Origin of the sequence: Vibrio sp. SCSIO 43140 (assembly GCF_023716585.1) — a bacterium.
GTDB lineage: Bacteria > Pseudomonadota > Gammaproteobacteria > Enterobacterales > Vibrionaceae > Vibrio > Vibrio maritimus_B.
Genome location: NZ_CP071850.1, coordinates 1667301 through 1724971, shown reverse-complemented (window position 1 = coordinate 1724971; position 57671 = coordinate 1667301). Strand labels below are relative to the sequence as shown.

44 protein-coding genes (1 of these 44 only partly in view) are annotated in these 57671 nt (G+C 44.2%); 22 read left to right on the top strand and 22 right to left on the bottom strand.

Annotation, left to right across the window (positions count from 1 at the left end; all coding sequences use genetic code 11):
• Nucleotides 1–1659: the end of a tandem-95 repeat protein gene (locus J4N45_RS08100; RefSeq protein WP_252014463.1), read on the top strand. 23685 nt of this gene lie to the left of the window's left edge; the window shows 1659 of its 25344 coding nt (coding positions 23686–25344); the start codon falls outside the window, past its left edge; the stop codon is at nt 1657–1659.
• A 354-nt stretch (nt 1660–2013) separates the two neighbouring features.
• Here the strand turns inward: J4N45_RS08100 and J4N45_RS08095 are convergent, their stop codons facing one another.
• Nucleotides 2014–3636, bottom strand: coding sequence for an ABC transporter substrate-binding protein (locus J4N45_RS08095; RefSeq protein WP_252014461.1), 1623 nt, complete (start codon nt 3634–3636; stop codon nt 2014–2016).
• Nucleotides 3637–3799: 163 nt separating this feature from the next.
• Here J4N45_RS08095 and mpaA point away from each other — a divergent pair, with 163 nt between their 5' ends.
• Nucleotides 3800–4543: a murein tripeptide amidase MpaA gene (mpaA, locus tag J4N45_RS08090; RefSeq protein WP_252014459.1), complete on the top strand. Its 744-nt coding sequence runs from the start codon at nt 3800–3802 to the stop codon at nt 4541–4543.
• A 499-nt stretch (nt 4544–5042) separates the two neighbouring features.
• A complete protein-coding gene (locus J4N45_RS08085; protein ID WP_042475725.1) occupies nt 5043–5294 on the top strand; it encodes a hypothetical protein in 252 nt (83 codons plus the stop codon).
• A gap of 82 nt (nt 5295–5376) precedes the next feature.
• On the opposite strand, the gene J4N45_RS08080 is transcribed toward J4N45_RS08085, so the two are convergent.
• Both J4N45_RS08080 and matP read right to left on the bottom strand, forming a co-directional pair.
• On the bottom strand, nt 5377–5688 hold the full coding sequence (locus J4N45_RS08080) for a DUF3634 family protein (RefSeq protein WP_042475722.1): 312 nt from the start codon (nt 5686–5688) through the stop codon (nt 5377–5379).
• Nucleotides 5689–5702: 14 nt separating this feature from the next.
• On the bottom strand, nt 5703–6152 hold the full coding sequence (gene matP, locus J4N45_RS08075) for a macrodomain Ter protein MatP (RefSeq protein ID WP_128650539.1): 450 nt from the start codon (nt 6150–6152) through the stop codon (nt 5703–5705).
• Between the two features lie 171 nt (nt 6153–6323).
• Here matP and J4N45_RS08070 point away from each other — a divergent pair, with 171 nt between their 5' ends.
• Both J4N45_RS08070 and fabA read left to right on the top strand, forming a co-directional pair.
• Entirely contained in the window at nt 6324–7961 is a 1638-nt protein-coding gene (locus J4N45_RS08070) for a S16 family serine protease (RefSeq protein ID WP_252014457.1), read from the top strand.
• Between the two features lie 71 nt (nt 7962–8032).
• Nucleotides 8033–8551: a bifunctional 3-hydroxydecanoyl-ACP dehydratase/trans-2-decenoyl-ACP isomerase gene (fabA, locus tag J4N45_RS08065; RefSeq protein ID WP_128650537.1), complete on the top strand. Its 519-nt coding sequence runs from the start codon at nt 8033–8035 to the stop codon at nt 8549–8551.
• Between the two features lie 126 nt (nt 8552–8677).
• On the opposite strand, the gene rmf is transcribed toward fabA, so the two are convergent.
• From rmf to msrC, 14 genes are all read right to left on the bottom strand, one after another.
• Nucleotides 8678–8851, bottom strand: a complete 174-nt coding sequence (gene rmf, locus J4N45_RS08060) for a ribosome modulation factor (protein WP_042475718.1) — start codon at nt 8849–8851, stop codon at nt 8678–8680.
• A gap of 164 nt (nt 8852–9015) precedes the next feature.
• A complete protein-coding gene (locus tag J4N45_RS08055) occupies nt 9016–10995 on the bottom strand; it encodes a DUF3466 family protein (RefSeq protein ID WP_252014456.1) in 1980 nt (659 codons plus the stop codon).
• A 5-nt stretch (nt 10996–11000) separates the two neighbouring features.
• Nucleotides 11001–12923, bottom strand: a complete 1923-nt coding sequence (locus J4N45_RS08050; protein ID WP_252014455.1) for an ABC transporter ATP-binding protein — start codon at nt 12921–12923, stop codon at nt 11001–11003.
• Nucleotides 12901–13152, bottom strand: a complete 252-nt coding sequence (locus J4N45_RS08045; protein ID WP_234493743.1) for a glutaredoxin family protein — start codon at nt 13150–13152, stop codon at nt 12901–12903. The genes J4N45_RS08050 and J4N45_RS08045 overlap by 23 nt, the downstream gene beginning before the upstream one ends.
• Nucleotides 13153–13161: 9 nt before the next feature.
• Nucleotides 13162–15285, bottom strand: a complete 2124-nt coding sequence (rlmKL, locus tag J4N45_RS08040) for a bifunctional 23S rRNA (guanine(2069)-N(7))-methyltransferase RlmK/23S rRNA (guanine(2445)-N(2))-methyltransferase RlmL (protein ID WP_252014454.1) — start codon at nt 15283–15285, stop codon at nt 13162–13164.
• A 566-nt stretch (nt 15286–15851) separates the two neighbouring features.
• Nucleotides 15852–16397, bottom strand: a complete 546-nt coding sequence (locus tag J4N45_RS08035) for a cell division protein ZapC (RefSeq protein WP_252014452.1) — start codon at nt 16395–16397, stop codon at nt 15852–15854.
• Between the two features lie 162 nt (nt 16398–16559).
• Nucleotides 16560–17570, bottom strand: a complete 1011-nt coding sequence (gene pyrD, locus J4N45_RS08030) for a quinone-dependent dihydroorotate dehydrogenase (RefSeq protein WP_252014451.1) — start codon at nt 17568–17570, stop codon at nt 16560–16562.
• Between the two features lie 210 nt (nt 17571–17780).
• Entirely contained in the window at nt 17781–22625 is a 4845-nt protein-coding gene (locus J4N45_RS08025) for an NAD-glutamate dehydrogenase (RefSeq protein ID WP_252014449.1), read from the bottom strand.
• A 157-nt stretch (nt 22626–22782) separates the two neighbouring features.
• The gene (locus J4N45_RS08020; protein ID WP_252014448.1) at nt 22783–23001 is read right to left on the bottom strand and encodes a DUF2835 domain-containing protein; all 219 of its coding nucleotides are present in this window, start codon (nt 22999–23001) and stop codon (nt 22783–22785) included.
• A gap of 96 nt (nt 23002–23097) precedes the next feature.
• Nucleotides 23098–25707, bottom strand: a complete 2610-nt coding sequence (gene pepN / locus J4N45_RS08015; RefSeq protein WP_252014447.1) for an aminopeptidase N — start codon at nt 25705–25707, stop codon at nt 23098–23100.
• Nucleotides 25708–25874: 167 nt separating this feature from the next.
• Entirely contained in the window at nt 25875–26537 is a 663-nt protein-coding gene (locus J4N45_RS08010; protein WP_042475699.1) for a hypothetical protein, read from the bottom strand.
• A 170-nt stretch (nt 26538–26707) separates the two neighbouring features.
• On the bottom strand, nt 26708–28711 hold the full coding sequence (gene prc / locus J4N45_RS08005) for a carboxy terminal-processing peptidase (protein WP_252014446.1): 2004 nt from the start codon (nt 28709–28711) through the stop codon (nt 26708–26710).
• Between the two features lie 17 nt (nt 28712–28728).
• Complete coding sequence (proQ, locus tag J4N45_RS08000; RefSeq protein ID WP_042475696.1) at nt 28729–29358, bottom strand: RNA chaperone ProQ; 630 nt, start codon at nt 29356–29358, stop codon at nt 28729–28731.
• 98 nt (nt 29359–29456) lie between these two features.
• The gene (gene msrC, locus J4N45_RS07995) at nt 29457–29930 is read right to left on the bottom strand and encodes a free L-methionine (R)-S-oxide reductase MsrC (RefSeq protein ID WP_042475693.1); all 474 of its coding nucleotides are present in this window, start codon (nt 29928–29930) and stop codon (nt 29457–29459) included.
• A gap of 81 nt (nt 29931–30011) precedes the next feature.
• Between msrC and J4N45_RS07990 the strand changes: the two genes are divergently transcribed.
• The 4 genes from J4N45_RS07990 to rsmF all read left to right on the top strand — a co-directional run bounded on the left by J4N45_RS07990 (nt 30012) and on the right by rsmF (nt 37302).
• Nucleotides 30012–31808, top strand: a complete 1797-nt coding sequence (locus J4N45_RS07990) for an ABC transporter ATP-binding protein (protein WP_252014445.1) — start codon at nt 30012–30014, stop codon at nt 31806–31808.
• 39 nt (nt 31809–31847) lie between these two features.
• On the top strand, nt 31848–33113 hold the full coding sequence (locus J4N45_RS07985) for a paraquat-inducible protein A (protein ID WP_252014443.1): 1266 nt from the start codon (nt 31848–31850) through the stop codon (nt 33111–33113).
• A complete protein-coding gene (locus J4N45_RS07980) occupies nt 33106–35742 on the top strand; it encodes a PqiB family protein (protein ID WP_252014441.1) in 2637 nt (878 codons plus the stop codon). Before J4N45_RS07985 ends, J4N45_RS07980 begins: the two co-directional genes overlap by 8 nt.
• A gap of 138 nt (nt 35743–35880) precedes the next feature.
• On the top strand, nt 35881–37302 hold the full coding sequence (gene rsmF / locus J4N45_RS07975; protein ID WP_252014439.1) for a 16S rRNA (cytosine(1407)-C(5))-methyltransferase RsmF: 1422 nt from the start codon (nt 35881–35883) through the stop codon (nt 37300–37302).
• 333 nt (nt 37303–37635) lie between these two features.
• Here rsmF and J4N45_RS07970 read toward each other — a convergent pair whose 3' ends face one another.
• On the bottom strand, nt 37636–38475 hold the full coding sequence (locus J4N45_RS07970; protein WP_252014436.1) for a CvfB family protein: 840 nt from the start codon (nt 38473–38475) through the stop codon (nt 37636–37638).
• 113 nt (nt 38476–38588) lie between these two features.
• On the opposite strand from J4N45_RS07970, the gene J4N45_RS07965 reads away from it, so the two are divergent.
• On the top strand, nt 38589–39938 hold the full coding sequence (locus J4N45_RS07965) for a hypothetical protein (protein ID WP_252014674.1): 1350 nt from the start codon (nt 38589–38591) through the stop codon (nt 39936–39938).
• Nucleotides 39939–39940: 2 nt separating this feature from the next.
• Here the strand turns inward: J4N45_RS07965 and J4N45_RS07960 are convergent, their stop codons facing one another.
• Entirely contained in the window at nt 39941–40414 is a 474-nt protein-coding gene (locus J4N45_RS07960; protein WP_042475684.1) for a PaaI family thioesterase, read from the bottom strand.
• A 164-nt stretch (nt 40415–40578) separates the two neighbouring features.
• On the opposite strand from J4N45_RS07960, the gene J4N45_RS07955 reads away from it, so the two are divergent.
• Nucleotides 40579–43881 carry a mechanosensitive ion channel domain-containing protein gene (locus J4N45_RS07955; RefSeq protein WP_252014434.1) on the top strand — a complete coding sequence of 1101 codons (3303 nt, stop codon included), beginning with the start codon at nt 40579–40581 and terminating at the stop codon, nt 43879–43881.
• Nucleotides 43882–43941: 60 nt separating this feature from the next.
• Here the strand turns inward: J4N45_RS07955 and J4N45_RS07950 are convergent, their stop codons facing one another.
• On the bottom strand, nt 43942–44838 hold the full coding sequence (locus J4N45_RS07950) for a putative PEP-binding protein (RefSeq protein WP_252014432.1): 897 nt from the start codon (nt 44836–44838) through the stop codon (nt 43942–43944).
• 260 nt (nt 44839–45098) lie between these two features.
• On the opposite strand from J4N45_RS07950, the gene J4N45_RS07945 reads away from it, so the two are divergent.
• Together J4N45_RS07945 and J4N45_RS07940 are read left to right on the top strand one after the other, a co-directional pair.
• Nucleotides 45099–46163, top strand: a complete 1065-nt coding sequence (locus tag J4N45_RS07945; RefSeq protein WP_252014429.1) for a 3-deoxy-7-phosphoheptulonate synthase — start codon at nt 45099–45101, stop codon at nt 46161–46163.
• A 1-nt stretch (nt 46164) separates the two neighbouring features.
• Nucleotides 46165–46647, top strand: coding sequence for a YajQ family cyclic di-GMP-binding protein (locus J4N45_RS07940; protein WP_042475681.1), 483 nt, complete (start codon nt 46165–46167; stop codon nt 46645–46647).
• Nucleotides 46648–46688: 41 nt separating this feature from the next.
• Here J4N45_RS07940 and J4N45_RS07935 read toward each other — a convergent pair whose 3' ends face one another.
• Nucleotides 46689–47627, bottom strand: a complete 939-nt coding sequence (locus J4N45_RS07935; RefSeq protein WP_252014427.1) for a precorrin-2 dehydrogenase/sirohydrochlorin ferrochelatase family protein — start codon at nt 47625–47627, stop codon at nt 46689–46691.
• 457 nt (nt 47628–48084) lie between these two features.
• Between J4N45_RS07935 and J4N45_RS07930 the strand changes: the two genes are divergently transcribed.
• The 6 genes from J4N45_RS07930 (at nt 48085) to J4N45_RS07905 (ending at nt 53601) form a co-directional block, all read left to right on the top strand.
• On the top strand, nt 48085–49113 hold the full coding sequence (locus J4N45_RS07930; protein WP_042475678.1) for an amino acid ABC transporter substrate-binding protein: 1029 nt from the start codon (nt 48085–48087) through the stop codon (nt 49111–49113).
• 68 nt (nt 49114–49181) lie between these two features.
• A complete protein-coding gene (locus J4N45_RS07925) occupies nt 49182–50384 on the top strand; it encodes an amino acid ABC transporter permease (RefSeq protein WP_252014426.1) in 1203 nt (400 codons plus the stop codon).
• Nucleotide 50385: 1 nt separating this feature from the next.
• A complete protein-coding gene (locus tag J4N45_RS07920; protein WP_128648632.1) occupies nt 50386–51483 on the top strand; it encodes an amino acid ABC transporter permease in 1098 nt (365 codons plus the stop codon).
• A gap of 21 nt (nt 51484–51504) precedes the next feature.
• Nucleotides 51505–52254 (top strand): amino acid ABC transporter ATP-binding protein, encoded by a 750-nt coding sequence (locus J4N45_RS07915; protein ID WP_042475673.1) that lies wholly within the window; start codon nt 51505–51507, stop codon nt 52252–52254.
• Nucleotides 52255–52468: 214 nt separating this feature from the next.
• Nucleotides 52469–53131 carry a Bax inhibitor-1/YccA family protein gene (locus tag J4N45_RS07910; RefSeq protein WP_112461762.1) on the top strand — a complete coding sequence of 221 codons (663 nt, stop codon included), beginning with the start codon at nt 52469–52471 and terminating at the stop codon, nt 53129–53131.
• 140 nt (nt 53132–53271) lie between these two features.
• Nucleotides 53272–53601, top strand: coding sequence for a TusE/DsrC/DsvC family sulfur relay protein (locus J4N45_RS07905; RefSeq protein ID WP_252014673.1), 330 nt, complete (start codon nt 53272–53274; stop codon nt 53599–53601).
• 4 nt (nt 53602–53605) lie between these two features.
• On the opposite strand, the gene yccX is transcribed toward J4N45_RS07905, so the two are convergent.
• The gene (gene yccX / locus J4N45_RS07900) at nt 53606–53881 is read right to left on the bottom strand and encodes an acylphosphatase (RefSeq protein ID WP_042475671.1); all 276 of its coding nucleotides are present in this window, start codon (nt 53879–53881) and stop codon (nt 53606–53608) included.
• Between the two features lie 149 nt (nt 53882–54030).
• Here yccX and J4N45_RS07895 point away from each other — a divergent pair, with 149 nt between their 5' ends.
• The 3 genes from J4N45_RS07895 (at nt 54031) to J4N45_RS07885 (ending at nt 57564) form a co-directional block, all read left to right on the top strand.
• Nucleotides 54031–55221, top strand: a complete 1191-nt coding sequence (locus J4N45_RS07895; protein WP_252014424.1) for a class I SAM-dependent methyltransferase — start codon at nt 54031–54033, stop codon at nt 55219–55221.
• Nucleotides 55222–55654: 433 nt separating this feature from the next.
• Nucleotides 55655–56938, top strand: a complete 1284-nt coding sequence (locus J4N45_RS07890; protein ID WP_252014672.1) for a TolC family outer membrane protein — start codon at nt 55655–55657, stop codon at nt 56936–56938.
• A 2-nt stretch (nt 56939–56940) separates the two neighbouring features.
• Nucleotides 56941–57564, top strand: coding sequence for an OmpA family protein (locus J4N45_RS07885; RefSeq protein WP_252014422.1), 624 nt, complete (start codon nt 56941–56943; stop codon nt 57562–57564).
• The last annotated feature ends 107 nt before the right edge of the window (nt 57565–57671 follow it).

Sequence of the window (57671 nt, the reverse complement as noted above, 5' to 3'; positions counted from 1 at the left end):
GGTTTCCCTGTCGGGTTTGGAGTAAGCGATGGTGAAAATACTGTCATTATCACAGAACCTGGACAAATGATCAGTATCACTAACTGGAACATAGATGATCTACAGTTAACACCACCTGAAGACTTCTCTGGAAACTTCTTCGTAACGGTTAGTGCAACCACGGTTGACTATGGTGATGAACCGTTGCCAGAACCAGAAGGTAGTGAAATTGCAGGCGACTTTGATACAACGCTAGGCGAACCAATTATCCTCACAGAAGAAGACTTGATTGGCATGGCACAAAACATCGACGCTAATGATGATGACGCTATCCAGATGGTTCACTTAGTGGATCCTAACCAAGGTTCGATGGTTGACAATGGTGACGGTACCTGGACCTTTAGTCCGGCCGATGGCTTTACAGGCGAAGTAGACTTTGCGTATGTCGTTGAACGTGATGGTATTCTTCATGATGAACAAAGCACTATTGGTGTTCATGAAAATGAAGGACAAATCACCGATGGACCGCAGATTGAATCAATCGCTTCTGCTAGTGTGGAGGAAAGTGAACCACTTAACTTCACCGACAGCGATATGCTTAGCACCTTGAGCTCCGACACTGGAGAAATGAGCATTGAATCCGTTACATTGCTTGAAGGTGAAGGGCTAATTGAATCTGACGGGCAGGGTGGTTATCAATTCACCCCGGCTGAAGGATACACTGGAAGTGCTCAAATCGGCTTTGTCGCGAGTGATGGTGAGAACAGTGTCGAAAGCCACTTCAATATCAATGTTGACGAGCAAGAACCTTCAACGGTTGAAGCGTTGAGTCAAGCGGATGATGGGTCGGTTAGCATCAGTGGCGAGCAAGTGCTCTCAAGTCTTGATGTAGCGGACGATGCAAGCTTATCTGATCTTAGTTATACAGGCGATGAAGGCGCACTAGTTCCTGCAGGAGACGACCAATGGACATTCTGGCCAGACTCTGAGTTTAGCGGTGATATCCCACTGGAAGCAACAGTTCAATCTGGTGGCGAAGAGCAAACTCTAACTACAACGATGAACGTTGAGACTGCACCTGAATCGACAGAAGCAACTCCTGAGCAAGCAACGGCTGAAACAGAAACTACGCAAGAATCTGTAGAAGCATCAGCAAGCGACGATTCAGCCACACAAGATGACGAAGCCGCTGATATGACAGCTGCACCAGGCGATGATGTGAGTCTATCAATTCCTGATGAGGTTGCCTCAGCTGAAGGTGTTGAACAGGTTGAACTATCGGGTATTCCAGATGGTGCATCTGTAAGTGGAGCGCTAGATAATGGCGATGGTACTTACACAGTATCTGGTGACTTGTCTCAGCCAGTCACAATGTCGCTAGGTGATTCGTTTGAAGGTGAAGCAGAGATCTCGTTCCAAGGTGTGGATGAACTTGATACTCCAATAGATGGCGCTTCGGCAACAACAACAATTGAAGTTGATGACCAATATGCGATGCAAACGAGTAGCCAAACTCCAGCAGATACGTCAGGTCTACAAGATGCAGGTGGCAGCGGCGATTGGACATCGGGAGACAACACAGATACTGGTGTTGACTTTACAGATGACTCCGGAAGCTTTGGTCACGATGATCAATCATCAGGAGGCAGTCAACACGACTTTGACGATAACAACTTCTAGTTAGTCGTTGATAAGAGCTAGAGTCATAAAGCCCATGTGAATTGTTGAAATGATCATGGGCTTTTTCTAATAGTCACAATTACTAATCTCTGATTAAGTAATGTGATTATTAGGTATTTTATGGTAAATCATGATTATCGTTAAATACGATTATAAAATAAGGGAATAGTGGCAAGGAGAACATAGATTTTAAGCTAACGCATATCCCATTTAACATAAGATAGATAATACGCACTAAAGGTATTAAATGTTAACAATCAAAGAACTAGATTTGAAACCGCCAAATCCGCAACCCACCAGACAAAAAAGCCAGCAAAATCGTGGCTGGCTTATTCCTTCAATTTTAGCTGTTTGTTATTCGGCTTTCATGAACAAATCTTTTGAATAGATTCGTCCTTCAACGTTATTCATTGGAAAGCCTCCAACAGTTGGCCTCACTAAACGCGCTTGCATGTAATAATAAATCGGTGCGATTGGCATATCTTCTGCCAACAAAGTTTCAGCTTGGTCATAGAACTTGGCGCGCTCCTCGTCACTGGTTGCTCCAAGCGCATTCACGATGATTTTATCGTACGCGTCGCTCTTGTAGAACGCTCGGTTGCCGGCGTTATCTGATGTCATTAGGCTCAAGAACGTTGATGCTTCATTATAGTCACCACACCATGATGTTCTTAACACATCAAAGTTGCCTTCACGACGCGCGACCAAATACGATTTCCATTCTTGATTCTCCAACTCGACTTTCGCTCCTAAGTTCTTACCAAGCATTGACGCTATTGCCACCGCAATAGCCTTATTGCTCTCACTAGTGTTATACAGCAGCTTAATATCTAATGGATTCTCTTCGCTGTAGCCTGCCTCAAACAGTAACTTTTTAGCTTCCTCATCACGTTGTTTCTGACTCATCGCACTGTAATTTGGTTGGCTTGCTTCAAATCCGGCAACGTATTTGTGTGCAAAAGTATATGCAGGTAGATTACCTACCTGAGTAACACCGTTTGTAATAACATCCCGCATGATAGTATAAGACACCGCTTTGCGAACACGCGGATCGTCAAATGGTGCCTCTGTCGTATTGAATGCATAGTAATACGTGCACAGCAATGGAACTACGGTGTAAGACTCTGGTTGCTCTTTCTTTAGCTTCGAAGCCATCGCTGTCGGCACATCAGAAGTAATATCCACTTCGCCCGTTGCAAAACGGTTCATTGCAGCCGTTTGGCTTTCAAATGGAATATAAGTGACTTGGTTTAATACGGTATTATCGTTATCCCAATATTGCTGGTTTCTAATAAGCTCAATCCGCTCATTAATAACCCAATTTTCTAATGTAAACGCGCCGTTTGATACCATATTGCCAGGTCGAGTCCACTTGTCTCCATATTCAGCTAGAGCCTCTTTGTGAACAGGCATCATGGATGAATGAGCAGTCATCGCAACAAAGTACGGAACCTGACTTTCTAGTTCATACTGTAAAGTATGATCATCAAGTGCCCTAACCCCAAGTGAATCTAGAGAAGCCTTCCCATCTATAATAGATTGAATATTCTTAATTTTAGTAAGTTTTAAATACCAACCATTCGCTGATGCAAAATTGGGGTCGGCAGCTCTTTTGATACTGTAGACGAAGTCATGAGCGGTAACCGGGTCTCCATTTGACCATTTCGCATCTTTTCTTAACTCGAACGTGAAAGTTTTGTTGTCTTCTGTACTCCAAGATTTTGCGACGCCTGGTATCACATTGCCGTCCTTATTTTGGATAACTAATCCTTCAAACAAGTCCCTGAGCACGTGCATCTCTGGGAGTCCTTCTGCATTTGCTGGATCTAAGGTTGCTACTTCTGCGTCGTTACCGCGTACCAGTTTCTGAATCTCGGCTAAACGTGCATTTTCCGGTACCACTGCAGCTGATACAGAGAACGCCGCTGAGACCATTGCTGTAAGTAGCGAGACTTTCCATGAAATATGATGCTTCATCCTAAACCGCCTGATTGGTATAAAGTAATAGATGCCCTACTGTATTCTTAACAAGCAAACACTCTTAAAGAATACGAGAGCTGTCAGATATTAATACTGTTTTAGTTATGGCATATATGCATCTAGAATGCCGTGAGGAACAACAAGAAGTTGAGAGTGAGCTATGAATAATGCTAATCAAAACAGGCCTATATTGCGTCCAAGACCCGAAAGAGCAGAGTTTCAACAGACACCCTCCACTTACGGGGATTCGGTCTTGGGGGCACCTCTACTTTACTTTGAAGGTTGTTCACCCGAGGAAGAGCGTGGCCTTGTCCTCGCTGGAACACATGGGGACGAAACAGCATCGACTGTCGCTTTATCTTGTGCATTACGTTCGCTTCCTTTCGAGTATCTTAAACACGATGTCATACTTTCCATGAACCCTGACGCTAACCAACTGGGAACTCGTGCCAATGCCAACCAAGTCGATCTTAATCGAGCGTTTCCCACTAAAACTTGGACCGATAAAGAGACTGTGTATAGATGGAGCTCTTCTGCGCGTGAGCGAGATGTAAAGGTAAAAACGGGAAACGCAGAGTCTTTGGAACCAGAAGTTGCTGCTCTAATTGAACTAATCGAAACCCGAAAGCCTCGCTTTATTGTGTCACTGCATGAACCCCTAGCCTGCGTCGACGACCCGGAGGACTCAAAACTTGGGAACTGGCTATCACAACAATTTTCGCTGCCGCTAGTGAAACAGATCGGGTATGAAACACCCGGTTCATTTGGGAGTTGGTGTAGCGAGAAGGAGTTACTTTGCATCACTCTTGAACTTCCCGCGATTTCTGCTGATGCCGCCATTGATAAATACCTCGGTGCGCTCATCGATTTATTAAGGCTAGACTACAACAACGCAATATATTAACGTCATTTATCGGGTTTAGATAAATATTACAATCGACTTAGCTCAGAGAGATTAATAAAAGCAACGCAATACATTCACAAAATTTCTCAGTTGGAATAATACGCTCCGTAACAATTAAAAAACTTGAAAGCACTACCCCTATGATTTTTCAAGCCTCACCCCAAAAGCATTCAGAGAAATCAACTAAAGCCTCACATTCCATTGACGCGCTGTATGACATGTAATTATCCATATCCTTGAACTTAGTTGTCACCCATAAGCGTATCATCTTTCAACTAAATAACTTTCACAAAACCAATAGGCAAAAAACCACCACGAGCAATATGGCACATACCAAAAAATTCACAGGGCAAATACTAAATTACTTTTATAAATTTTTATTGTGTTTATTTCATTTTTAACTTTACACGATAAAGAAAATATTCAATCCTTATTACAACGCAAAGACACGATGTCTTTTAATTAGTATTTAATTAAGCTTGTAGAAAAGGAGATTTCTATGACTCTACCAATTGAATGGTTCAAAAATAGTTACGTACGTGTGCAGAAGTGGGATGCGGAAGGACTTTCGTTGATTGAAGCAGAATCAGCACTGGAGACTTACTTAACGGATAACAACCCTATTTCTCTAGAAATGGCTGATTATATTGCTGAGAATTGGACATGTCGTCGTATTCAAATGCTAGACTCAGAATCCCGTAGAACACTAATGAAGATTTGGGATGAGCGGGAAATTGCCGCTAAAGCATAGTCATTTATTGATCACGCCTGCTTTAGTTATAGTGTATTAGATAATCTAAGAAAAGGGCATAAATGCCCTTTCTTTTTCTATGCTAACGGCTCTTTTTTCGACCTTTAGATTTGAAGCTTTGGTGAGGGAATATGTTTCTAATTCTTTGCTGTATGTTCTTCGAAATCGTTTTACTGAACTTGAGTTTCATCCCGCTTCGAGTCTGGTATACCTTCAACTCTCCGCTTGTTTTATCTCTTTCTACGATCTCTTTTAAATTGTGCTTAAACGTTGGCGGTAAGTGCCCTTTCGTATGGGTGATCTCACCTTGGTCCATCTTTACGACTAAAGATGGTCTATCTATGGCAACAAGCCAAAAGACTAATATGGCACCAACTAAAACGACATACAGCATCCTCAACCCCTATTTTAATCACCGAGTAACTTACTCAAGTCCTCTTTCAAACTACTAACCTTTTGCGTCGCCTTTTCACTTCTAGATGCTTCGCTCAGCAAGTATTCGATCGCTTCTGATAGTGTACATCCCAGATCATTAGCACGATGAGAAAGCTTTTCCCATACACGAAAATCCAAATCGATGGATTTCTTTTTGGTATGTACTTGTTCGGCATTGTAGTGACGCTTTCGCTTCGCTCGAATAGCTTGCTTTAGCTTGTTATCTAACTCAACCGACATGTGTTCATTGATCCAATCAAGGACCAGAGTAGGTTCATGCTCAAGTTGCTTAAGCTTCGATACGGCGTGTTCAATTTCGCTTGTATCTACATAACGAGTGATGTTCTCACCTTCACGCCACTTTTTTGTTAAATACTGCCACTTCCAACCACATTCTAAGTTTTCAAGTTGTTGGTATTTCATTGGTTTGCATCCCTACTCTGTTTACAGTGACAGCGTAACCCAAGTTACTAAACTTCTCAATAATAAAGGTTGTTTTATGAGATTTTGCTCGCTTTACGTCGGCTCGAAAAACTAACGTTACAGCCCTATTCATTGTATACTTCGTGCAAATCTAAATTAAGTAAAGACATAATGAATCAAGTCTCTTGGCAAGAAGTTTGCCCCCTGTACAACGATTTTAGCGATCTCCTAGACACTGCTTCCACTCTCCCTTCGATTGAGCCTATTGAGTTACAACCGCGTCTCAAAGCCGCGCTGTCTTACTTCGTTTCAGACAATTGCCCTTCGAAAGTGCTAGTGATTAAAGATGGAGATAGCTTAGCTTATCGACAACTGGTTAGCGATTCGATCGAAAAGCTTGGTCACAGTACAATTATTGGCGTTGAAGCGAACCCAGACCTACTTTTTGACCGCTATAAAAATGTGCAAGGTGAAAACCAAATTTCTAGGGGCCTTGTCTCACAAGCTAATAAAAGTGTTTTAGTATGTTCCGCTCAGAGCGCACTGGCAAACCTTGGTGTATGGACTAATCTGAAGGCTCTGCTGCAAGGTGCTAAGCTTGAGTGCCAAGCGGTTGACTCTGAGAATGTGTCGGTACAACCACCAACATTTTGCTCAGATTTCAAGCTGGTGATTATCGGTGATCGTGATCAACTTTCAGACTTAGACCTGATAGATAGCGATTACCGTTCTGGATTTATGCAGTACACCGAAGTCGAAAGCGATTTAAAAGTCACCCAAACGAGCGCAGAGCAATACCTGTCGTTCGTAAACTATGTGGTTCGTTCTTGTCTCGGGGAAAAGCAACTCGACCGTTCAGCTTATCTCAAACTCCTGCAAGCTGGTGCGCGTGAGACTGAAGATAAGCAGTACTGGCCACTATCACTTGATTGGCACAAAGCGTTGTTGTGCGAAGCTTCATCCTACAGTCATACTTCCGTGATATCTTGCGAGCATATCGAGTCAGCAATCGATGCAAAACGAAATCGTGAGTCGTACTTACCTGAGCGTGCTATCGATGACATTTTAGAAGGTCAAGTCGTTATCGAAACGCAAGGAAAACAAGTGGGTCAAGTCAATGGATTGACCGTCATTGATATTCCAGGCCACCCTATTTCTTATGGTGAGCCGGCACGTATTTCCTGTGTCGTTCACTTTGGCGATGGCGACATTTCAGACGTAGAACGCAAAGTAGACCTTGGTGGCAATATCCACGCAAAAGGCATGATGATCATGCAAGCATTTGTCTCATCTGAGCTCGATTTGGATGCACCTCTGCCTTACTCAGCATCAATCGTATTTGAGCAATCATACTGTGAAGTTGACGGAGACAGCGCCTCACTTGCTGAGCTTTGCTCTTTAGTTAGTGCCTTGTCAGGTTATCCGATCGACCAGCAAATCGCTGTAACCGGTGCGGTCGATCAGTTTGGGCGCGTCCAAGCCGTAGGTGGCCTCAATGAGAAAGTCGAAGGCTTTTACAACGTGTGTAGGCACCAAGGCCTCACTGGCAAACAAGGTGTCATTTTGCCCAAGACAAATGTACAGCACTTGGCATTGAACAAAGAGCTTGTTGAAAGCATCAAGAACGGAGAATTTCACATCTGGTCAGCGACACACGTTGATGAAGTCATCCCACTTTTACTTGGTAAACCTTTCAATAGTGAAAGTGAAGAAAGTGTGATCGGCAAGATTGCTGAACGTATTGAAAACTTTGAAAAACATGAGATGCCAGAATCAATTGTGACAAGGATTAAAAACTGGTTTGTCTAGTCGTGGTCGGACTTGTCTAGCGTACACCTGTTCACTAAGATGGCCTAACGAAAATTTGGAGTAATTATATAATGCAAAACAGACGTGATTCTTATAGCCGTGAAGACCTTCTAGCCTCTAGCCGCGGAGAACTATTCGGCGAGGGCTACCCTCAACTACCAGCACCTAACATGCTGATGATGGACCGTGTGACAAAAATGTCGGAAACTGAAGGTGACTTTGGCAAAGGTCTGATCGTTGCGGAACTCGATATTACTCCTGACCTATGGTTCTTCGATTGTCACTTCATCGGTGATCCAGTAATGCCAGGCTGTCTTGGCCTTGATGCAATGTGGCAACTTGTTGGCTTCTACCTAGGTTGGATTGGCGGTGAAGGCAAAGGTCGTGCACTAGGTGTTGGTGAGCTTAAGTTTACTGGTCAAGTACTACCCACGGCTAAGAAAGTAACGTACGAACTGCACATGAAGCGTGTGGTAAATCGTAAGCTGGTCATGGGTATTGCTGACGGTCGCGTACTAGTTGATGGTAAAGAAATCTACGTAGCAAAAGATTTGAAAGTCGGTCTGTTTAAAGACACTTCTGCTTTCTAAGATAGAATTTCAATAAGCGACTCTTCGGAGTCGTTTATTTTTAGTTAAGATTATTAGTTATAGTGCGTTAGGGGTTCATTAAAGGGTCTCTTTTGAGGCCCTTTGTTACTTCAATTTCGCTCCCGACTACTTGAAGAGTCCTGATTGTTTATCATCTCTCGCGTCACGCCAACCGCCAAGCCAATATGACTTTGCATCCATTTGTTGATAGGGACAGGCTTCCATCGATCGCCCATTCAATCCAGCTTTGTAACCCTGTGATTGAGCTCGTTCTAGACGATCACGCTTTTGTCTCTTCATAGTACGGTCCTCGCTATACAAAATCGGTTTCCCGACTTTCTATCATTAAAGATTTGTGGAGCTTTTGTGACTCCTCTTTAATAATTGCGCATTTTTCCGCTGATCTCAAGATACAAAAAATCCCAGATTCAGAACTGTGAACCTGGGATTCTCGTCACTTGTGACTACTTGTTACGACGTAACCCGAAGAATCCAAGAAGAATCAATGCCATCCAACCTAGGCTACCACCACTACGCTTGACTGGCGGAGCTTCAACAGCTCGTGTCTGGATTGAACGTTCCGCTTCATTTGCGATCGGGATCAACTTAACCGCTACGACACGCTCGCGTTTTTGACCATTACCGCAGTAAGAGTTATGGCTAGTCGTGTCATAACCACCTTCACATTTCAATGCGGACGCAACAATTATACCATCGTCATTTATATCAGCAGCATCTACGATTCGATACTGATTATTTCCATCGAGCTTGCCATCATTTGTAAGGTCATCAAGCAGCCATGGTCGATTTTGGAAAATTTCACGTCTCTCAACCATGTCCGGATCGCTTGAGTCAGCGACACTATATGGGTAGATAAAGCCACGTTGACGACGCTTCTTACCAAAATACTCGGTCGTTTGCTCCGCGTCCACGGCACCAACAATCTCGTTGAAGTTATTAATTGCGCCTGTCTCTCCGCCAACACCACGGAAGAAAATACCGCTATTCCCATTTAGCTCATCAAAATACTGCGCCGATCCAACGTTACCACTCGAATCAATCGAAGCCAAAAACATACGGTTTGGAGCTGCTCCATTTTCTCGCTTATCTCCCCGGCGCTTGGCCTCACCGATTATGACTAAGTTCTGGTTGATGTCTGTAGCAACTGAGTTACTGTAGACGAAGTCGTCACCATCTTTGATCGTAGCTCGGGGGATAACTCGCGAGGTCACTTTATCAATATTGCCAGCAGAAAAATCAGTATTCGGTGTAAATACAGTAGCTTGCATAAACAAGTTACTTCCATCGCGAGTAGTATTAAGTCCCACGAAAACCGGTTTCCCTGAAAATGCGGAGGCAGAAGAAACAGCTACACCACGTATGCTACCTTGACTTGCCTTTCTATCTATATTGGCGTCGGTGGTATTTTGCCAATCATAAAAGGTATCCGGTGATATCTCAGCACCAGAACTCGCTCCAGTAACCTTCCAAATAGTAGCGCGAGATGCAAACGCAAAATTTTGACAATCAGGATAAGCCGCAGGGTCCGCATTAATACTGGCATTATTTATACAATTAGAAACGGAACCACGATAGTTTTTATTTGAATCTGTATAATCAAACGGTGCGACAGAAGCGCTTCCGACTACGTAGTCGTCTCCACCAAACTCAAACGCATCGAATGCCATTGTTCGCCCCATTTTTTCGGTAATGTTACCGTCTTGCTTAGGCAGCAGGATAGCAGGAGTGTCACCATTTCCCCAAAAACCTCGGTGACGATATATGAGAGCAGTGTTTGAGCCGTTATTGTAATAGCCACTGCTGATATTCCCTAAAGCAACGTTACCTTCATCGACTCCATTGACTACTGCGTTACTAGAAGTTGATAGATAAGAAAATCCACTTGGTGAGTAATTAGAGGAAGAAGGCTGCCCTAAGGCGAATAATTGCGCATCCCTAAAGACTTGTGCGTTTGACCTATAACCGGTGGCCCCCCAAGCATCTCTTTCTCTACGTAGACCACCATGATCACTGAAACTATGCCATAACTTATCGGTCCAAGCAGGATCACATGTCTGATAGCCAAGTTCGTTGCGGCAGTAGTCTCTGTTTCTGTTCCAGTCTGTGTAGAAAAACGATGAGTCAAAGTTAAACGGAACTTCTTGTCGGTATGAATGCCCTTCGGATCCTGCTCTTGAATCACCATAGGTTACAGTTGTGTTAGAGGAACAATCCTCACCAAAACAACCTTTGTTGGTGCTAGTCTGAATCGACTTTTCAATAGCTGAGCCATAAAACTCAGTTATTTCAACACCATTAGCGAAACCCGCTTCATAACCGGCTGTTGGGCTTATCTCAACAACTTTATACAAAGCAGCGTGCCCTGAAGTCGCAGCAAGTACACTTGCTGCAATCAATGAAATTTTAAAATTATTACGACTCATCAAAACTAACTTTCCTGTTGCATTGCTTCTAGCTCTTCCCATCGCTCAAAAGCAACGTTTAGCTCCTGCTCTTTTGCAGACAAACTATCTAAAATGGGTTGTGTCTCATCCACAGGCTTGGCGAAAAACGCTGGGTCATTGACCGTTTCCTGTAGTTGTTCAATCTCTTGCTCCAGCTGTTCCAACAACGCTGGTAACGCCTCTAATTCCCTTTGTAGCTTATAGGACAGCTTCTTAGGCTTAGAGTTCACAGTAGTTGCTTTCTTATCTTGTTCAACTGGCTGTTTTTTATTCTCTTTTACTGGTTCATAGGCTTTACGTGCATCGAGCACCTGTTGCCTTTGCTGCTGAGCATCATGATACCCACCAACGAACTCTTCGATAACCCCATTTCCTTCAAAAATCCAGCTAGCCGTCACAGTATTATCAACAAATTGACGGTCGTGACTTACTAGAAGCAAGGTTCCTTGGTAGTTGCCTAAAAGTTCTTCTAGTAATTCTAGCGTTTCAATATCAAGATCGTTAGTTGGCTCATCGAGAACCAATAGGTTGTTCGGCTTAAGGAAGATTCTCGCTAGCAATAAACGGTTCTTTTCACCACCGGATAGAGCTTTCACTGGTGTACGAGCACGTTTGGGTGCAAATAAGAAATCTTGCAGATAACTAAGTGCGTGACGCTCTCGACCGCCTACCATGACTTCTTGCTTACCGTCAGCCAAGTTATCAATGACACTTTTCTCTGGGTCCAAAGCTTCACGGTATTGGTCAAAATACGCTACCTCTAGCTTAGTACCACACTTTAGCTTACCTGAGCTTGGTGTTAGTTGGTCTAGCAACAACTTGATGAGCGTACTCTTACCGCAACCATTAGGACCGATAAGAGCAATGCGATCTCCACGCTGAATGTTGAACGAGAAGTTATTGATGATGGTCTTACCTTCAATCTGATAACTAAGATCGGTAGCTTCAAACACGATCTTTCCTGAGCGGCTTGTATCATCAAGTTTAAGGTTGACTTTACCTTGCACTTCACGGCGCCCTTTACGTTCTTCTCTCAATTTCTTGAGTGCGCGAACTCGACCTTCGTTACGAGTACGGCGAGCTTTGATGCCCTGTCTGATCCAGACTTCTTCTTGGGCAAGCTTTTTGTCGAATTCCGCGTTTTGCATTTCTTCAACACGTAACACTTCTTCTTTCTCGACTAAATACTTCTCATAGTCACCCGGAAATGACACTAACTGGCCACGATCAAGATCTACGATACGTGTTGCCATTGAACGAATGAAAGCACGGTCGTGTGAAATAAAGATGATAGAACCGCGGAAATCCTTTAAGAACGTTTCCAACCATTCGATAGTCGTCACATCTAAATGGTTAGTTGGCTCATCAAGCAACAAAACATCAGGGTCACACACTAGTGCACGAGCTAACGCCGCTTTGCGTTGCCAGCCGCCAGAGAGGTCGGTTAACAATGTGTTTCCGTCAAGCTTGAGTGCACCGAGAATGTTCTTTATACGATCCTCAAAACGCCATGCACCCGACACCTCAAGGCTCTCTTGTACTTTTGCTAGACGATTGATATGGGATTCACTTGGGTCTTGTGCCACCAGCTCAAGTAACGTGTGATACTGCTTAAGTTGCTCTCCGACTTCAGCAAGACCTTCGGCAACATAGTCAGCAACCGTACCTGCTTGATCACGCGGTGGATCTTGCTCCAAACGCGAAACAACCACATCTTGAGTAATTTGCAGCTTGCCGTCATCCATGATGATGTCGCCAGCGAGCACCTTCATTAAGGTCGATTTGCCTGCACCGTTGCGTCCGACAAGACACACACGTTCATTTTCTTGCAAAGCAAAGTCGGTTTTATCGAGTAGCGGGTGATCGCCAAACGCTAGTTGCCCATTATGGATGGTAAGTAATGCCATTGACTGTTAACCATTGTTGAAGTTGAGAGAGATCGAAGGGCCAGTTGATTTCTGATTGATCAACTTTAATGACGGGAATAGTGACACCGTAACGAGAAAACAAAGCATCGTCGAAAGCGATATCAACGATACTAACCTTTTCTTCCAGCCCAACCTGTTGCAGGAGTTCAAGAGCCATCTCGCAGAGATGGCATCCTTCTGTGCTATATAAAATCAGTTCCTTTGCCATAGTCCATCTTTAGCTTTCGTGAGAGATAACCCAGCAGTTGTGAATATGCTTATTACGCGAGAAGTCCAGCGGTAGCGTTTTATCTGAGATGTTCTTAGCCGTTAATCCGATTTCTTCTAGCGCCGCCATATCCATCTTGAAATGACGTTTGTTATTAGAGAATACGATAGTGCCATTGGCACTCAATAATCGTTTGAGATCGCGCATTAACGTGACGTGGTCACGTTGAACATCGAAGGACTGCTCCATTCTCTTGGAGTTAGAGAACGTCGGTGGGTCAATAAAGATAAGGTCATAGCTGCCTGTTGCTTTAGCCAACCATTGTAAGCAATCTGCTTGAATATATTGATGCTGACGACCCACTTGGCCGTTAAGCTTCATATTATCTTTTGCCCACTCTAGGTAAGTGTTGGACATATCTACAGTCGTTGTAGATTTGGCACCACCAAGCGCCGCGTGCACTGTCGCAGAACCTGTATAAGCAAATAGGTTTAAGAAGTCCTTACCTTGTGCCATCTCGCCTAATTTACGACGAGTAATTTTATGATCCAGGAATAAACCAGTATCTAGGTAGTCATGAAGGTTTACGATTAACTGTGCACCATACTCGTTTACCGTCATAGTCGATGACTTTTGAGCAAGCTTATTGTACTGAGATGACCCTTTCTTCTTCTCGCGCACTTTAAGGACGACATTATTCGTATCGACCCCTGTTACTTTAATCGACGCACGAATAATATCCGTTAGACGTCGTTTGGCTGTCTCTTCCGGGATGCTCTTCGGTGCAGCGTACTCTTGAATAACTAATGAGTCTTGGTAAACGTCTACTGCAACGTTGTACTCCGGAAGATCGGCATCATAGATACGGTAACAATCAAGCCCTTCTTTCTTGGCCCATTTACCTATCTTAGCAATGTTCTTTTTCAAGCGATTTGAGAAATCTGGCGCAATAACTTGCAGATCATTGTTACCAGAAATCTGTTCCGCACTGCGTTGAGAAATAGAATAATTTTTCTGGTGACACTGTAACGCACCATTATTCAATTTGAACTGTTTGTCTGCACGCATACGCAGACAGCTAAGTAAATCGTCAGAACTTGAGAAAATAGATGCTTGGCAACCGCCAAATTCTGTTTTTAGCTGATTACCAAACTCAGTGTATAAAGCAATAAGCCCAGGTTCAGTACCCAATCGTTCACCGTAAGGTGGGTTACACACGATGACGCCTTCCGCAAACTCTACCGGTTTAGTTACTTTACTCGCATCGCCTAACTCAAACGTAATCAGGTCATCGACACCCGCTCGTTTCGCATTTTCTCTTGCTGTGCGAAGAACTTTAGGGTCATTATCAAAGCCCCAAAACCTGCTGTCAGTCTTTTTGACACCGCGTCGAGCTTGTACGTTCGCTTCTGATTTCACTTCAGCCCAAACTTCAGGTTCAAAGTCTTCAAGCGCTTCAAAGCACCAAGATTTACGCTTAACACCCGGCGCCATATTCGCAGCAAGCATAGCCGCTTCAATCAGTAGTGTGCCTGAGCCACACATAGGGTCGAGCATATTCTTACCTTGCTCCCACCCACTACGAGAAACGATAGCTGCAGCCAATGTTTCACGCAAAGGCGCACGTCCCGACTCCGTACGATAACCACGTTGATGAAGACCTGAGCCAACCATATCAAGGCCAATTAACGCTTTATCTCTGTGCAGCCTAACGTGAACTCGCACATCAGCACGATCTTTACTGATATTTGGTCGAGGCAAGCTCTTCTTAGTAAAGACGTCTACAACAGCGTCCTTCACTTTCATTGCGCCATATTGGCTATTGCGGATTTCTCGGTTAGTACCATTGAAATCAACAATGAACTTCTTCGAACTGTGGAACTGGTTCACCCAATTGATAGATGAAGCAGCCAGATAGAGATCCATATCATCTTGGCAAGTGAACTCCGACAGTACTTTCACAAAGCGAGAAGCGTATCGGCTCCATAAACAAGCGCGATAAATCTGCTCATTGCTCGCTTTAAATTTAACTCCTGCTTGAACTGGCTTTACAGAAGTTAAACCCATTTGCTCAAGCTCTTGAGCAAGAAGGTTTTCAAGACCGTTGGAAGTGACGGCAAGATATTGGTTCATAGTGTTCATCTAGCTGTGAAAAATGGTGTTGATTATACCTGACAATCCCTGTTGTCACTAAATAAACCTGCACAATCTTCGTCTCTACTTGTTTGTTCGAACAAGGTTTAACCGTCATAAACCTTCTACATCTTTCCAATCAATACATAAGCAGTAGCTAATTTAAATAACGTAAACTTGGGTACTATAGCGATAGTGAATACTTATTCGCTACATTTTTGGTATATACCAGTGAGCATTTTTAGTTGTAATTTACTTACAAAATGCAGTGAAAGGAGGAATTTTGGAGTGAATGCCCCCTTAATTTGGGGAACAAATACATCACTTTCTGGTGATAAAAAAAGCAAATTATTTGCACTGCAACAGAGATGTAGTAGCAAACATGTCAGTTAATGGGGTGACTATTGAGGATTGGGTTTGGCTATTGGAGATATTTGAGACAAAAAAAATCGGCCACAAGGACCGATAAATTCTACGAGAAATGGAAGTAAGAACTTCTTATTGTAATTGCTAAGCTGCCACTGCTTTTTCTTATAAGGCGCGTTATCGCGCTCTATGCCACGCTCTTAACCAACTAGAGCAATAGGCTGGTTTAATGCCATAAATTGATGTGCGCAGGCCATCCTGTCGTGCATAACCTTAATACTTTGACCAAACACCACTTCTTTGTTTGAAGACAAACTGAATGACTCTAGGTCTACCAACGCACACAAACTCGCACTTTCCCCTACTTCCAACACGATGAAGAAACCCTCAGAGTGTTGGTTGATTAAGCGAACTAGGTCACCCTCTTGAGGCTGGTACGTACCATTTTGATGGTCGAAGAACCAGCTCTTAGGCTGAACAGGCTTGTGGAAACGTTTTGCGGCTACACAATAGAGCGTAAGCTCTGCTTGTCTTGGTTCAGAAAGTCCCAATAGGCTTATTTGGTCTTTAAAGGTTTGAAACGCGGATGCGTCATCGACTGTGAAGTTGTTCTGACCCATCGCGCATTCAACAAGGAGTTTTCGGGAAAGATTGGTTTTAAAAACCATATCATCTCCCAAATCCAGCATAAGAGAGTTCTCACTCTCGTCCATATACCAGATCCATGTATCGCTGGGTTTAAGCATCGTTCCGTCTCTATATTTGAAGAATAATCAGACTGTTAGGTAAAACGCTTAATTACCTTTTTGGTCAGTTGTTACTAATTCTACAAACGAATAAACAAAAAAAAAGGGGAAAACTATTTCCCCCTTTCATGATTCAAACCTAGTCACTTTGACAGAATTTGCTTAAAGATTTTTGACGATGTCTTTTACAAGCTTAGGGCCGTGATAAATGAAGCCAGAGTAAACTTGAACTAACGACGCACCTGCCATGAGTTTCTCTTTTGCAGAAACAAAAGAGTCGATCCCACCTACGCCAATGATTGGAAGCTTACCATCAAGGTTTTTAGCAAGTAGACGAACAACTTCAGTACTACGAGACTGTACAGGTCGGCCGCTTAGGCCACCAGCTTCGTTTGCATGCTTCATACCTTCAACAACAGAACGATCCAGCGTCGTATTCGTCGCGATCACACCGTCGATCTTATTTTTGATCAATGAGTCACAAATCTGGCCGATCTCATCATCATTCAGATCCGGTGCGATCTTCAGTGCTAATGGCACATATTTACTATGTTTTTCAGCAAGTTCTGCTTGTTTCGCCTTCAGTTCAGCAAGGAGTTCATCCAGTGCTTCTCCGTACTGGAGTGAACGTAACCCTGGAGTGTTTGGCGAAGAGATATTTACAGCGATATATCCCGCATGCTCATACACCTTCTCCATACAGATAATATAATCTTCAGCACCCTTTTCAATCGGCGTATCTTTGTTCTTACCTATGTTGATACCGATAATGCCGTCAAAATTCGCTTTCTTTACATTTTCAACGAGATTATCTACACCGAGGTTGTTAAAGCCCATTCGGTTGATGATGCCCTCTGCTTCCACTAGACGGAATAGACGTGGTTTGTCGTTCCCTGGTTGAGGACGAGGTGTTACCGTACCAACTTCTACAAAACCGAAGCCCATCGCACCGAATGCTTCAATACACTCACCATTTTTATCAAGGCCAGCAGCCAAGCCAACAGGGTTCTTGAAGGTTAAACCCATACATTCTACAGGTCGATTAGGTAGCTGTTGGCGATAAGCGAGATCAAGTGGTGTGCCGGTGAAGCGTTTAAAGTTTTGAATAGCGAGATCGTGAGCCTTTTCGGCATCAAGTTGGAAAAAGCCAGTTCTGGCAAGACGGTAAAGCATTGTGCCTCCGATAGAAAACCCGTGTAAACGGGGTGGTATTATTTACTGATTCCCCCAAACATGCAACGAAGATTTTCGTTTATCTAACAAAACGCAAACGTTTTGCAGAATAATGCACCGATTCAGTGTTACGCCGTCACTAAAGTAGTCTTTTAAGATTAAAAAAACGCTCCGAAGAGCGCTTAATTGTTAACATTGTGCGGTAACAATCTAAAGATTATTTGCACAGTTCAGATTAAGTAGACTTAGCTCGCGAAGTGCAACTGAGAACTTAGCAAACTCATGGACATTACCCACCTTAAACTCGTTGAGAATATTTTCCCAACGTTGGAGGCTGTTTTCATTTGTCGCCATCCAGTTATCAAGTGACAGGATCACGTTTTCACTGTCTCCCCCACAACCACATTTCAGTACTTGTGCCGTCAACAAGCGTTGCTGCCAATCAAGATCTTCACGGAACGCTGCTCTCGCAAGTGCTTGCCAGTTGTTGTCTACCGCTTGACCGTTAATTTGGTTCAAGAACCAGTGAAGTGATAAGCGATCACCTAAGTGGAAGTAAAGTTTGGATGCTCTCTCGACATCAAAGCTTGCTTCGGTTGCAATCTCTGAGATGTCGACTGCAGAAAGTAGGCTTGATAGACGAGCAACGTAATTTGCTAAATCACTTTCAACACCTTGCCCTACCCAAATATCAGCTTGAGCGTTGTGTTCAGATACCTCTTCAGCAACCAAACACTTCTCTAGCGTTTGCTCTACCTTGATTACGTCATCACGGTAGCGAGCAACTAACTGCTCTACTGATTGTTTGCCAGGACGATTACGAAGAATCCAACGAGCTAGTCTACGAAGTGTTCGGCGAACAATGAACAACAACTCATACTGAGCTTCTGAGCTCGCCACATTATCAAGCTTTCTGATTTGCTCAAATGTGTAGGCAAAACCGTAAATCTCACGAGATGCCGCATAAGCATTAGCAATATCAACCACAGTTGCGCCGGTTTCTTCTTGCAAACGAGTCACAAAGTTACAACCCATCTCGTTAACCATCTGATTTGCAAGCATAGTAGAGATAATTTCTGCTCGCAGTGGATGGTTTGGCATACTTTCCATATAGTTACGGCGTAACTCAGATGGGAAGTATTGGGTGAGTTGTTGCTGATGATAAGGGTCATTCGCGATCTCATCCGAGACTAACTCTTCTTTCAGCACCATCTTACCGTATGCAACTAATACCGAAAGCTCCGGACGAGTCATGCCAATGCCTTGCTTTTCACGCTCAAGTAGATCTTCATCCGAAGGAATGTACTCGAGCGCGCGATCTAAGTGACCTGCTTTCTCTAAGGTGTGAATAAAGCGAATCTGTTCTTTGACCAAAGAGACACCTTGGAATTCGGTCACTGAAATTGACTCAGACTGACAGTAAGCGTCGTCCAATACAATCTCACCCACTTCGTCTTCCATGGACTCTAGGATCTGGTTGCGCTGTTTTACCGTCAGATCGCCATTAGAGACTAGACCATTAAGGAAGATCTTAATGTTTACTTCGTTATCAGAGCAATCTACACCACCTACGTTATCAACAAAGTCGGTATTTACCCGTCCACCAGCGAGCGCATATTCAATACGACCAAGCTGAGTCATACCCAGGTTACCGCCTTCACCAACAACTTTGGCTTTTAACTCACTACCATTGATTCGCAGCACATCATTGGCTCGGTCTCCAACATCTGTGTGTGTTTCAGAGCTCGATTTCACATACGTGCCGATACCACCGTTCCAAAGGAGATCGACTTCCATCGACAAAATCATCTTAATAAGATCATTTGGCGCCATTGATGCCTTTTTAGTGCCAAGCATCTTTTGGATCTCTGGAGTCAATGTGATCGATTTTGCTCGGCGTGCAAATACGCCACCGCCTTTAGAGATCAACTTAGGATCGTAATCTTCCCAACTTGAACGTGGAAGATCGAATAGACGTTTACGTTCCTCCCAGCTTTTCGCTGATGACTCTGGATTTGGATCAATGAAGATGTGCATATGGTTAAACGCAGCTTGAAGCCTAATATGCTTAGAAAGCAGCATACCGTTACCAAATACATCCCCTGCCATGTCACCTACACCGATTGCGGTGAAGTCTTCATTCTGACAGTCTATCCCCATCTCACGGAAGTGACGTTTAACTGATTCCCAGCCACCTTTGGCTGTAATTCCCATCGCCTTATGGTCATAACCGTTTGAGCCACCCGATGCGAATGCATCGCCAAGCCAGAAATTGTATTCGTCTGAAACTGAGTTTGCTAAATCAGAGAACGTTGCCGTCCCCTTATCTGCGGCAACCACCAAGTATGGATCATCTTCGTCATGTCTCACGACGCTCTTCGGCGGAATAACTTCCCCTTCGATAATGTTGTCAGAGACATCTAATAGCGCACGAATAAATTGCTTATAGCAACGTTGACCCTCTGCAAAGATCTCATCGCGACTCGATAGCTGAGGTTGACGCTTACAGACAAATCCACCCTTTGCTCCCACAGGAACGATAACGGTGTTTTTCACCTGCTGCGCTTTTACCAAACCCAAAATCTCGGTTCGGAAATCCTCTTGTCGATCCGACCAACGCAAACCACCACGCGCGACTTTACCGCCTCGTAGGTGGACACCCTCAATGTCCGGGGCATAGACAAAAATCTCAAACGCTGGAACAGGAGCTGGGATCTCTGGAATATTCTTAGGTTCAAGCTTTAATGATAACCATGGCTTATTGTCACCGGCTTTATCTTTCTGATAATAGTTGGTGCGAAGCGTCGCAGATATCATTTCCACGTAACGGCGAATGATACGGTCATCATCCAAGCTATCCACTTTATCCAGCTGCTTGTGAATCTTTTCAATGACACGTTGCTGTCCCTTCTTACTGCCTTTAAGAGACGGCATAAATCGCTGAGTAAACAACTCAACCAAATCTTTTGCAAGGTCTGGGTAGTGATTAAGCGTGTCTTCAATGTAGTGCTGGCTGAACGGAAAGCCAACTTGGCGCATATAGCGTGCATAAGCACGAAGGATAGACACCTCACGCCCTGTCAAACCTGAACCAAGTACCAGTCTGTTAAAGCCGTCGCTTTCTAGATCACCCGACCAAATCGCAGCGAACGCTTGTTGGAATCGATCGCGTGCTTCACGAAGATCCACAACCGTTTCACTCTTATGCAGCATCGCAAAATCAAGGATCCAATAGGTGCCGCCATCACTTTTAACGATCTCATATGGTGACTCACCGATAACTCTAAGGCCTAGGTTTTCCAACATAGGCATTACGTCAGATAAGTGAATAGGCTCATCACGATGATAGAGCTTTAGTTTCACCTCTTTGGAATCTGCAGCCGCTTCTTGAGGACGATAGAACAGCATTCCAAGCTTGTTGTCTTCATCCAATGCTTCAAGACGCTCAATGTCAGCAACCGCAGAAGTCGGCATCATGTCTTCTTTATAAGAACGTGGGAATGCTCTCGAGTAGACTTTAGAAAGTGGAAGACCTTTGCTCTCACCAAAGTTAGCCACAATGGCTTCAGATAGGCGGTCATCCCACGATGCTGATACTTCCATTAGGTTACGTTCAATCGCCTTCACATCTACATCCATGTTGTTATTGTCTACCCTCACAATGTAGTGAGTTCGTGCTAATGGGCTTTCTGAGAAATAGGTTGTAAATTCAACCTCTTGGTCAATGCCGAAGTAATTTTGAAGGATCCGTTGAGTATCTTTTCTAAGCTGAGTGTTATAACGATCTTTACTTACGTACACCATACAACTGAAGAAGCGACCGAACGGATCTTTTCGAATGAATAAACGGATCAAATCACGATCTTGCATTTGAACCACACCCATACCTACTTCAAGCAGTTCTTCTTCTTTCGCTTGAAGCAGTTCATCACGTGGGTAGTTTTCAAGGATGTTTCTTAACGCTTTGTAAGAATATGAACCGTCACGATAGCCGCTCGATGCCAATATACGCTCTACTTTCTCGCGGATCAGAGGAATCGTTGATACGCTTTGGTTGTACACTGCCGATGTGTACAGACCGGTAAATCGGTGCTCGCCGATCACCTTGCCCTTAGAGTCAAATTTCTTAATTCCAACATAATCGGTATACGCTGGACGGTGAATCCGACTCGCCTTGTTGCCCTTAGTCAGAATCAGTAGGAAAGGTTTCTTTGCTTCTAGACGAGCAGAGTCTGAGAATTCAGAAATTTTTACTGAGCGAACTCTTTCTTCTTTTGAAAACAGACCGAGTCCAGGCTCTTTGGTTGGTTTGAGAACCGAATCCCCCTCTTCACTGATTAGGTCGAACTCTTTATATCCCATGAAGGTAAAGTTGTGATCACCCAACCACTCTAGATAAGCAATAGTCTCATCGAAGCGATCGTCTTCCATCGGAAGCTTAGCTTTGTTTTTTACTAAGTCTTTTGTGATCTTTTTGAGCTTGTCGGACATTGCCTCCCACTCATTGACCACTAAACCCGTGTCTTCGAAGATGCTAACAAGCTCATTTTTAAGCTCGTTCATCTCTTCTTTCGCGCTCAGTCTGTCTACCTCAATATGGAAAACAGATTGAAGATGCCCTTTGCCTTCGTTAACAGAAGTAATCTGCCCTTGCTCGTTTCTTTCAAACTGAGTTGGACCATGAAGCATAATATGGCAGGTAAGATCGATTCGATTCAACGCCATTTTTACTGAGTCGACTAAGAACGGAGAATCAGGGACAGCAATCTCGACGATAGTATGTGTCGACTGCCAACCATGACGGCTCACCGTCGGGTTGAAGACTCGGACCGAAATTTCATCGTATCTCTTCTCATTTAAATGATGCCATAAGCTAACAACAGCACCATACAGGTCGGATTCATTTCTTTGCAGCAAATCGTCAGGGGAAACGTTGCTTAAAATATGTTTGGCAAGTTTAGTCACTAGAGGCTGATTGGCTCCTTCTACTTTGGATTCAATCAATTTATAAACTTTCTCCAGTAGAACCGGAACAACAGGTTCGCGCGTGGTCATAGTAACGCTCCACTTTTTTGTTTTTATGAGGGATGTAGGCTTGTCTTTATTGTAAAAGTTTTATTGAAAAAGGGTTAATGAAAAATGGAGGAAGTTTCAGGGAAATGTTTGATTGTGTGACTAATGCACTTATTCATATCACTAGATATGGGCCAAGTTACAGTGATTCTAACCGTAAAAACTTGTTGTTTTGGTCAGTTGTTAATCGAAAGCGCCCTTTTAAGCCTAATTGTGTTAAAAATGGGCGAAATCGTGTCGCAGGTAGCTGGATTCTTAGTCCCTGATCGGTATACACCAAAATACTGGATGTATGACCAGTATAGTGCGTGAGGTAATCGTTATAACTAATATTCAGGGAGAAATAGTACTGTTTCATTGAGTGATCGGTGCGTTTATGTACAGTGATTAGACAAGTAACTAGCAATAAGAAGAAACCCACTACTGTTGTTTTGTACAGTGGTGGGTTTTTACATTAAGACTCTAGCGCTTTAGTCACCTTTTCAAACAAGTCTTTGGCTAAGTTATCTAGTGCTTTTAGCTTTTCAAGCTCATGTTTGATAAGCGATTGGCGCTCGCTATCGTATTTTTTCAGTTTCAACAACGGATCGATTAAACGAGACGCAACCTGAGGGTTTGACTCATTAAGCTGAGTAAGAATTTCACCCGCAAACTCATAGCCTTTGCCTGATTTATCATGGAATTGGCGTGGGTTCATGTTGAGGAAGGAACCAATCAAACTTCTTGTTCGGTTTGGGTTACTCAAGCTAAATGCTTTATGCGACATACACGCTTTCACATTCTCCAATGCGTTCACTGACGGGTTACTACCTTGTAGCGCGAACCATTTGTCCATGACCAAACCATCATGGCTCCATTTTTCACTGTAATCAGCCATAATCTCTTCACGAACAGCAAGAGATGCGCTGTTTGCCGCACTCATTGCTGCCATTGTATCGGTCATGTTGTTCGCTGATTCATACTGCTCTTTTACAAGATGCGCATGAGCTTCGACATTGGCTAGGTATTGCAGACACAAGTTTCTTAATGAACGTTTACCAATAGCATCATGCTCAATCGTATATTCTACTTGTGCTAATGTATGGTAAAGCGCCGACAGTTCATCTTGCAAAGCATCGGCAAGTCCAAGTTTGATCCCTTTCAGCACATCACATACGGCATCTACATCTACGGTTTCATACCAACCAGCCACTTCATTAAAGCTTGGCAATGACAGTGCTTCTGCAATGAATGCAGGCTCAAGCTCTTTGTTTAACAGCACACCGCGGAAGGCATCAACAACCAAATCAGGTAGCTCAACCTTCAAACCCTTTTGTACCGCTTCAACATTCGACTTGATGTATTTCGCAAGAAGCATTTGTCCAGCATCCCACTTGGCAAAATCATTGCGCGCGTGGACCATCAAAAATGCCAGCTGCTCATCACTGTATTCGAAGTTCAAACGAACAGGTGCAGAGAACTCGCGAAGCATAGATGGAACTGGCTTGCTTTCGACGTTTTCAAACACAAAGCTCTGCTCAGATTTCGTTACATTCAATACATTTGAAGACGGCTTACCGTTACGGCGTAACTCGATAACTTTTCCTTGCTCGTCATACAGTTCCACGTCAAATGGAATGTGTAACGCCTGCTTTTCAGTTTGATCTTGAGTCGATGGTGTTTGTTGTTTGACCGTCAGCGTGTATGTCTTATTGGCTTCGTCATAATTGTCGGTAACGGTCAGACTCGGTGTGCCGGACTGGCTGTACCAAAGTCTGAACTGTTTAAGATCAATAGCAGAAGCATCTTCCATTGCTGCGACAAAATCTTCACACGTCGCAGCGGTACCATCGTGACGCTCAAAGTATAACTTCATGCCCGCTTGGAACTTATCTTCGCCAAGTAGCGTGTGCATCATGCGGATGACTTCGCTGCCCTTTTCGTACACTGTGAGCGTGTAGAAGTTATTCATTTCGATAACTTTCTCTGGGCGAATCGGGTGAGACATAGGGCTCGCATCTTCTGCAAACTGAGGACCACGGATAATTCGCACGTTGTTAATACGATTAACTGAACGTGAACCTAAATCAGACGAGAACTCTTGATCACGGAAAACCGTCAAGCCTTCTTTCAAACTTAACTGGAACCAGTCGCGACAAGTCACGCGGTTACCGGTCCAGTTATGAAAATATTCGTGGCCAATTACCGCTTCAATACCAAGATAATCAGTGTCGGTTGCAGTTTGATCATTCGCGAGAACAAACTTAGAGTTAAAGACGTTCAGCCCTTTGTTTTCCATCGCACCCATGTTGAAGAAATCAACGGCCACGATCATGTAGATATCGAGGTCATACTCCAGACCAAAGCGCTCTTCATCCCACTTCATTGAGTTAATCAAAGAAACCATTGCATGGTTCGCACGATCTAGATTGCCTTTATCGACAAAAATTTCCAATGCGACATTGCGTCCAGAGCGCGTAGTGTAACTATCGCGAAGCACATCAAAATCACCAGCAACGAGAGCAAACAGATAGGATGGTTTTGGGTGTGGATCTTCCCAAGACACAAAATGCTTACCGTCCTCTAACTCTCCTTCGTCAACTTTATTACCGTTGCTTAGTAAGAATGGAAAGCTCGCTTTGTCGGCAATAACTTTAGTTGTGTACTTTGCCAGAACATCAGGTCGGTCAAGAAAGTACGTGATACGACGAAAACCTTCTGCTTCACATTGTGTGCAGTACGCGCCATCTGAAATATACAGACCTTCCAATGCCGTGTTCGTTGAAGGGGAAATAATGTTTTCGATTTTCAGTTCGCATTCTGATGGAAGGTTGTGAATCTCAAGACCGGTTTCGGTCTGTGTATAGTCCGTCCAACCTTCTCCATTGATTGTGATCTGAACGAGTTCAATGCCTTCACCATCCAAAGAGATAGTGGTTTCACTACCTTGTTGCTTAACCTGAGAAATGGCCGTAACACGAGTCTTCGTCTCATGAAGATCGAAAGTTAGGTTTACATCTGTAATAGTGTGCGAAGGTGATTGATAATCACTTCGGTATTTGGCTTTAGGTGCTGACTCCGTCATCCTTTAGTCCTTGTCTTTATTATTGTTAGCAGAATATACCTGCAACTATAGTCGGGTATACGCTGAATCGATAATGATTATAACCTTATGGGACAAAGGATTGCAGAGAATGACATAAAAAAAGCGCCAACTTGGGTTGGCGCTCAAAGCTTTGATGTAGTATTTGCCTAGCGGATTCGGTTCAGTACCGCGAACATGTCGCCATCTTCGACCTCTAGAGTCAGTTCATCTTTATCAAGCGTGTAGGTCGCATCATGTTCGCCATCTTGATAGAGCAACACAATATGATCGTCTTCGGTGTAGTAAACACCGCTATGGATCGCTTCTTCACCTTCACTGGAACTCACACGAAAAGTAAACACGAAGTCTGGTTGGAGAATTAAATCCATGCGCGCTATTTCTTGAGCGTGTTTGTCATCACCAGACACACTCACTGACGACCAAATACCTGCGAGCGCGTTGGGCAACGCTTTTGTAAATACGACACCATTGAGATTGAGCATATTGTGATTTCCACTATATGCATAAACCTGGGGTTCATCAGAGTTTAAACCTAGGATGATGGTATCGTCATTAGCGGTGAACAAACCCTCCCAATGCTCGATACTGTAGTCTTGTTTCTGTATGTCGATACTAAAAGAATAGTTAGATTGCAGCGTCAGTTTTATCGCGAGAAAAGCGTCCGGAGCTTCACCTGGACTTGGGTTGACTAAGTACCAATCACCAAGCAGAAACGGCTGATCAAACTGGGTTAAATCATTATTGTCTTTGCGCGTTTCCGACATCACTCCAAACGAAAAAACACATAGAATTAGCGTTATCCATCTCATATGTATCCCCCTCACAATTACTTAAAGCTTAGGTGGGTTAATACGAGATTGCGAAATATTTTGATCTAAATCACGGTTTTTAATTTTAAGTATCAGAATTGAGGCAGGTTTCATCAGAATGAAAAAAACGAGCGTTGCCGCTCGTTTTTTCTTAGTTGCATCGAAAAATATTAACCTTTCGAGTTGACCATATCCACTGTGATGGCAACCGCTTCATCTAAGTAAGCGTCCGGCACTTCATAGTCTTTCGGGATATCATCCAAAGCCTCAAATGGTTCTTCGCCCGCCGCCTTTTGACGCTGATTCACGCGATCAAGTCGACGAGTATCATTATCATCACTTTCCTGCTTACGAGCAGCTTCGCTCAGTGATAATGTCTTATCGTCTTTTTCAGCTTTGTACTTGGCGATGTCTTCAGCAATGAAGCCGAATTCCATATCCGTCGCAATGCGTTTTTCATGTGCTTCTGTCAACTTGGCAATGAGCTCATCGTTACGTTGTAACACAGAGTACTTCGCTTTATCGATGCTATCCCATGGCAACGCGTTGTCTTCAACACTCTCACCTGTTTCAGCAGGATCGACCGCCGTTGGGAATGCAATATCAGGTACTACACCCTTGTTCTGAGTACTGCCACCGTCAATACGATAAAACTTCTGAATCGTATATTGAACGTAGCCCAACTCTTTATCAAACAAGTCATAGATATGATTCAAAGAGCGGTGCTGCTGAACGGTACCTTTACCAAATGAGTTTTCACCAAGAACAATAGCACGACCATAATCTTGCATCGCTGCGGCAAAAATCTCAGAGGCAGACGCACTGTATCGGTTAACCAACACAGTCAATGGACCTTGATAGCTGATCTTACCGTCAGTATCACTGTTCACATTAACTCGACCGTAGCTGTCACGAACTTGTACAACGGGTCCGCTTTCAATAAAGAGGCCAGACATTGCGGTTGCTTCTGTTAATGCACCACCACCATTGTTGCGAAGATCGACGATAATACCATCAACGCCTTTCTGTTTTAGCTCAGTAATGAGTTTATCCGTATCCTTAGAAAGACCGACATAGAAACTTGGTACCTCAAGTACACCAATCTTCTTACCGTCTTTTTCAAAGACTTCAGATTTCACAGCACGATCTTCGAGTCTGATCTTATCGCGAACAATCTCAACCACTGTGGCTTTCGCATCTTTACCGTCCGGCAAGATTTGAAGCTTAACTTTGGTACCTTTTGGCCCTTTTATAAGCTGGACAACATCATCAAGGCGCCAACCAATAACGTCGACAATATCTTCGCCATCTTGACCAACACCGATGATCTTATCGCCTTCGCCAAGCTGTTTGCTCTTAGATGCCGGTCCGCCAGCAACTAATGAACGAATAACGGTGTAGTCGTCAGTCAATTGCAGCACAGCACCTATTCCCTCTAGCGAGAGGTTCATTTCTGATTGGAATTGTTCTGCTGATCGAGGTGATAAATAGCTGGTATGCGGATCCACTTCTCGAGCGAAAGCGTTCATATAAATTTGAAACGCGTCTTCGTTGTGAGACTGGGTGAGACGTTTGATAGCGTTATTGTAACGCTTGCCAAGTGTCTCTTTAATTTCATCCCAGTCTTTGCCCGTAAGCTTAAGGTTCAAAGCATCGTATTTAACGCGTTTGCGCCAAAGCTCGTCAAGCTCCGCCTCGTCTTTCGGCCATGCGGCATCAGAACGATCAAGCGTTATGGCCTCATCCACATCGAATTTCATCTCTTTGTCTAGCAACGACAACGCATAAGCAAAACGATCGTAACGCTTTTGCATAGAGAGGTTGTAAACATCAAACGCGATTTGGTTGTTGCCCGCTTTTAGTTGGTCATCGAGTTTTGTTGACCAAGCATCGAACTTATCAATGTCTGCTTGCGTGAAAATATTGCGATTGTAGTCGAGCATCTCCAAGTAGCGCGTGAATATCGCTTTTGAAAACTCATCGTCTAAGGTGAAATGTTTATAGTGAGAACGAGTGAATCGAGAGGTCACACGCTTGCTGGCAGTCTCATGCTGGACTTCAGGAGCCAAAGTAGGAATTTCTGACTTTTCATACTTTGCTTCGAGGGCGTGAGCCGAAGAAGCTGCTAGCCAGAGGCTAGCAGCAATTACAGATACTTTTGAACGGCACTTCATGCGTAGGAATTTCTCCTTTATGCGCGCAGGTGCTCCGCTTTAACAACCATTTGTAGGCCATTTACTAGCTGAACGCGCACATCTTCCTTATTGATTTCAACAATGGTCGCAGCCATGTTCCCTTTGCCCATGTTTACGTTTACTTGCTTACCGATGATCATTTCATCTGCATTCAAAGCGCGCGTCTCAACTGGCTTATTTACTTTCGTTGTTTTCTTTGTAGTCTGTGGCTTACGTGCACCTTGAGGCTTCTTAGCCTTAGGTTTCGCTTTGCCCTCTTCACGAGCTTTTTGAGCTTGTTCTTTACGGCGCTCAGCAACTTTTGCTTTGCTTTCTGCCAGTGTCGCTTTTGCGTGTTCTACGTGTTCTTCTTCTAGTACACCACAATCGTTGCCATCTAGGTCAACACGTACTGCACCAGGTTTAACGCCGTGTAGGTAACGCCAAGAAGAAGTGTATTGTCTTAACGCTGCACGTAGCTGAGTCTTGCTAACTTTCTCGTCATCTTTTAGACGTTCAGCAAGATCTTGAAAGATACCAATTTTAAGTGGTTTCGCTTCACCTTCTACAGTAAAGCATTTAGGGAAACATTCAGCAATATACGCGATAATTTCTTTGCTGTTCTTCAACTTCTCAGTGTTTTCCATGTGGGTTCCTGGTTAATGCGGTTATCCGCGAAGCATTAAGAAAAATATTCTTGGTATTATAGTGACCTGCAATAGAAAAACCACAGGCAAATGTGATTTTAGACCACGTTTGTATGGGAATTGAGCAGCTTTTCCACGGATTCCATGAACTTTGTTAGGCCAGTTTCATCAATTTCGCTGAAACGACCGACACTTGGACTATCGATGTCTAAAACACCAGCAATCTCACCATTAATGGAAAAAGGAATCACAATCTCAGAATTACTCGCTGCATCGCACGCAATATGACCTTCAAAGGCATGAACATCGTATACACGTTGTACCGTATTCGTCGCGGCAGCAGTGCCACAAACACCACGACCTACTGGGATACGCACACAAGCTGGTTTACCTTGAAATGGACCAAGAACCAACTCGCCTTGTTTCATCAAATAAAAACCAGCCCAGTTGAGGTCTTCTAACTCCATGAAAAGAAGTGCACTAATATTAGATAGGTTAGCGATCAAATCAGTTTCGGATTCAATGAGTGCGACAGCTTGCTTGGTTAAGCGCTCATAGTTCTCTAAATTCATGATATTTCCATTAATAACTTTAAAATTCTAACAATACACGTACAATGCCAGCCAATCGTAATAGGAATTATTCTCACAAGCATGACGTATAGTAAAGACACTATTAGCCGTTCCTGGTTGATAACACAAGTAAAAAATCACAAGTCTCGGTTGATCGTTGCCAACATCATCGCAATCATCGCAACACTAATCAGCGTCCCTATCCCACTATTAATGCCGGTGATGGTAGATGAAGTGTTGCTAAACCAACCCGCTGGTGGTCTCAAAGCAATGAACACCATCATGTTTGACAGTTGGCAAACACCGATTGGTTATATCGCGATGACTCTGCTTCTCGTGGTCCTGATGAGAACCTTTAGTCAAGGCCTTAATATCCTGCAAGGGCGACAGTTTACTCTCGTTTCTAAAACAATTACCTATCAAATTCGATGCAAAATGATCGACAAGCTTGGTCGTATCAGTATTCAGCAATATGAAACACGCGGTAGTGGAGGAATCAATGCCCACCTAATTACCGACATTGAAACCATTGATCAGTTTGTGGGCTCTACGCTTAGCAAGTTTATTATCAGCTTTCTTACCGTTTTGGGGACTGCCGTCGTTTTACTATGGATCGACTGGCGTTTGGGGTTATTCATTTTATTGGTCAACCCCATCGTCGTCTACTTTTCCAAAAAGCTTGGTGGCATGGTCAAACACCTAAAGAAAAGAGAGAACCAAGCTTTTGAAAAGTTCCAAAACCGATTGGTCGAGACTCTAGATGGCATTTATCAGCTTCGCGCCGCTAACCGTGAAAGAGATTTTCTGGCACAACTTAAAGAGCAAGCCAATGAAGTGCGAACCAATGCTGACAAGTACGCTTGGCAGTCCGAAGCTGCAGGACGTCTCTCCTTCTTACTTTTTCTAATCGGGTTTGAACTCTTTCGTGCCATCGCAATGGTGATGGTTTTATTCAGTGATCTCACCATTGGACAGATATTCGCAGTGTTTGGTTACCTTTGGTTCATGCTCGGTCCGGTTCAAGAACTGCTGAGCATTCAGTTTTCTTGGTACAGTGCCAAAGCCGCCCTAGGTCGCATCAACACCCTACTCGATTTAGAGGAAGAGCCTCAGGTCGTGAGCAAAACCAACCCGTTTAGCATTAACAAGCAAGTTGATGTCGCTATTGAAGATGTCGTTTTCTCCTATGACTCTGACAAAGATGTATTGAACAAACTGAACCTAGAAATACCTGCTGGTAAGAAAGTTGCGCTCGTGGGCGCTAGCGGTGGCGGCAAGTCTACACTCATCCAGTTACTTATTGGCGTGTATAAACAACGTGATGGCATTATCAAATTCAATGGAGTTGACACTAATGACATAGGTTTTGACATTATTAGAGATAAAATTGCCGTTGTTTTACAGCAACCTATACTCTTTAATGACAGCTTAAGGCATAATTTGACCCTTGGAAAAGAGTATGATGACTTCTCTATTTGGAATGCACTGAAAGTCGCTCAGTTACAAGATGTGACTGACAAGCTCGTTGATGGTCTAGAAACGCAAATCGGTAAGAACGGCATTCGATTGTCTGGCGGCCAAAGGCAGCGCCTTGCAATCGCTCGTATGATTCTAAGCGATCCACAGTTTGTGATCCTAGATGAAGCGACATCGGCATTAGATACAGCAACCGAGGCTGCGCTTCACACCGCACTTGGTGAGTTTCTTAAAGGCAGAACCACGCTCATTGTCGCGCATCGCCTTTCTGCGGTAAAACAAGCTGACCTTATCTACGTGCTCGAAGATGGACAAGTAACACAATCAGGAACCCATATTGAACTGGTCGAGAAAGAAGGACTGTACCAAACGCTTTACGGTACGGTGCAATCTGCAAGTTAGTTTTGTGACAATATCACTGAGTACCGAGAGGTCTCAGTGATGAAGGCTTGCGCTCATTCTTCGCCATCATCGCTAGTTCGTCTTTGTGAAAACTGCGAACTGCCCGTCGATCGTGTTAAGTTACTACCTGGTCAGACAGCAAATTGCCCTCGCTGCGGCACTACTCTTTACCGCAGCGATAATGCATCTCTTAATGGCAACCTCGCTCTCGCAATTACCTGCTTGCTGCTCTTCATTCCTTCCCATTATTTTGACTTCATTACCATTCGCTTAGTTGGAGTCATGATCGAAGGTACCCTAATAGAAGGCGTACGAGCCTTAATAAAAGAGGGGTATCCCGGACTCGCACTGCTAACACTGTTTTGTCACACCATTGCACCGCTGGCAATGTGCGTCGCCATTCTCACCGCTCACCTCTCGGTGAAGCGAAGATGGTTCTATCCTCTCAAAGGATCGCTTTGGATACTGGAGCATAGCAAGCACTGGGTGATGTTAGACGTATTCCTTATCAGTGTTGCAATATCTTGCTTCAAGCTACAAGACTACTCGGATATTTTTGTTGGTAACGCGCTGTACAGCCTTGTGATTCTGCAAGTTATCACTATTTTGCTTATCAGCCGCGTGAGTACTCGACGCTATTGGGAGCTTTGGCGTCCAGAAAACAGCCTCTCTATTACTGACAAACACATACACTGCCACAGCTGTCATCTATCACAACAAGAAGCCGCTCAGTGCATTCGCTGCGAAAGTCCTCTGCATCATAGGAAGCCCAACTCGATGCAAAAAACCTGGGCGCTACTCATTGCAGCAACCATCGCTATCTTCCCAGCGAACTTAATTCCAATTTCGATATTGATAACCAATGGTCAGTTGCTAGAAGACACCATATTTTCCGGGGTTGCGTCGCTGATTAACAACGACATGCTCGGTATCGCTATTATTATATTTGTTGCCAGTATCGTTGTCCCTGTGGCAAAGATACTGGGATTAGCCTATCTACTAATCTGTATTCAATTCAACATGGTAAGAAACCATCGTCATGCTTTAATGATATATCGAGCCATTAAGTGGATAGGAAAATGGTCAATGACCGACTTGTTTGTTATTTCAATCATGTTGACTTTAGTTGACCGTGGCCAGATCTTGAACTTTACACCAGGATTTGGCGCCGTAGCATTTGGCATTGTCGTGGTATTAACCATGTTAGCTGCCGAATCAATCGATCCGAGGTTGTTGTGGGATAAGCACGCATCACTACAACAAGCAGAATCAGCAAAACCAGTGAGTAGTAGCATTAATGAGTAATGACAATCAGCCACAACCCTCTTATGCACCAGAGATAAAAAAATCCAGGCGAATCTCGCCGCTCTGGATCCTGCCTATATTAACCATCGCACTTGCTGGTTGGTTGCTCGCAAAGGCTGTTCATGATGCTGGACAGCGCGTTCAAATTTATTTCTCTGATGCTCAGGGCCTTATCGCTGGCAGAACGACAATCAGATACCAAGGACTCGAAGTTGGTATGGTTCGAGATATCAACTTGTCTGATGACCTGTCCAATATCTACGTCGACGCAGATATTTACCCAGAAGCGGCAAAACTGCTCGGCGAAGACACCAAGTTCTGGTTAGTTAAACCCTCAGCCTCTCTGTCTGGAATTTCTGGTCTTGATGCGCTGGTCTCGGGTAACTATATCGCCATTCATCCAGCGTCCAAGTCCAGCAGTTCTAGCACCAAATTCAATGCGTTAGCCTCAGTCCCCACTGAACTTGCTATCAATGATGGCCTAACTGTCACCTTACGTGCAAAAGACCTTGGCGGTATTTCCGTTGGCTCTAAGATTGTTTACAAGAAAATCCCTATTGGTGAAGTCTATAACTTCAAATTGGATGAAGATGCAGAGACCGTCGTGATTCAAGCTTCGATTCAAGAAGAGTTTCGACACATCATTACCAATAAAAGCCGCTTTTGGAATGTGAGTGGCATTGGTGCGAGCGTTGGCTTCCAAGGTGTCGATATACGGCTTGAAAGTCTGGCTGCTATTTTGGCAGGCGCGATTGCTGTAGATTCCCCGGATGGTGGCGCACCCGTCGAAGATGGTTCGGATTTCACGCTCTACAAAGATCTCAAAACAGCGGGTCGAGGCATTCCCGTTAAGATTACCTTGCCTGATAACAGTAACTTAAAGGCCAACGGTTCCCCAATTGTGTATCGAGGCCTCGAAATTGGTCGTATCAACAACCTCGCGCTTAACGATGAACGAGATTCTATCGTCGCATCGGCTTCTATTGAACCGGCTTTCAGTGACATGCTCACTCAAGGTACGTTGTTCCTATTGGAAGAAGCAAAGGTATCCCTCTCCGGTGTTGAGAACCTATCTAACTTGATTACAGGTAACTTCCTTACTTTAGTACCAGGCAATGGCCCACAAACTCGTGAATTTGTCGCTATCCAACAAGAAGAACTAGACCGAGTTCAAGCAAAATCGGTTTCATTACGTCTATTAGCAAACAATTCATTTGGCTTAGAACCCGGCGTCAACGTACTTTATCGAGGGATCCCTGTGGGTAGCGTGTTAAGTGTCGAACTGGTTGACGATCAAGTCGCAATGGACATCGCTATTGACGTTGAATATAAAAACCTTATTCGTTCCCAAAATCGTTTCTTTGTGACCGGTAGTGCTACTGCAGAACTCACTGAAGCAGGCCTCAACGTCACTGTTCCACCGGCTAAACAGCTTTTAACTGGCTCGATTAGTTTTGTTAGTGAAGGTAAGGCGACGGAACGTGCCGAGTTCCCTCTTTTCCAAACAAAAGCACTGGCAGAGCTTGCACAGCACAACCAGTCTGGCGCAATGACATTACGATTGTTCGCCAACGAACTTCCTCCCGTAAAAGAAGGTAGTCCACTGCTTTATCGAAACATGCAAGTCGGCAGTGTTTCTAACTACGAACTCACTGATGGCGGGGTTTACATCAATGTCACTATCGACAACAAATACAAATATCTCGTCACTAATCAGACCGTATTTTGGAACCGCTCAGGTGTAGAAGTGGAAGCGTCTCTTTCCGGCGTCAGTGTGAAGGCCGCGCCGCTGAAAACCCTCATTGATGGTGGTATCGCCTTTGACAGTCTGCCTGGGATTGAAAACAAAACAGGTAAAAACTGGAAGCTATACGAAGACTTCGGCTCCGCCCGAAAATTCGGACAATCCATCACCCTTTATTCAACGACAGCAGACCAAGAAGTTTCTAAAGGGATGCCAATCAAGTATCAAGGTGTGAAAGTAGGCGAAGTTATGCTGACACTGCCAGACTTCGACAAACAACGAGTTGAAATTGTTGCTCGAATTCTTCCTGAGTATGTCAAACAGTTGACGAATAACGGTGCCTACTTCTGGATTGTAAAGCCAAAAATTGGACTCAATGGTGTTAAAAACCTTAATGCTCTGGTCTCTCAATATATTGCCGTGGAGCCTGGTGTAGGTAAAGCTACTAAAGCGTTTGAGCTGCATGATTTTGCCAAAGTAGATAACGGTGTTGAGTTTATTCTACAAAGCGAAAACCGTGGCTCCATTAAGCCAGGCACACCGATTCTGTATCGTGATATTGAAGTCGGCAGTGTCACTATGGTCGAACTGGGTCCTTTTGCAGATCGCGTTATCTCAACTATCGAAATCGATCCTGATTATGCCTACCTTGTCAGAGCAAACAGTGTGTTCTGGAATGTTTCTGGTGTTAACGTACAGTTTGGCCTTTCTGGTGCGAACATCAAAGCAGGTACGGTCGATAGCCTAATTCGAGGCGGTATTACCTTCTCTACACCAGAAGGCTCACAGCTGCAACCTAAGGCAGAGGAGGGACAAACCTTCTACCTTAATAAAGAAGCAGATGCTAGTTGGACGCAATGGCGAACCGCAATCCCAGCGCCCTAACCTAATTTCTAAAACGCGATTCAATAGCCCGCTCTGCGGGCTATTTTTTTATAGCAACACCTAAGCAGCTTTGTTTCATTACCAATGAGGTGCGTATATAATTCAACGCAATCCACAAACGCATAAATAGGCTTCACTTTGCATTCTAACGTCTACCTTCCCGAAGATTTCCTTAGCCACGTCGAAACTTTTCTTCCTGAGAATCTGTCAATGACAGATTTTGTCGAAGCTTGTCGTAAGCCACTACGCAAAAGCATTCGTGTCAACACACTGAAGACGACCGTTGATGCCTTTAAAATCAATGCGCAAAAGAAAGGCTGGACACTTAATCCAATTCCTTGGTGCCAAGAAGGATTCTGGATTGAGGCTGATGAATCCGAGGTACCGCTAGGTAACACCGCAGAACACATGGCGGGTTTATTTTATATTCAAGAAGCGAGTTCTATGTTGCCACCGAGCGCACTCTACGCAGGTGAAGATAACGATTATGAAGCTGTGTTAGATATGGCCGCAGCACCGGGCTCTAAGACCACTCAATTAGCAGCGCTAATGGAGAACTCAGGTGTTTTGGTTGCAAACGAATTTGCAGCAAGCCGAGTGAAAGTGTTACACGCTAATATTGAACGTTGCGGCGTTCGAAACGCAGCCCTTAGTAATTACGACGCTCGTGTTTTTGGCGGCTGGCTACCTGAACAGTTTGATGCGATTTTGCTTGATGCACCATGCTCAGGTGAAGGTACGGTTAGGAAAGATCCTGATGCGATGAAGAACTGGAGTCTCAACTCGACCGCTGAAATCGCCGCTACCCAAAAAGACCTCATTGAAAGCGCCTTCCACGCACTAAAAGTCGGTGGCCACCTTGTTTATTCAACCTGCGCGTTGAGCCCTGAAGAGAATCAGCAGGTCGCTGAGTATCTACTAGAGGCATTTGGTGATGCCGTACAAGTACAAAGCTTACAGAACCTTTTTGAAGGTGCGGAGAAAGCAACGACGCCAGAAGGCTATTTACACGTTTTCCCCCAAACTTATGATAGCGAAGGCTTTTTCATTGCCAAGTTTACCAAGCTCGCTCCAGTGACCGCACCTACTGTTAAGAAAAAGCTCGGTAAATTTCCTTTTAGTAAACTCACCAACAAGGAATCAGGTGACGTTGTCACTAATCTTAAGCAATCATTTTCGATCGAACTCCCCTCAGACGGCGTGTTATGGAAGCGTGATAATGATATTTGGCTGTTCCCTAGGGCCTTAGAGCCAATGCTTGGTGAGTTTCGTTTCTCTCGCATGGGCATCAAAATTGCTGAGCAACATAAGAAAGGCTACAAATGGCAACATCAAGTGGCGACAGCGCTCGCCAACAACAATACGGACACCATAGCACTTGAAACTGCAGATGCTCGAGAGTGGTTTATGGGACGCGATGTGAGACCAGAGGGTCTATCTGGCAAGGGAGAAGTGCTCGTCAGCTACAACGGGTTTATTATTGGGCTGGGTAAATGGGTAGGAAACCGAGTTAAAAATGGCCTGCCAAGAGAGCTTGTACGCGACAAAAACCTGTTTTAACCCAAATAGATAGCGAATTGGGCTAGTAAAAACTGCACCCAACATCGCTTTTTTGCTGTTCTGTACTACACTTTAAAGGTTATCGAGACATAGGCAATTCAGCAATATCCGTTTAAATGGCGAACATTAATGGTTGTTCGCAAAAGGTGTGAAGCTTGATTTTCTCCAACAAGCTTGTTTAAAACAGTTAGCGTAGGCTCTCCATGAGCCATTCCCCTAGGCCCAAATCAGGATCAGTTTTGGGCCTCTTTTTGTACCTGACATTTATGTCTGAGTTTTCTGTGTCAAAGCTTTCCTCTAACATGAGTACGTGCTTTGACTAAGAGAAATCTTCTATTCGGACTTTAGGTGAATACCGTCTTTCTCGATGGAGATTTTGCCTTGCTTGTAAAGACCACCAATACTCTTCTTGAACGTCCCTTTGCTGGTTTTGAAAGCGGCAAAAATCGCTTCAGGCGTAGACTTATCGCTCAACGGCAAAAAGCCCCCTTTCTTCTCAAGCAAGCTCAAGATCTTTTCACTCAAATCATCCATCTTAGCAACGCCTACTTTTTGCAATGACAGATCAATCTTGCCATCTTCACGAATCTGCTTGATGAAGCCTTTGAGTTTTTTACCTACGAATAGCTTACCGATCACATCTGATGGGAAAATCATGCCCCAATGCTGACCATTCACAATAGCCTTGTAACCTAGGTCACTACGCTCTGCGATAAGCAGGTCTACTTGCTCATTTCTTTGATAGCGAGCTGGCGTTTTATCAAGCAGCTTGTTGAATTTTGTGGTACCAACGATTCGACCAGAGGCTTTATCTGTGTAGACATACACTAAGATTGTCTTGCCTTCAGATAGACGACCTCGCTGCTCACTAAACGGTATAAGCAGGTCTTTTTCTTTAATGCCCCAATTAGCAAAGGCGCCGACACTGTTGACGCCTTCCACCTTCATCAAACCCCACTCGCCTACTTGTGCAATAGGAGTATCCGTCGTGGCCACAACCTGGTTATCAGCATCGAAATAAATAAACACATCAACCTTGTCACCAATCGCCACACCTTCAGGCGCATGCTTTTTGGAAAGTAAGATAGAGCCATAGTCCTCTCCGTCCAAGAACCAGCCAAAGTCTGCTTCTTTAATTACTTCCAATTGGTTAGTACGACCTATGTTAATCATGTTTTTTATCTCTAATGTAGTAGTTGGCGCGATTATACCTAACTCCCTTTAAGATGCTAGTTTACCTTGGTTCTGATATGCTTAGAGCAATCTCAGCACACGGAGAGAGTTGGTTGATCACCGTAGACAAACAAGATGCCATTACCTTAAAAATAGCGCATGTAATGGCCAATACTAAAAAACTCGACTTGGACGTATTCTTATTTATTCCTAATGAACTAGGAATGAAGTCTCATCTCATTTCCGAGTCAGATTTCTATCACGAGTCTATTTCGCAAAAACGCGCTTACTATAGTAACGAAACACTACTTCCATTGGTCCACTCTCGTCTCGCCAAACGAGGCAGGCTCTCAAATACTCAGTACCGAGTCAGCTTAAGTCTTTTCGCGTATCAATATGTGATAGCACTAGACAAAGCAGTAGCAACATTCAAAGAGACAGCGCAAGACGAAATCACCGCTGATGAGGTCGACGAGGTTATTGAACTTGCTCTAGACATACTTCGTAAGATGCGCCGCTCGGTACCTTACGACGACAGCCTAAAGCGTCACTATGCAAATATCGATAACTATCTTTCTTGGTACACCGGACAGAAGCTTCTCGAGTTAGTTGTGTATATTCCAAATAGCAAAACATACACCCCTCTTAAAGAACGTTTGATTACCATTGTGGAAAAGGAGCAAGCACATCGTAATCTAAACAATTACAACTCCGATAAGGTTAAGAGTGACCCGACGCGACTAGCGAACAAGATGCGACTTTTGCGCCGCTTGATTGAACACCCTATTGTACTTCAATCAAAATCTACCAGTATGGGTAACAACACCAAGCGTATGATCAAAGGATCCGCAACGGGCTTGGTGATGCTATTCGTTACCTCAGCGGTTATTCTCGCTCGTGACTATCTTGGCGAAATCACGGCGTCGTTTATCCTGGTGTTATCTGTCATTTATGCGCTTAGAGAAGTATTTAAAGACGACCTACGTGACATCATGTGGCGCTGGATACAAAGGGGAAAGCCTAAATGGCGTCGCCGATTTATCGATGCCACGACCAAAAAAGAGGTCGGCAAGAAAATTGAGTGGCTTGACTACAGCTCATTTGACCAACTGCCAGACCGCATTAAGAGCATCCGTAAAAAACGATCTGTCCAGCGCGAAGAAGAAGTATTGCACTATCGTGCACATACTGAGATGGCGACATCTCGATTTACCAGTGGATACGAGCAAACACGCGAAATACTGAACATTAATTTTCGTGCTTTGACTCGATTGATGGATAAATCCAGCAACCGAATCTATAAGCTTCAAGAGGGACAAGTCGTTAAAGAATCACTCGAAAAACGACACCTTTTGAACCTAATTGTGAAAGAAAACAATCAGGGTGAAGAGCCGACCTACTATCGATGGAAGATAGTCCTCAATCGCTCCAAGATAGTCGATATTGAAAGAATACCGGTCTAGCACTACCTAGCTTTTAACGATAACACGAGCGAGAACTCAGCCATGGGTTCATCGCCGTGTAAACTTGGACACGTAGCAATAATGCGGACAGGTTGGTTGACTCGCTCACCTGAACGCAGCGTTTCATCCAGCATGTCATCAATCAATTGGCCATCTTTGCAGATAAAATGGACGTCCGCTTCTGGGCGTTTAAGAAACTTCCCTTCCACCTCTTTGAAAGCGAGAGAAACACGCTTGCCGCGTTGCTGTGCTTTACTCATGGCCATAAATCCACCCGCTACATCAGCACCCACCGCTAAAACGCCAAAGTACATACTGTTAAGGTGGTTCTTAGTTCTGCGTTTCAATGGAATTCTCAGCTCTACTTCATTTTCATCAAGCTTGAGTAGTTTTGGACGGCAGAGCCAAATCAAAGGCACCTTAAAAAAACCAAACGTTCCTAGATAAAAATTCGCCTTTTGTAATGCGCTAAACATGTCAGATTCCTTTAAAAACTCCTCTGACCAGTAAGCCAAAGAACGTCCCTTTTGTCAAAATATTGTTACAAAAACGTATCTTTCTTTGATCGGAGCCACAAAGAATACAGGCGAGTTTTCTATTCTTAATTACACTTTGACTAGCAACAAAGTGAGAGTAACGCATGCAACAAGCACTAAACTTCCCAAGCTTAAAAGCATCACTGCACCAACTACGCAGCTATTTTTATTCATTTCTATTAGGAAGCGTTTTGGCACTGGTTTCCCCTTTCTCGTCTGCTGGGCAGTTGCCTGCGCCTTCTGAAATAGAGAATAAGATTACCCAACTTTCAAACTCGGTACCCGTCGACCAACCACTCATAGATAAATATCAGGTGCTTTTAGACATAACAAATCAGTTTTCAACACTCAACGAAGACAAAACAAAGTACCAAGACACCATTACACGCTACCCCTTGCTCAAAGAGAAACTCTTAGAGAGCATTGTGGATGTTGAAACTCTGAAGGTCTTTCAAGTTGGAAAATCGAGCGACTACAACGACCTATCGCAAGAGATGTCAGCTCTGCAGGCCTCCGTAGCTCAGTGGCAAGCCGCTAATCAGACTGGCAAAGAATTAACCGAGAAGCTCACCTCCGAGAAAACTGATTTGCCCAAACAGCTAGCAGAGATTGATCAACAGCTCGAGCAAACAACGCTTCAATCCGTCGAAGCACTCTCCGAAATAGAGAGTTGGCTGCTTCTCGCCTCACAGCAAAAGCTAACACTAGAGCGTCAATTGCTGGATACTCAACTGCAAAGCTTGGATGAGCGTACCGAGTTGCACCGACTAGAACAGCAACTCATCACAAGAAAACTACAGATTGCTGCTCCTTTGATGATCACACTACAAAATCAGCTCACACAACAAGAACAAGCTAGCGTCAGATTGCTCATCAATAAAGCTCGAATCTTAAGCTCAGAAGCCACCAACTCCGATCCTATTCAAGAAAAGCTCTCCGACTCACTTCGTACGCTCGCAATTGAGCTTGAAAAAGTACTGGTAGAAATAGACCGTGCACGAATAGAGTCTCAACGAATATCAGCAGAAAGACGCAGCTTGTCAGATGACCAAGACGTGATAAAAGCTAATTTGAGTTGGCTTCGAGAGAGCACAGCATTTGGTGCCTCCATTCGAGCTCAACTTCAGCGCCTACCGATCAACATTGGTGGGGAGGCTACGTCCGATGAAATTGCTAACGCCCATATTAGGAAATACGAGTTGAGCCAAGATGAAGCGGATATTGCGGTAAATAATGCGTTGCTCGCGACACAAAGCAGTTTGGAGGAAAAATCTTCGTTGCAAATGGTAAAAGAGCAACTCGTCAAACAGTTGTCTGTAGAATATGACAAACTAATAACTGAATTGACCACATTGCAGTCTGAGCGCAGTCAATACGAGATTGAGGTGAACGAGGCTCGAAACTTTCTACAAGAACAACAGCTTTGGACTAGAAGCAATGTGCCTCTCTGGCAGAGCTTACAACATTGGAATAAATCGACGTGGTTTGGATTACATACTCCACTAAGCTCAATTTTGGACAACGTGTCCGAAAGACAAAAAATAACCTTTTCAGCGTTATTGCTCATTTATACCTTGTTATTGGTTTTTGTTAATAGCAGATTGGTTGTTAAAGCTCGCAGTCTGAGGCATGAATATAAAAAGCATTTTGGCCACCCATTAAGAGACAAGTTTCGCTTTACCCTAAAACTGCTTGGAATGGCAGTCCTAAGAGCTTCTTGTCTGCCATTGTGGTTCGGATTAACGACGTACGGTATTTATCTTCTCTGGCCAATCCAAACTTCGAGTGAACCCAAAGACATTATCATGGCAAGCTCAGCGGCACTATTTGCGCTTGAATTCATCTACGCATTAAGTTTTAAGCATGGCGTTTTATCACTGCATTTAAATTGGCCAGAGCATATCGCAGGTTTCCTTCACACAGAGAGTAAAAAGTTAAGGTGGCCACTCGCGCTCCTGTTACTGCTTATGTTCTGCTCTGAGTTGGTCTCAGGCACTGAAGAAGCAGAGTTTTCAAGATTACTCTTTTTAACGCTCATCGCCGCGACATCAACCGTTTTCTACTCTTTGCTTCGAAGCGACAGTCTTCCAAAAGTACTCCCTAGCGCCTTTCACACCGGTGTTGGTTTATTCTTGTTACGCGTCCTCATTCTCGGCTCTTTTGTCGCGATTGCTGTCATGGCCATTTTAGGCATGTATGTTGCCTCATGGATGTTGCTGATTTATCAACAAGCTACGATTCTTGTGGCTTTATTAGCCCTTATTACCTTTCAGCTTGGAGAACGTTGGCTAAAACTAGAGCATATCCAACTCACCTATCAAAGATTACTCATGCGTCGAGAAGAGCTCATCGCTCAACAGAAAGAAGCAGATGAAAACAGAGAGTTTGATGAACTAAGAGAGACTCTCCCCGAAGTTGAAGAACAAAGCATCGACAGCAGTGAGGTGAGCGAACAATCCTTAACGCTACTGCGTAGCTTCTCAGTCCTTGGATTGCTCCTTGCTTTTTTAGCACTTTGGTCCAACGCATTAGAGACCACTAGCTTTCTCGAAAGCATTGTCATTTGGGAGGTCAATGAAACGACTGAATCTGGAACACGTTTGGTGGGCGTTACGCTGCAGTCTATCGTCTACGCCCTCATCACAATCGTCGTAACTGTCATCGCGGTGAAGAACTTGCCTGGCATTCTCGAACTGCTCGTACTCAGACGCCTTACCTTATCTCCGGGAACAGGTTACGCCGTCACAACCATTCTCCGATATTTAATACTTATGGCAGGGACAATGAGTGCTTTTACCATCCTCGGCTTTCAGTGGTCAAAACTTCAGTGGCTCGTCGCGGCCTTTGGGGTTGGTCTTGGGTTTGGCTTACAAGAGATATTTGCAAACTTCATATCAGGGTTGATATTACTTTTTGAGCGCCCAATTCGAATTGGCGATATCGTCACTATCAACCAACTGTCAGGGACAGTGAGTAAAATTCAAACCAGAGCGACGACGATTATTGACTGGGACAACAAAGAGATTGTCGTACCCAACAAAGCGTTTATCACAGAGAAACTGATTAACTGGTCATTAACCGATCCAATAACACGTATCGTCATACCTATAGGCGTGGCATACGGTTCTGATATTGAGAAAGTCGAATCTATCCTGTACGAGATTGCGACAAGCCACCCTTTAGTCCTAGAGGAACCGTCCCCGTCGGTGTTCTTTCTTGCTTTTGGTGCGAGTAGTTTAGATTTTGAACTCAGGGTATACATAACGGCGATAGACCATCGACTGTCTACAATTCATATCATTAACAAAGATATAGATAGACGCTTTAAAGAAAATGGCATAGAAATCGCCTTTCCTCAGATGGACTTGCATATCAGAGACATGCCTTCGAGTAGTGAAGACAACTAGAAAGGCTTGCCCCATGAATTGGAAGCAAGCCTTTGTTACGGCGTCACATAAAGCTTAAGTTTAACTAACCGGAAAAACCGTCACGCCACTCTCATCTTGAAGTAGCTCAGCAAGTAGAGGCAATTCTGCCAAGTTATCCAGCAGCACTGCAGCTGGCTTGTTTACATCTTTACATGCGTTTACGGCTTGCTTTACTAGCGCTAACACAGCTTCATTTTGTGGGTCATACAAATGCGCCAGTTCTTCGTGCATGAGATCTACGCCCAAAGTTAGCTGAGTTAAGCTCTCAAGCTTGATAATAAGTCCATCAAAGTAATGAAGTAAACGCTCTGAAAGCAGCACGGCTGAAGGTGTATCACACGCAAACATCACTTTGAGCCCATTCAAACCACGTGGTAGTCCGCGTTCGGCTAAACGATCAATGATTTTAGCAGCATCACTCAGTGCTCGAACACATGGGACTACAATCTCAACGTTGTAGCCCTCGCTGCGCAGCGCCTTAATTACTTCACACTCCAAAGCAAAGCTCCCTTGATAAGCTTCGGAAGTAAGACGCGAGACACCTCTTAATCCCAGTTGAGGATTAATTTCATCACTCTCAACCTTGCCACCAAGTAATGCACTCATTTCGTAACTGGTCGCGTCATTTAACTCAACGGAAATAACCGTGTGTTCCTGAGTAACCGCTGCTTTGATTTCATTGACTAAAGTAAAGACAAAGAATTCGTCGCTCGATTGCTCACCTAGCAGTGCTTGAATCGCGTCTTTTTCAACAGCGTCAAGCTCTTGCTCAGACGCTGGAAACCCTGGGTGAAAAAACACCTTTTCCATGATGAGCTCTGAAATACACACATAAAGTGATGACGACGATGCTTGTTCTGAAAAACTAGGCAACACATTTCCGACATTCAGGCCCGATACGGCTTTCGTTTGATCTGATTGTTGTTGATGATTCATTGCTGCTCCGTGCTCTAATAATTGCTTCTTCAGGCAAAATACCGACTCCCTACATGGAATACAAGAGCATCAGAGCATTTTCTGATTATTCCGCTTGCTTCAGTAGTTTACCATCGACAAATGATGCAATTTTAGTCAGTAATCTGGTGTTCAAATAAGTGAAATGGCAAATGATTGCGTTGCGGCTATATTAGTGGTTTATTCTACTGGCTATTTCCGTTATCTTAACCGCTTCGAAATTATTTGCAGGCTGCACCATCATGCCATTAAAGACCGATGAACTAAGAACACAGGCATTAGGTCCAATGCCGACTCCATCAGAACTGAGTGCTAATCACCCTATTACTGATGACGTAGCAGAGCGCATTGCTCATTCTCGCCGACAAATCGAAAGCATTCTTACGGGAGACGATGACCGTCTACTGTGTATCGTAGGACCATGCTCGGTACACGACACCGACGCAGCGCTGGACTACGCTAAACGTCTCGCAGACATTCAAGAGCAGTATAAAGATCAGCTGTTTATCGTAATGCGCACTTACTTTGAAAAGCCACGTACGGTCGTAGGTTGGAAAGGCCTCATTACCGACCCTAACCTAGACGGTTCGTACGCGTTAGAGGCTGGACTAAACAAAGCACGTGGTCTGCTCCTTGATATCAACAAGCTTGGTCTTGCGACAGCAACTGAGTTTCTCGATATGATCACTGGTCAATACATTGCTGACCTGATTACTTGGGGCGCGATTGGTGCGCGTACTACTGAGTCTCAGATTCACCGTGAAATGGCTTCAGCGCTGTCATGCCCTGTCGGCTTTAAAAACGGTACCAACGGTAGCGTGAAAATTGCTATTGATGCAGTTCGCGCGTCGCAAGCTTCTCACTACTTTTACTCGCCGGATAAGCACGGCCGTATGACGGTTTATCGCACTAGTGGTAACCCTTATGGTCACGTAATCCTTCGAGGTGGTGATACTGGGCCTAACTTCGATGAAGTTTCTATTGATGCAGCATGCGAGCAACTAGCTTCATTCGACCTACCAACAAGATTGGTCGTCGATTTTAGCCACGCTAACTGCCAAAAACAGCATCGTAAGCAGATTGATGTAGCAAAAGAGATCGCTCGTCAAATTATCGCTGGTTCACACAAAGTGTCCGGCATCATGGCAGAGAGTTTTATCGAAGAAGGTAATCAGAGCATGGAGGATATCCATAACCTGACCTACGGTAAATCGATCACGGACCCTTGTTTGAGCTGGAATGATACGGTTCACATGCTCGACATTCTTGCTGACGCCGTTAAACAACGCAACGAAAAGGAAAGCTAACATGCCATCATTTGATATCGTTTCTGAAATCGATACGGTTGAACTTCGCAATGCAGTAGACAACGCTAACCGTGAAATCTCAACACGTTTCGACTTCCGTAATGTTGAGGCTACTTTCACACTAAACGATGAAACTGTGAAGCTATCGTGCGAAGGTGACTTCCAGCTTAAGCAAATGCGTGACATTCTGCGTGGCAATTTGACTAAACGCGGTGTTGATGTGAATGCGATGGAATCTCAAACTCCAGAGCAATCTGGCAAGCTTTGGAACCAAACGGTTTTGTTTAAGCAAGGCATTGAAACACCCATTGCCAAGAAAATCGTTAAGCTCGTCAAAGACTCTAAGATCAAAGTTCAAGTTTCTATCCAGGGTGACAAAGTTCGCGTAACTGGCAAGAAACGCGACGACCTACAAGCGACAATGCAACTGGTTAAGAATGGCGAACTTGGTCAGCCATTCCAGTTCAACAACTTCAGAGATTAACCTCTCAAGTTTGGAGCAAAATAAAAGGGCGATTCGCCCTTTTATTTTATCTTAGCTAACTCAATCACTTCGTCGCCTTCTTTCAAAAGCTTGTAGGAAGAAGATTTCGGCTCCACAAATACAACGATTCGTTGTCGATCAGCTTTACAAGCCATGATATCGGATGAAACACCCGCTACATCATCATACGCTATTCGCTCTGCATCTCTTCGCACAAGATCAACAAACCCAAATGGGCAGTTCTTGTCATAAAAGACAATCTCTGCCTCTTGCATGATCCGCATTGCTTTAATCGGCAGCAACTCTGGATTCGTTCCATACTCTATCCATGTACACGAATCTGTAAACTCTGAATCATCATTAATAAGTGTTTGATACGCCCTTTCAAGCTCTTGATTATCTTTACAATTAATCACCATAGGCTGTTTAAAAAACAGCTCCCAAAACTTTCTTCTTTCATCAACGGAAGAAAAGTGACGCTTAATGTCAGAGCGCTTACTTGCCGCAAAATCTGCAAGTTGGGCGGTATTCATCGGAAGCACTGATTCGAGCTTTTCACGAATTCCGCGAATAAGAACCGGTGAAGAACCACCACTTGAAATCGCTATCTGAACGCGACCTCTATTAATTATCGATGGGGTAATGAAGTCACAATATGGCGTATCGTCAACAACATTGACTAAAATACCCTTATTTCTTGCATCTTTATGCACCTGATGGTTCAAATCCGGGTTGTCTGTTGTCGCCCAAACTTGGACAAAGTCCTTGGTCATTAACTCTTTTTCATAGAAGCGTGGCACCCAAGTACATTTTCCGCTCTCGCTTAACTCGCCAAGATAAGGCTCTACTTTAGGTGACACCACTGTTACGCGAGCACCCGCTCGTACCAGTGTCTCTACTTTACGACAAGCAACTTCTCCGCCGCCAACAACTAAAACAGGTCTTTCTAGCAGGTCCATAAACAGTGGAAAGTAACGCATAATTTTCCTTATTTAAACGATATAACTATTCATTCATAATCACCATATTGGTGCAAAATTGTCACCGAGACATTGATCACAAAACTATTTATTACCAAATTTTTACATTTATTAAGAGAAATATACTACCTAAATTCCCATCAACAACGATTTGTTCCGAGTTAACGAATATTTAACATACCACACTCTAATTCCCTTTTTTAGTGCTTAGTTGCACTATTTACAAAGTCATCACACTTGGCCATTCTAACAATTGTTTAGCGTCGCGTGGCAACTCAAAAAACCATTTAAATTAATAATTTGAGAAATCACGGTTCATTATCTACGCTTTAAACGGCTGTGACAACTTGCACCAAATCGGTTCAAAAACAACAGCTCAGAATGCAACACAACAACAATTAGCACATTGTATTCAGGCAGGACCTGACTTACACGGATCTAACAGGAAGGATACACAATGGCAAAGAAACTCACTCTTATCGCTTCTTTAGTGGCGGCATCTGCTGCGATGATGAGCACATCAGCGTCTGCTGCTGACTCTACACTAGACAAGGTCACTAAAGCAGGTGTTTTATCATGTGGCGTTAGTACTGGTCTACCAGGTTTCTCTAACCCTAACTCAAAAGGTGAGTGGGAAGGTATTGACGTAGAATACTGTCAAGCTCTTGCTGCTGCGGTACTTGGCGATAAATCTAAAGTTAAATACGTTCCATTAACGGCGAAAGAACGTTTTACTGCGCTTCAATCTGGTGAGATTGACGTACTTTCTCGAAACACAACTTGGACTCTACACCGAGATTCAGCTCTTGGTCTTAACTTCGTAGGTGTCAACTACTACGACGGTCAAGGCTTTATGGTTAAGAAAGAGCTTGGTCTAACAAGCGCGAAAGAGCTTGATGGCGCATCTGTTTGCGTTCAGTCAGGTACAACAACTGAGCTTAACCTTGCAGACTACTTCCGTAACAACGGTATGGAATACAAGCCAGTTGTATTCGATACAGCAGCACAAACCTCAAAAGGTTTCGATTCTGGTCGCTGTGACGTACTGACTACTGACCAATCTGGTCTATACGCACTGAGACTAAACCTAGCAGATCCTAAATCAGCTGAAGTACTACCAGAGATCATCTCTAAAGAGCCTCTAGGCCCTGTAGTTCGTCAAGGTGATGACCAGTGGTTTAACATCGCTAAATGGACTCTAGCTGCAATGGTGAATGCTGAAGAGTACGGTATCACATCGAAAAATGCAGACGAAATGCTTAAGTCTACCGATCCAAACATCAAGCGTATCCTAGGTGTTGATGGTCCTAAAGGTAAAGGTCTAGGCATTGCTGATGACTGGGGCTACCAAGTGATCAAACAAGTAGGTAACTACGGCGAAAGCTTCGAGCGTACTGTAGGTGAAGGTTCTCCTCTACAAATCTCTCGTGGTGTTAACGCACTTTGGAATGCAGGTGGCTTCATGTACGCGCCACCAATTCGCTAATCGCGATTTCATGCTCCAACAAGGGCGGTTTTACCGCCCTTTTTCAAAGGATTTGAGGTTATAGCTGTATGAAACCTACTACGACTCAAGTCGCGTCGCAGGAAAAACCTGCGAAAAGCGCAAATCTACTATACAACCCCACCTTCCGCTCCGTTGTATTTCAGGCACTTGCCCTACTCGCTCTCGGACTATTCTTCTATACCATAGTCGACAACGCACTTAATAACCTAGCTGCGCGCGGTATCGCCACAGGTTTTGACTTCCTGAATCAAGAGGCAGGATTCGGCATCGGTCTCACATTGATCGAGTACGATGAAACCTTCTCTTATGGACGCACCTTTTATGTGGGGCTTTTAAACACGGCTCTAGTATCAGTACTAGGCATTGTGTTTGCTACCATTCTTGGTTTCGCTATGGGTATCGCAAGACTGTCATCAAACTGGCTGGTTAGCCGTTTTGCGGCGGTCTATATTGAGATATTCCGAAACGTTCCCCTTCTGCTACAAATTTTCTTCTGGTACTTTGCCGTCCTTCAAGCGCTTCCATCCGCTCGCCAGAGCTTAAGTTTGGGAGAAGCGATTTTCTTGAACGTACGAGGTCTCTACTTCCCTGCTCCAGTATTTGGGGAAGGAAGTAGCGTGGTGATTGGTGCACTCATTGTTGGTGTCATTGCGACCATTGTTATTAATATTTGGGCAAGCAATCGCCAGAAGTTAACTGGTCAACAGACTCCTATGTTCCGCATCGCCGCAGGTCTTATTGTCGGTTTGCCTCTCGTAGCCTACTTCATCATGGGCATGCCTATCTCTGCCGAATACCCAGTACTGAAAGGGTTTAACTTCCGTGGCGGTATCAGCATTATTCCAGAGCTAGCGGCGCTTACACTTGCGCTGAGTATCTACACGGCGTCGTTCATTGCTGAAATCGTTCGCTCGGGTATTAACGCTGTGAACCATGGTCAGACAGAAGCGGCAATGTCATTAGGCCTGCCTAGGTCAAGAACGCTCAAACTGGTTGTTATTCCGCAGGCACTACGAATCATCATCCCGCCATTGACAAGTCAATACTTAAACTTGACTAAGAACTCATCTCTCGCAATGGCGATTGGTTACCCAGACTTGGTGTCAGTGTTCGCCGGAACCACTCTAAACCAAGTGGGGCAAGCGATCGAGATCATTGCGATGACGATGGGCGTTTACCTGACACTGAGCCTGCTCACGTCAGCGTTAATGAACATATACAACAAGAAAGTAGCTTTGGTGGAGAGGTAATATGGAACAGCATCAATTTCAACCAGACCTTCCACCTCCAGCAAATACCGTTGGTGTTGTTGGCTGGCTGCGAAAAAACTTGTTTAACGGCCCTGTCAACTCTGTCGTTACTCTTGTACTGGGTTATTTCGCAATTTCACTAATCTGGTACGTGTTTGATTGGGCAATTTTAAAGGCCGACTGGGTTGGTACGACTCGCGAAGCATGTACACGTGAAGGCGCTTGTTGGGTCTTTATCAGTGTTCGTTGGGAACAGTTCATGTACGGGTTCTACCCACAAGCTGAACTATGGCGTCCTCGTCTGTTCTATGCAACGCTGGCGATTTTCGTAGCATTACTTGCATACGAGCGCACACCAAAGCGTCTTTGGATCTGGCTATTCTTCGTGAATATCTATCCTTTCATTGCAGCGGCGCTACTTTACGGTGGTGTGTTTGGTCTTGAAGTCGTCGAGACTCACCGTTGGGGTGGACTACTTGTTACCCTGATTATCGCACTAGTAGGTATCATCGTATCACTTCCAATTGGCGTAGCACTGGCTCTAGGTCGCCGCTCTGAGATGCCAATCATCAGAAGTATCTGTACGGTTTACATTGAAGTTTGGCGTGGTGTTCCACTGATTACCGTTCTATTCATGGCTTCCGTTATGCTACCTCTCTTCTTCTCAGAGGGTGTGGAGACTGATAAGCTGATTCGTGCGCTTATTGGTGTTGTCATGTTTAGTGCAGCCTATATGGCAGAGGTAATTCGTGGTGGTTTACAAGCGATCCCTAAGGGTCAATATGAAGCTGCAGACGCACTTGGACTGAGTTATTGGAAAAAGATGGGACTAATCGTGCTTCCACAGGCACTAAAAATCACTATCCCATCAATTGTTAACACCTTTATCGGTCTATTTAAAGATACCAGTCTGGTACTCATCATCGGTATGTTCGATGTATTGGGTATTGGTCAAGCTGCGAACACCGACCCAGAGTGGTTAGGTTTTGCTACGGAAAGTTATGTATTTGTCGCGTTAGTGTTCTGGGTGTTCTGTTTTGGCATGTCGAGATACTCGATCTGGCTAGAGAACAAACTGCATACCGGTCACAAACGATAAACGGAAATTCGAGGACGTATTATGACGCAACAAGAAGATTACATGATCCAACTTAAGGACATGAATAAATGGTACGGCGAGTTTCACGTACTTAAGAATATCAACCTAGACGTTAAGAAAGGTGAAAAAATCGTAATCTGTGGCCCATCTGGCTCTGGTAAATCAACGATGATTCGCTGTATTAATCGTCTTGAAGAACACCAAGCGGGACATATCTTTGTCTCTGGTACAGAGCTTACCGAAGACTTAAAGAATATCGAGGCTGTGCGACGTGAGGTCGGCATGTGCTTTCAGCACTTTAACCTCTTCCCTCACCTAACGGTTCTGGAGAACTGTACGCTTGCTCCTATCTGGGTAAAGAAAATGCCTAAAGAGGAAGCGGAAGCCATCGCTATGAAGTATCTAGAGCGTGTTAAGATCCCAGATCAGGCCGACAAGTACCCAGGTCAGCTATCTGGTGGTCAGCAGCAACGTGTAGCGATTGCTCGTTCACTGTGTATGAACCCACAAGTCATGCTGTTTGATGAACCTACGTCCGCGCTCGATCCAGAAATGGTTCGCGAAGTACTGGACGTAATGGTAGAGCTTGCAGAAGAAGGTATGACCATGCTGTGTGTAACGCACGAGATGGGCTTCGCCAAGGAAGTTGCAGACAGAGTTATCTTTATGGATGCTGGTGAAATTATTGAAGAAAACAACCCTGTCGATTTCTTCGAGAATCCGCAATCAGACCGTACTCAGAACTTCCTGAGTCAGATTTTGCATCACTAATGACATCAAATGTAACAAAGGCGACGATTATGTCGCCTTTTTCTTTGTAGGTATCTGATGTACACTGGAAATATTGTGTTACATCTTGATATACCCTTAACCAGTTATTTTTATTATGATTTTGTTCAATGACTTTTATAACGGGACTTGATCTTTTGAACATTCAACCCCATAAATAGTCATATAAATAAGTAAATCATCTATGAGGAAGATTATGAACGATCCTATGGTATCTCGCAGTTCTGCTCAAGCGAGTGTACTGCAAACAAACAAGGTATTGCGAAATACTTACGCGCTGCTATCTATGACGCTACTTTGGTCTGCGGTCGTTGCAGCATTCTCAATGGCAATGAACCTACCTCGTCCAGGCCTTATCCTGATGTTGGTTGGTTTCTACGGCCTATTGTTCCTTACAGAGAAAAACCGTAACAACAGCATGGGTCTCGTGTTCACGTTCTTGTTCACTGGTTTCCTTGGTTATACAACAGGTCCAATCCTAAACGCCTATGTTGGCGCGGGTATGGGCGATGTTATCGTTACTGCTCTTGGTGGTACTGCCCTAGCCTTCTTAGGCGCATCGGCTTACGCTCTAACAACTAAGCGTGACCTATCATTCCTAGGTGGCGTACTAATGGCTGGTTTCGTTGTCCTGCTTATCGGTATGGTAGCGAACATCTTCCTACAGATGCCAATGATTCACCTAGCGATGAGCGGCATGTTTGTTCTGTTCTCTACTGGTGTGATTCTGTTGACGACTCAACAAATCGTGCGCGGTGGTGAAACAAACTACATCTCTGCAACAGTTAGCCTATATGTGTCTATCTACAACCTGTTCATCAGCCTACTTTCTATCCTAGGTATCATGAACAACGACTAATAGGTCAAGTTGTTAAACGAATAGGTAAAGCCCGAGACATTGTCTCGGGCTTTTTGCATTTAAATCAGCAAGAGAGCCTTGAAAGTTAGGACGGACCTGAGCTAACCTTCTGACGATTATCCGCCATAAGAATGACTATGATGTTTGAATACAACGGAAAAACCATCGAAACCGATGCTGAAGGATACCTTCTCAATCACCAAGATTGGGAACAAGGAATGATCGAAGTACTCGCCGCCGAAGAAGGTATAGAGCTGACGGACGCTCATATTGAAGTCGTGATGTTTGTGAGAGACTTCTACGAAGAATTTAACACTTCCCCTGCCGTACGCATGCTTGTGAAAGCGATGGAAAAGGCGCACGGCCCAGAGAAAGGCAACAGCAAATATTTATTTAAGCTGTTTAAGAAAGGCCCTGCTAAACAGGCAACTAAGCTCGCGGGTCTTCCAAAACCAGCTAAGTGCTTGTAGGCATCTAAAGGATCTTGAAACCTGAATAAACGTTTGTTTGTTCGCAAGGCTCCCTGACTACCGACTCTACCGATGCAGTTCTGGGACCTTGCAAAAGCCAATCACACAGCGCTTCGACTCTCGCCTCATCACCACATGCGACGACCTCCACTGACCCATCATATAAATTTTTTGCATAACCAGTTAGACCCAGTTTTAGTCCTTCATGACATGTGTGGTACCGAAAACCCACGCCTTGTACGTGTCCAGTTACGATCACTTTCTGGCAATATTGACTCATCATTCAACTCCTAACCAACAACGTCTGCATAGCTGATTCTAGCTTAGTTGGTGTTGATTTCGCTCCAATGATCATGCTCAATTTGCATTTGTTTGAAACTTCACACAAAATACCCCACCTTTTCTTTCCAAAACTTCGTAAGGCATACCATGGCAGCAGCTATTCACCTTGTTAAAGGCCGCGACAAATCACTTAGACGTAAACACCCTTGGGTTTTTTCAAGAGGTATCTCTCGTGTCGATGGGACACCTGAGCTCGGTGAAACCGTCGATGTATATGCTCACAACGGCGAATGGTTGGCGAAAGCGGCTTACTCACCTAACTCTCAAATTCGCGCTCGTGTTTGGAGCTTTAAAAAGCAAGACATTAGTGTTGAGTTTTTCATCCAACAAATCCAGCAAGCACAACTTCTTCGCGAAGACATTATCGAACGAGACGGCTTAACTGGCTATCGTTTAATCGCGGCTGAGTCAGATGGACTACCAGGGGTGACCATTGACCGCTACGGCAATTTCTTGGTGTGTCAGCTCTTAAGTGCTGGTGCAGAATACCAAAAAGAAACGCTGGTACAGGCTCTTATCCACTGCTTCCCTGAGTGCTCTATCTACGAGCGCTCAGATGTGTCGGTACGAAAGAAAGAAGGCTTAGAAGAGCGCACAGGCGTACTTCACGGAGAATCTCCTGACAAGCCAGTCGTAATTGAAGAAAACGGTGTCAAAATCAGCGTTGATATTATCAACGGTCACAAAACTGGTTTTTATCTCGACCAACGCGATAGCCGCTTCCAAGCGCAGAAATATGTGAAAGATAAAGAAGTCCTCAACTGCTTTAGCTACACAGGTGGCTTTGGACTTTACGCGCTTAAAGGCGGCGCTAAGCGTGTTATCAACGCGGACGTTTCACAACTCGCACTTGATACAGCAAAACACAATGCCGAGCTCAACGGCTTCACAGAGAAGAAAAAAGCCGTATTCCTGAACGCTGACGTGTTCAAACTGTTACGTGAGTATCGCGATCAAGGGACGAAGTTTGACGTCGTCATTATGGATCCGCCAAAATTTGCTGAATCAAAAGCACAGCTAAATGGCGCTTGCCGTGGCTATAAAGACATCAACATGCTTGCGATGCAGATTCTAAAACCAGGCGGCACACTGCTAACCTACTCTTGTTCAGGATTAATGGACGGCAATCTGTTCCAGAAAATCATCGCAGACGCTGCGGTCGATGCTAACCGCTCGGTTAAGTTTGTTGAGCGTTTTGAACAAGCAGCAGACCACCCAACCGACACAGCTTACCCAGAAGGGTTCTATTTGAAGGGTTTTGCCTGTAAGGTCCTATAACTATTAGGTTTACCTCTCGAAGCTTCATTATCAAGCCAACTTGACGACTGTTAGGTTGGCTTTTTTACATCTGCTGTCTCAAAAATAAGATTCTATTTCACTCCATTCATTGATTTCATAGTTTTCTCTACTATTTTCAATAATATGTACAAATTCGTTGCTAACCTTTAAATGTAAATGTAGCGAGTCTTAAATCAGATACATAATCAAGACAAATCCAGATTGAAAAGAGACTTATGCTCGCTATATTTAAAGCTACAGTTATTAACTTTTTGACTTGGTTAGTCTTATTGAAACCAAGTCAGTGGAGGCTATTATGCCGTTTCACAAACCTGAGCGAAGGGAGCGCACGTGTCATGCACGCCGCTCGCTCATTACAGGACCAAGGAGAAAGACTTTGAATAAGCTCACCCTGACCACCACAGCTTGTTTTATGGCTCTTAGCCTTCCTGTTAACAGCCAAACCCTTGAGCAAGCCGTTGCTTTCACACTCAAAACTAACCCAGACATTAAAGCTGCTTACAATGAGTACGTGAGTAAACGATACGATGCAGACGCAGCAGTCGGTGCATACCGTCCTAAAATCGATTTGGATGGCGGTATCGGTTACGAAAGAACCGACTACGACCGTGAAAACGTGATTAACAGCAGAAATGAGAGCCTAACAAGAAAGGAAATCGGGATAACGCTGACCCAGCTAATTTGGGACGGTAACGAAACACTGAACGATATCGACAGAACGGCTGCCGATGCTGAATCGGTCCGATATCAACTCCTTGCTGACGCTTCCGATATTGCTCTAGAAGTCGCTCAAATCTATCTTGACGCGACCAAGGCTTATGAAGTTCTCGCCCTATCTGAGGCCAATCTAGAAGTTCACAAGAAGATTTACTCCGATATCAAAAAACGTGTTGATTCCGGAATCGGCTCCACGGCTGACTTGTCACAGGTTGAAGCACGTATCGCAAAAGCGCATGGTAATCTTCTCGCCGCTCAAAATAACCTTTTTGATACACACACTCAGTTTAAACGCCTCGTCGGACAGGCTCCTCTCGGACTTAAATATCCGCGAGCGGATGAAGTGGCTATCCCGCTGACTGTCGATGATGCTCTTCAAATGGCGGTAGAGACTCATCCAGTGATAAAAATATCGCAGGTAGACGTTGATTCTGCTCGATTCCAATATCAACAGACTAAAGGCGTAAACTACCCAACGTTCTACATTGATGCTGGCCATAATTGGCGAGATGACGCTAGTGGTAACATTGGTACAGACAATGAAACGCGTGCCATGCTTCGTATGCGCTATAACCTCTACAACGGCGGTTCCGACTCAGATCGTACAGAATCAGCAGCCTATCAGCTCAATAAAGCGAAAGACTTCCGAGACCGTACCTATCGAATGGTTGAAGAGGGGTTGAAGCTGTCATGGACGGGTCTTGAGTACACAGTACAACAACGAGAATTCTTGTCAGACCATGTTGACTCAGCATCAGACACCGTCGTTGCCTACCAAAAGCAATACAAAATCGGTAAGCGTACCTTACTCGATGTACTCAACACCGAAAATGAGCTGTTTGAGGCCCGTAAAGGTTACTTGGATGCAAAATATGCGGAGCAGTTTGCGCGCTACAGGGTGATGAACGCGACTGGTGGTCTATTAGATGCGCTTCGCGTTGATACGCCTGAAGAATGGAACGAGAGAGTGGAGTATTAATCATGAAACTACAGAGTAAACTGATAATCTGTGGCCTGATGGTTGCGCCACTGGTCGCGGTTGCAACGACACCGGAAGAAGACAAGTATGACTATCGCCCTACTCCGGTCGCAGATCAAAAAGCTGACCTGCTCGATGACGATGGAGACGGTGTTATTAATGCGCGAGATCTGTGTATTACCACGCCTCAGGGAGCGGAGCTGGATAACGACGGCTGCGAGCAATATATCGATGTGTCGAACTCATTAGCATTGCGTATCCTGTTCGACAATAACTCAACCTTCATTAAGCCTGTGTTTCAAAACCAGATTTCTGAAATGGCAGCGTTTCTTAACGAGTACCCAGAGACAAGCATCGAGATACAAGGTTTTGCGAGTATTGTCGGCAACGAAGACAAAAACATGGTGCTTTCTCAAAACCGAGCAGAAGTCGTTAGGCAAGCGATTATAAGCAATGGCGTAGACCCTAACCGTCTTACCATCATTGGATTCGGCGAAACCAAGCCCGAGGAACTCGGTAATACTGAGTTTGCTCACGCCATGAACCGTAAAGTGGTCGCATCCGTTGTCGGATACAAAGGCGAGGTGGATATGGAGTGGACTATTTTCACTAAAATTGGAAAATAGATTATTTAAGCATCATCCACATCTAAAGCGCTCTAAATGAGCGCTTTTTTGTTGCGATTTCATTTAGATATTAGCTATCTCATGCTAGTCTTGTAAGCAGTTCTTAC

Excerpts from the sequence above, each read along its gene's own strand:
- rmf (WP_042475718.1), bottom strand. The coding sequence starts at position 8,851 with ATGAAGAGACAAAAGCGTGATCGTCTAGAACGAGCTCAATCACAGGGT.
- J4N45_RS08035 (WP_252014452.1), bottom strand. The coding sequence starts at position 16,397 with ATGCTTAAACCCAGCGATACATGGATCTGGTATATGGACGAGAGTGAG.
- prc (WP_252014446.1), bottom strand. The coding sequence starts at position 28,711 with ATGAAGTGCCGTTCAAAAGTATCTGTAATTGCTGCTAGCCTCTGGCTA.
- J4N45_RS08020 (WP_252014448.1), bottom strand. The coding sequence starts at position 23,001 with ATGAAACAGTACTATTTCTCCCTGAATATTAGTTATAACGATTACCTC.
- msrC (WP_042475693.1), bottom strand. The coding sequence starts at position 29,930 with ATGAATTTAGAGAACTATGAGCGCTTAACCAAGCAAGCTGTCGCACTC.
- J4N45_RS08050 (WP_252014455.1), bottom strand. The coding sequence starts at position 12,923 with ATGGCATTACTTACCATCCATAATGGGCAACTAGCGTTTGGCGATCAC.
- J4N45_RS08080 (WP_042475722.1), bottom strand. The coding sequence starts at position 5,688 with ATGCTGTATGTCGTTTTAGTTGGTGCCATATTAGTCTTTTGGCTTGTT.
- yccX (WP_042475671.1), bottom strand. The coding sequence starts at position 53,881 with ATGAGTCAATATTGCCAGAAAGTGATCGTAACTGGACACGTACAAGGC.
- rlmKL (WP_252014454.1), bottom strand. The coding sequence starts at position 15,285 with ATGAACCAATATCTTGCCGTCACTTCCAACGGTCTTGAAAACCTTCTT.
- J4N45_RS07985 (WP_252014443.1), top strand. The coding sequence starts at position 31,848 with ATGAAGGCTTGCGCTCATTCTTCGCCATCATCGCTAGTTCGTCTTTGT.
- J4N45_RS07970 (WP_252014436.1), bottom strand. The coding sequence starts at position 38,475 with ATGATTAACATAGGTCGTACTAACCAATTGGAAGTAATTAAAGAAGCA.
- J4N45_RS07930 (WP_042475678.1), top strand. The coding sequence starts at position 48,085 with ATGGCAAAGAAACTCACTCTTATCGCTTCTTTAGTGGCGGCATCTGCT.
- J4N45_RS08085 (WP_042475725.1), top strand. The coding sequence starts at position 5,043 with ATGACTCTACCAATTGAATGGTTCAAAAATAGTTACGTACGTGTGCAG.
- J4N45_RS07935 (WP_252014427.1), bottom strand. The coding sequence starts at position 47,627 with ATGCGTTACTTTCCACTGTTTATGGACCTGCTAGAAAGACCTGTTTTA.
- J4N45_RS07940 (WP_042475681.1), top strand. The coding sequence starts at position 46,165 with ATGCCATCATTTGATATCGTTTCTGAAATCGATACGGTTGAACTTCGC.
- J4N45_RS07915 (WP_042475673.1), top strand. The coding sequence starts at position 51,505 with ATGACGCAACAAGAAGATTACATGATCCAACTTAAGGACATGAATAAA.
- J4N45_RS08025 (WP_252014449.1), bottom strand. The coding sequence starts at position 22,625 with ATGACCACGCGCGAACCTGTTGTTCCGGTTCTACTGGAGAAAGTTTAT.
- pepN (WP_252014447.1), bottom strand. The coding sequence starts at position 25,707 with ATGACGGAGTCAGCACCTAAAGCCAAATACCGAAGTGATTATCAATCA.
- J4N45_RS07950 (WP_252014432.1), bottom strand. The coding sequence starts at position 44,838 with ATGAATCATCAACAACAATCAGATCAAACGAAAGCCGTATCGGGCCTG.
- J4N45_RS08010 (WP_042475699.1), bottom strand. The coding sequence starts at position 26,537 with ATGAGATGGATAACGCTAATTCTATGTGTTTTTTCGTTTGGAGTGATG.
- proQ (WP_042475696.1), bottom strand. The coding sequence starts at position 29,358 with ATGGAAAACACTGAGAAGTTGAAGAACAGCAAAGAAATTATCGCGTAT.
- J4N45_RS07920 (WP_128648632.1), top strand. The coding sequence starts at position 50,386 with ATGGAACAGCATCAATTTCAACCAGACCTTCCACCTCCAGCAAATACC.
- J4N45_RS08055 (WP_252014456.1), bottom strand. The coding sequence starts at position 10,995 with ATGAGTCGTAATAATTTTAAAATTTCATTGATTGCAGCAAGTGTACTT.
- J4N45_RS07885 (WP_252014422.1), top strand. The coding sequence starts at position 56,941 with ATGAAACTACAGAGTAAACTGATAATCTGTGGCCTGATGGTTGCGCCA.
- pyrD (WP_252014451.1), bottom strand. The coding sequence starts at position 17,570 with ATGCTTTACCGTCTTGCCAGAACTGGCTTTTTCCAACTTGATGCCGAA.
- J4N45_RS07895 (WP_252014424.1), top strand. The coding sequence starts at position 54,031 with ATGGCAGCAGCTATTCACCTTGTTAAAGGCCGCGACAAATCACTTAGA.
- J4N45_RS07990 (WP_252014445.1), top strand. The coding sequence starts at position 30,012 with ATGACGTATAGTAAAGACACTATTAGCCGTTCCTGGTTGATAACACAA.
- J4N45_RS07905 (WP_252014673.1), top strand. The coding sequence starts at position 53,272 with ATGTTTGAATACAACGGAAAAACCATCGAAACCGATGCTGAAGGATAC.
- J4N45_RS08045 (WP_234493743.1), bottom strand. The coding sequence starts at position 13,152 with ATGGCAAAGGAACTGATTTTATATAGCACAGAAGGATGCCATCTCTGC.
- J4N45_RS07890 (WP_252014672.1), top strand. The coding sequence starts at position 55,655 with ATGGCTCTTAGCCTTCCTGTTAACAGCCAAACCCTTGAGCAAGCCGTT.
- mpaA (WP_252014459.1), top strand. The coding sequence starts at position 3,800 with ATGAATAATGCTAATCAAAACAGGCCTATATTGCGTCCAAGACCCGAA.
- J4N45_RS07945 (WP_252014429.1), top strand. The coding sequence starts at position 45,099 with ATGCCATTAAAGACCGATGAACTAAGAACACAGGCATTAGGTCCAATG.
- matP (WP_128650539.1), bottom strand. The coding sequence starts at position 6,152 with ATGAAATACCAACAACTTGAAAACTTAGAATGTGGTTGGAAGTGGCAG.
- J4N45_RS08095 (WP_252014461.1), bottom strand. The coding sequence starts at position 3,636 with ATGAAGCATCATATTTCATGGAAAGTCTCGCTACTTACAGCAATGGTC.
- fabA (WP_128650537.1), top strand. The coding sequence starts at position 8,033 with ATGCAAAACAGACGTGATTCTTATAGCCGTGAAGACCTTCTAGCCTCT.
- J4N45_RS07980 (WP_252014441.1), top strand. The coding sequence starts at position 33,106 with ATGAGTAATGACAATCAGCCACAACCCTCTTATGCACCAGAGATAAAA.
- J4N45_RS07960 (WP_042475684.1), bottom strand. The coding sequence starts at position 40,414 with ATGTTTAGCGCATTACAAAAGGCGAATTTTTATCTAGGAACGTTTGGT.
- J4N45_RS07955 (WP_252014434.1), top strand. The coding sequence starts at position 40,579 with ATGCAACAAGCACTAAACTTCCCAAGCTTAAAAGCATCACTGCACCAA.
- J4N45_RS08070 (WP_252014457.1), top strand. The coding sequence starts at position 6,324 with ATGAATCAAGTCTCTTGGCAAGAAGTTTGCCCCCTGTACAACGATTTT.
- J4N45_RS07925 (WP_252014426.1), top strand. The coding sequence starts at position 49,182 with ATGAAACCTACTACGACTCAAGTCGCGTCGCAGGAAAAACCTGCGAAA.
- J4N45_RS07910 (WP_112461762.1), top strand. The coding sequence starts at position 52,469 with ATGAACGATCCTATGGTATCTCGCAGTTCTGCTCAAGCGAGTGTACTG.